Here is a 54,846-nt window from a genome sequence, read left to right on the forward strand (position 1 = left end):
AATACCAGAGACAGGATCGGTTACGTTCATCACATCGTCAGCGGTATCGCCGCCTTTTGGCATGGCCGGGGTACGGCAAGCCAGCAGGAATGCGTTACGGTCAAAAGCAACGTTTGGCGCGAACTCGCTCAGCACAGTGACAGTTGCCTGGTCTGCAAGATCCTGGCGCAGGCCCGGCGCGCCGATGGTGATAGTGGAAGAGGTTGCCGCTACGACCATGTACTGGTTGTCATCGCCATCGAACTTCACTGCAGTCCCGGCAGCAATACCGCCAGTGCCAGCAGAGATAGCAACAATGATGTCGCCCTCTTTCTTCGCGCCGTTGACCTTATAGCCCGCCGCAGTGCTTTTCGCAGTGCGCTTGATGTTGGCGGATTCGTGCAGGTTAAAGCCCATCACACGACCAATGATGCCTTCACGCAGAAGCTGATCGGTACCTGCTTCGTTCGCTTTGAACAGTACGGACTGTTTGCCACGGATGGATGCCATCGCTTCGCCGCCCAGTACCATGCGCAGGTCAGTGGTTGGTGCGCCGTTATCAGTCAGTACCTGGCGAGCGTTCGCCGCATCAGACAGGTCGTCTTTGACACTGAACGGTGTATCTTTTGGAGCACCAACAGCGCGGGAAGACTTGTAAGCCAGCGATGCCAGGTCAGCATCCATTTCGTTGCTCAGTGCGCGGAACGCCTGAGAAAACTGGTCAGCCAGGACAATGTCATAAGTGCCCGATGGCCCGATGGCAAGCTGCTCTTCACCATTCCATTTAACCGGGGCCATTTTGGATTTGGTGATTTTGACGTCCACAGTACCAATGTTCTGATCACCGTCGTTTGGCGCGGTTGCCGCCGGGGTGATATCAACGGTGGTGGTTTTGGGTGCCACCGGTGCGGTCACGGTCTGATCTTTGGCCGCGGCATCGGCTTTGGCGTTACGAGCCACCGCCGGGATAAAGCCCACCTGCTCGCGCGATACGCGATTCAGGGCGGTGTAAATAGTCGGGATGAGGCCGGTGAGGGTGTTGGACATTCAGGTTTCCTTTCGGTTAATCAACGATGCTCGTGCCGCCGCCAATTACCGTTTGTTGTTCAACTGGCGGTAAGGCGTCGAAAGCAGCGCGTTTCATGGTTTTTTGCCCGGCCTGATGCTGCGACTGGTGGGAGCCACCGCCGCTGTTGCCGGACGCTTTGAGGATGTAGTCTTTCTGCGGATGCAACTCGACCAGAGATTCCAGCGCTTCATCGAAGCCAGCCAGTTCGCCGGGTTTGGTGCGGGAGAACACCTTGTTGCCCTGCCCGTCGTAAGCCACGACCTTGCCGTCTTCGATTTTGAAGTTCTGACCGAAGTGGGAACGCACGAACTCTGCCGGGATCGCCATCTTCTCGGAGATGAATTTCGAACCACCGAAGCGGCCGCCGATCATCTCGTCGTAGAGCTGGGATTCGAGCTGTTTGGTTTTGCCGTTCGCTTCGTCCAGCTGCTGCTGGTAAACCTTGGTGATCTCAGCCTTCACCTGGTCAACGGCGCCAGCGTCGATCAGCTTCTTCTGGTCGATTTTGGTCATCATCTCCAGGGCTTCGAGCGCCTTGGTCGGGTCGGAGATGCCAGAGAATTTCGCGAGACTGGCTTCCGCCGCCTCCTTCGCCTCTCGGTGAGTTTTGGCTTCACCGTTCAGGGAGGTGATTTTGGTCATCGCTGCGGCTGCGTCGAACGGGATCTCTTTGCCGTCGTCATGGACGTACACAGGCATACCGTTTTCAACGACCACATTGCCGTTAGCATCAAGTTTGAGTTTCATTGTTTTGCTCCAGCCTTCCGGCCATTGGTAATAGGTCATCCGACCCGGTCACCGCGTCGCATCCGCTCAGCGGCAGGCATAAAAAAGGCCACCTAGAGGCAGCCTGATATTGATAGGGTTGCGTTATTCGAACGCCGACGCATCAACGCGTCGCAGTTCGTCCAGGGTCAGGAACTCCCCGGCGTCGTTGAACATCTCCGGCACGGTAATTTTGCCGTCACGCAGCATCATGGCGCGGGTGACACCGAGCACCTGCTCCTGCCGTGCGTACGGCTGCCGGGTAAGCCATTCGGCATAGCTGGTATGCGCTGGCACCTGCCCGTCCATCGACGCACGCGTAGCGCTACTCAGTTCGCCTGAGGCTATCTGCAATTCCTCCCACGATTTGGTAATCAGGATTTCGCCGGAGCGACAGCAGAAGTGGATTTTGCCGGGGCCGCGCAGATACGGAACCACATGCCCCAACGGCTTACCGTCGAGCGTGTAGAGTTTACGGTCACGAATGATGCACCACTGACTGGTATGCGTATCCAGCGTGGAGGACCACTGTTTGGCCTTCACGATATCGCTGTTGGCCTGGGCGAAATCCTGACGCGCCGTGGCGGCCATGTGATTCACAGCGGTGCGGGTCACCACCGCCAGGTCGCGCCGGGATGCGTTGATCACCCCGTCTTCACGATTGAGTTTCGGCGTGCCGGCAACGCGCCGGACAATTTGCTCTACCGTTTCGCCCTGGAGCAAACCGGAGCGCACTGCGTTAGTGATTTTGTCCAGCCGGTCGGCTTCAAGCTTCTGCCCCCACTCTTTCAGCAATCGCCCCTGGAAAGGCTGCGCCACTGCTGCGGCATAAACCTGCTCGGGTGCGATGCTCTGCAGCGGCACATGCTTAAGGATCTGCTCCGGGATAATGCTGCTGAACAGGTCCAGTTGATACCCGGCCTCATATTCAACGTAGCGCGCCAGTTCCCGAGCCAGCGCATCATTGACCGGTTCGTAAGCCTTCTGGTTCAGGTCACGTACGCCAGCCAGCAGCGAAGCGAGGCGGCGAGCACTGTAGGTGTCGGCACGCTTGCCATCCAGCAGCACCAGCAGCCTGGCCGCCAGGTCTGCATCCAGCTTGTTCAGTAGCGCCACCATGCGCCGGGCGACGCCATTACCATAGCGGGTCACATACAGGCCATGCGCTATCGTCTCGTCCTGAAACCGATCGTTGACGGAGCGGGCCATATCACACCTCGTTAAGCGGTGGTTCGGTCAGTGAGGCCGATTCAGTCAGCAACTCACTCAGCACCGCATCCGGATCCGCGTCCGCATCAATGATGTTGAGCTTCTGCAATGACTTGATTGCGTCCACGCGGCGAATATCACCACCCTGACGCAGCGACTGGATGGCCAGCGCCGCAGGAGGATTGAACTCCTTCGATTCGACATCCAGTTCAGTGCGGACATCTACGCTGCCGCCGTCTTTCTCGCCGATGTACTCGGCCATAATTTGCAGGATGTTGTCGAGTGCATCTTCCAGGCTGGTTGCCATGGTGTAGAGCGGCGACTGCTCCTGCATCTTCTCTTCCGAGGTCTGGTCTACAGACTTGGTCGATGTGTTGTCGGTACGCAGCAGCTTCGCGCCAGCCTGGCGCATCTGCTCTACCAGTTCCGCCAGCGACTCTTTGCCAGCGCCAATGGAGGAGCCGGTATGCTCAACGTATTCGAGTCCTTGTTTCTGCCGATCGGAGAATTGAGTTGCCGAGGAAGAGCCGATAACCAGCTCTTCTCCCTGCTCAAGCCCGAACACAGTCAGGATCGGCACCCGGGCAACGTGCAGGATGTTGTCCTGCTCACTCTGGCTCTGCCAGTGCTTAACGTTCAGCAGCGCCATATTGAGCAGTGGCGGTGAGCCGCACATAAAACCGGTGCGCTTGGTGTAAAGCGTGACCAGCGTTATGTCCTTACGGGATGTTGTCCATTCGTCGTGCAGTGTCCAGTTCGCCTGGGCATTGTCGCCAGTAGCCTTGCGGTAAATCTGCACCTTCCCGGGCGTCAGGTAACGAATCTGTTCGACTTTCGTCTGACCAAAGTCATCGCCATCTTCGACCACCACTTCTTTGATGCGCAACTCGGTGAGCGCAACCTTGCCCCCGGTCATCTTCGACTTCCAGCCGATCACCTGTCGCGGATTCAACATAGTGACGTACGGGCGCGCGCCGGTAGCCTTTTCATCTGCTTTGGTCTTAACCTGTTCAGCGTCAATGCGAGGATAGTCCACCAGCGCATGTGACAGGCCATACTGCATCGCCAGACTGAAGAATGCCTGCGCCCATACATCGAGGCGACTGCCCTCCAGATCCACATTTTTTGCGAACTCGCGAAGAGCATCCGGGACGTTCTCGCCCAGCTGGATTGGCTCCGCGAAAACGCGCCCGACGTTCTGGTTGATGGTCTCTTCGTAGGCAGGAAGAAGCGTGGCCACATCCAGGCGTTTTTTGTAATCCTCTTTATCCTCTTTCGGCCAGCGGGGCAGATAAGCCTCACCAAGCTGGCGCATGTACAGCGTGCCGCCCATCAGAGCGTCGTTAATGTCCCACGCCTGCACCATGTTCCCATAGTCCAGATTGGGTGTTGAAATATCAGGCATGGGTTTATAGCCTCAGGCTGGTGACTTTGCCGACTTTCTTCGGCGGTGAATGCAGGACAGCGTAGCGCGTGCCATCCCAGTCGTGATCTTCCTGCTGGGTATCTACGTCGTCAGGGTTCTTACTGTCGCGCACGAGCACCGGAACACGGCTTATCCAGCCCCTGCAGTAGTCGAATACGTAGAATGCTGGCTTCTCTGGCATGCCTGATTCCAGCTTCTTACCTTCAATGACGGCCTCAAGCATGTCAGCAAACAGGGCCGCGCCGTTCACGCGCGATCCCGGTTTCTTATTGGATGGAACCCACTTAACGCCCTGCGATTCCATCTTCTGGGCAATGGAGAGCTCGTCATCGCCGGTGTTGTAGATGGCACCGTCAGCCGGGCCGGGAACAACCTTTTTGCAGATACCGGGCATGATGTTCAGTTGCCCCTGCGTCACACCATTGAGTTTTATCTCTTCGGGTACAGCCAGCTCTTCGCCCACCAGCCGCTTATCCACCCACGCTACACCCTTGGCGACGTTTGTGGATGACATGTTCAGCCCCTTGTTGAGCTCGTCAGGTGGGCAGCCGTACCACTCACCAATCAGGATCAGCGATCCGGCAGGCGGGCAGAATTGGCGACCGTCTGGCAACTCTGCGGCGGTGCCGTCGGCACGCGCCCACCAGAGGTTGGAGAACGGCTTCGACTCGCCCCAGTCATGGGAGCGGTCAACCGTCCAGCTGTCAGGGATGCGGAATGGCTTAATGACATGATGCGAGGCATTCCACAGATGGTCGAAGCGCCCGCCGCTGGTGACATCCCAGGAGCCCTCAACCCACGCTTTGCGGCGGTTCGGGTCTTTGATGGCCATCAGTGTGGCGATGTACTGCGGGTCGAGATATGGGTTCTCTTTGAACGAGCCATGAATCGCAACGCGCGTCAGCGTCACGTCCTCTTCTCGCTCGGTCTGCGGGTTGAACACCTTTTGCGTCTCGCGAATGATGGTGCCGCGGGGTGCAGGCTCAATGAAGCGTTTCTTCACCCAGGTATGGCCGATACCAAACGGGTTCGTCGTGCTGAATGTCTCCAGCGGGATCGGCTTTAGTAACGAGCCATCATCCCGCGGATAGTTCTCCGGCCTGAACGATGAGCGCCGGCAGGAGAACATCATCTCGTAGAATTCACCCGACTGCTGCTTGGTCAGCTCGTTAAAGCCGATGAACGGGAACTCCTGACCGTGATAGTCCCAGTAGTCGCCCTCCTCCTTCCCGAAGCGGAACAGCAGCTCTTCGCCAGTTGGCCACACCCAGCGTAGTTCAGACGCTGACGCCAGATAGCGTGCGCCGTCATTAAACAGGCGATACATGCGCTTTGACTGGGTGATGATATCGGTGAGGTTTTTATACTCGGTATCGAATATCACGCCACGCCAGAACGAGCCGTAGCCCAGACCAACCAGGCGACGAAATCGCGCCAGCTGCGCGGCAGTTTTACCCGGTCCGCGCGTCCCCTCGTAGAGAATTTCGTTACACGGGCAACTCAGGGAGAGCGACTGCGATCCCGGCAAAGGTTTCCAGACGGCTTTGTAATTCATCCACCAAGAACCTCGTTCTGTTGCTTCTGCGCTGCTGCTTCCCAGTCGTCTACGTTATCGCAGGACGGGACCGGCATGATGCTGTGGGTTGCGGTGACCTTCTGCTCCACCTGCTCTTTGAATGCCTGCACGCGCACATGCTTGCCGAGCAATTCGAGGTTTTTAACCTTATCAGGCCACTTAATCTTTTTAAGGATGGTCTCGGCGGTCTCTTCGTCGAAGTTTTGAATGGTCGTGCTGATGTCCAAACCGGTTAGCGAAATTCGCCAGGCTTTAGGCCATGAGGTGATCGGCCTTAGGCTGCCGTCGTCATTCAGGATGTCCAATACATCCATCTGGTCGATCTCAAACAAGCGCCGGAGCACATAATCGGCATCGATGCCCACATCCTCGTTGCGCTTAATTTTGAGTTCGGCGATCCTGTTTTGGATGTCAAGTTTTGACAATAACTGAGCAGCTATTCGGTTTGCAGTTTTGACGCTGTACCCCGCCCGAATAGCCGCTTGCGTGGCGTTTAAGTCGATGAGGTACTCGCGGCAAAACATGTCCTGCTTTGCATTGAGTGCCATTAAAAAAACCTCTTTAGGAATGACTAGGGGCAATTTGAAAATTCACGCCGGCTTGGTTAACGGCGACCTAATGCCAATCATTGAAGATAAATCTTCAGAAGAAATAGTTGCAGCCTTCACTGGAGATGATACTGGCGCGCCACCAACGTCAGTGACGATTGAGGTAATCACCGAAAGCGGCTCAAAGGTCAGAATTTACATACCAAACAGCTCTGCTGAAGCCAGCGTTACGATTGATGGGAAAAGGGTGTAGTCCTAAAACCATTACGATGGGTCTGCCCATGGTGATGGCTTTTGAGGAAATTCTTAATATCACACGCTTACGCTTGTTGTTAGCTCATAGGCTGCCAGGCTATTTGTGACTCTGATGCGGAGAATGCCAACTCCAGGGAATCATCAATAAAAAGAGCATTGAAACTGAGACCCCAGTAACCCTCTAAGTGAGGGCTCTTTTTTTGAAACACTTCAGCATTACCCCCCTTCGCTTATGGCGGCAGTCTCATTTTCATATCCACATACGAAGATGCTCACACGCACAATTTCGGATTGATAATCACGACTAATTAAATATGAAATGTTTTACTTAAGTTAATTTAATGTTTCGTTTCCTTGCCCATATGTACTTAATAAGCCATGATTTCTTCGGGAAATAAATACAACAATATGTGTCAGGTTGCCGGGGGTGATGATGTCTCATCTTCCGGTTTTTTTCCTTGTTAAACTCTCATTAACATTATCAAGCCCACCAGCAGATGAGCTTTGTAATGGTTACTTAGTCGTCGAGTTGCAGCACACCATGTTCAAGTGAATCGGAGTAAGCAATCAGTCCGGTATACTCAGGGGTAACCTCACCATCATCCGCTTCGAACTCAGGGATTGTCACAGTGGTGATGGTGTATTGTGCCTGGCCGTCCTCTTTAGCGAAGGCTGCCAGGTCCTCAATCTGTTTTGCTGTAAGAACTACTGTCATGCTTATTCCTCGGTGATTAAAAAGCCTCTCGATTTTGAGGCTAAGAATTTTCTATGCTTAAAGTTCAGAGGAGACGGTGTCCGGGCCTCAGGGTTAAGACTTTAACGAAGCATATGACCCTATATCAGGACGTTTACTTTTATGTATTAAGAATCATCCTGGTGTTACCGCTTCCGCTTGTTAAATCAGAACCACGGACCATATTTATAACTCCCTGCAAGGCTCCTACCTGCACCAGGGAATCCCATAGAACTGTCTCATGACCCGCATGAGTACACTCAGAAACATCCGTCCATAGCATGTCTTGCCCTCTCTCCAGGGGGCTTTTTTTGCCAAAAAAAGACCAGCTCGGACAGAACTGGTCAGGGTCATACAGCAATGTAGATAGCTTTTGCACAAAGTTCGACGTTATGCCTGTTCCTTCAGTCTTTCCCTCAAACCCCGGGTGCCTCCCGGAGAACTTACTCCAGTAAGCAAATTCGCATACGTCCAGCTTTTACTGGTTGCCCCACCGCTTAGGGGGATTGGCTTAAATGGCAAAGATGTCGAATCACTCGTGCAATTTGAATGTAGTTGATGCCAAAATTTTTAATGTGAGTTGTATAAAACTTTTTGCTTAGTCGGGCTAATAAATATTCAGCAGGTATTAGCCTAATCAGAAAAAAAGTGTCATTTTCGTTATTATTTTAATACTTGGGATTTTTATTGAGTCATGCACTACATTGATATCCTCCTTGTAATGATGACCCCTTTGGTCTCCCTTTCGAACTGTAGGATTTCATTTCGGAAGGGACATTTTTTGTTGAATTCGATCACTTCACAGCGTCATACCAGGCCTGCCAGCGGTACTTATCGAGGCGCAACTGGCGTAGACATTCAGCAGTCTCGATATCGGCCTGAAGGTCTTCGTCGCTATTAGTCCCGGCATCACTTCCCTTGCAGGGTTCCTGCATCAAATCCGCTGATGGAGTTGGCAGCGTCGATTGCCTCTCTGCGCAGCCGGACAGACTCATCGTCAAAATCACAAACGGTACGATTTGGATCCTGGACATATTTCACCACGTCACGGGTTATGGTTCGGTAGATTACCCGGCCTTCGTCTCTGGCCTGAGCGGCCTTCAGTTCGACAGGCTGAATAGCCTTTTCGGCTTTGGCCCGCTTATCAGCGGCCAGGACGTTGATGTGTTCAGCGTGGGCATACCAGCCATTCCTGTAACGTAGCTCGCCATAGCCACAAGCGAGTAGCATGATCATGACAGCGAGCAGCAGAATCGTTCGAAGGCTAAAGGTCATGTTTACTCTCCGCCAGGCACATCGATCGCTCCATCTCTCGCCGGTTCTGGAGGCCTTTCCATTTCATGCCACCAGCGTAAACCCAACGGCGCATTTCTTCGCACGCCCCGTCGTGATCACCTTTGTTCAGTTTGCGCAGCAGCGTAGACTTCGAGAACGCGTCAGAACCAACGTTAAAGACAAAGCTGTAAAGCGCGGCGCGCTGATACTCGCCCAGCGGCACCCTGACCAGATTGTCTACCGTACGCTTGGCTGGCTGGAGGTCTTTCCACAGCAACTGGTCACACTCGCGATCGGTATAAGTCTTGCCCCTGACGATATCCCGCCCAGTATGGCCGTCGCACACAGTCCACACCCCGGCGACGTCTTTATAGGCCTCATACTTGCGCCCTTCGACGCCATCCTGCCCACCGAGGAAAAGTGAGGCAATCAGCATTGCACCGCCACCAGCTGCGGCGATCAGTTTATTGCGAAGGCTGCTGGTCATTGGCATATCAGTCTTCTCCAACTTTCACCGCCGGGCCGTATTTCTCCAGCGCCTTAACTTGCGCATTAGCGACCTTGCGTTTGAAATACCAGTTAATGAGTCCGGTAACGATAATCCCGGCAATACCTGCCAGTACGCCGATGGCGCTCCATTCGTCAGGACTCAGTTTTGTGAGGACGCCGTTCAGGATGGTTCCTCCTGAGGTGCCGAGGGCGACTCCGGTGACAAGTTTGCTCATACGGGACATTTCTCTCACCTCGCCAGGATGCGGGTGCTGTGTGGGAAGGGGTCAGGCTCTCCGGATGAATTAACGACAGGACCTTGATGGGGGTTCCGGGAGCCTGAGATAAAAAAAGGCCCGCGTTTTAAGCGGGCCTAACTGAGTTGGAAATCTAAGTAGGTAGGCATTTTACCTCGCCATCATCCATACAGCAGCTGTGTCGGGCAGCGTTACTGGTCGGTCAGGATGTCCGGTTAATGGTTCTGGCTTGGCTCACGATTAAATAATAGCACTACTAACGAAGCGCATACAAAAAAGCCTGCTTTACTAGCAGGAGATATTTAACTCAGAAATGGAGAATAAGACAGGTGCCCGGTGCCTCCCGGTGACTCGTTACCAGTTATACGAGCCGCAAGCATATTTACACTAACATCAACTGGATTGCCCCACCGCACAGGGGGATTCACCACTTTTAAGCCTACACTATATATTGAAACGCAGCGGCCTTTTTTAAACGTGTGGCGGTGTTAATGGCCCAGCTAAAATCTCAGCCTCTCAGTTATCGCAAATATCATCGCCCTGTGTGAGGTGCCAGATACCTGTGATGATTCTGCCTGTTTCAAGGTCTTCGGTTTCGCCGTTGGTGTAGTAGGCAACCTGAACCCTGCCGTTGTGCTGTATCCAGTAGAAACCTTCTTTCATAAGGATTGTCCTCTGCAAGCTCTGACAGAACTCTTCAAGGCGACATTATCTAATCTGTAAGCCGGAATCCAGGCTTGCTGTGCGCTACATAATCTACATCAGGGCGGACAAAGAAATGCATGATTGGGTGTGATGCCGGGTGCCTCCCGGTGACTCTGCGCCAGACCACAGAACCGCGCTCTATACACCTGCCATGTCTGGTCGCCCCGCCGCATAGGGGGATTCATCACAGGCACAGCCTAGTCTTCTTCCTGCCATAAAGCTATTTATATTTGTATATTTATTCAGTATGAACAAAAAGACCAACAGTGCTGTGCTAGCCAGGGTCATGTAAAACAAAAAGGCCGCCAATCGGCAGCCTTAGAAATAAATGATATTGAAGATGTGATGCCGGGTGCCTCCCGGTGACTCTATGCTAGACCACAGAATCGCGTCATTCACCTCCCAGTCTAGTCGCCCCACCGCTTAGGGGGATTCACCACAGGCGCAGCCTAATCGCTTTCCTACGATAAAGCTAACTTTATCTGTTTATTTATTCGGTATGAACGAAAAAGACCGGCGATACTATGAAGACCAGAATCATGTAAAACAAAAAGGCCGCCAATCGGTAGCCCTGGCAAGAGATGATACTGAGGTTGTGGTGCCGGGTGCCTCCCGGTGACCCTGTGCTAGACCACAGAACCGCGTTTACAAACCCGACTCGTTTTGCCTAGCCGCCCCACCGCTGAGGGGGATTCACCACCCGCGCACTGTACGTGGCTTGCATCTTAAAAGATACATTTAACTTACAAGTTACTTAATAATAAAAAACCCCGCCGTAGCGAGGTTCATGATTTTTAACTCTGGACATATAAAGCCCATCGTTAGAACGAAATTAACACAGATTCGGGAAAAGTAAATAGGTCACGCTTGAAATGTAAGCTATTTCGGTAAGCACTATCGCGTTATCTGCTTCAGCTGCGCTTCTGCCCAGGCTTCTTCGATATCGAATTTGGTGATCAACAGATCGTAAAATGGCTTAACCGATTTCTTCCAGGTATCCAGGCTGATCGCATCAGTGATCAGGCAGATAGCCGCGTATGCCTCAGTCGAAGGGATTCGCTCATAACCTCGCCCGGCGCAGCGTTTGCAGTCGGCCAGTACCGGCACGCCCTGCTTTTCAGTCAGATCCTGATTTACCGCTTTACCGCGCCCCCGGCAGTCGCTGCATGCCGCGCTGACCTGGCCTGCACCATTGCATTTTTTGCAGAGCACCTTAACGGTTTCTTGAACCTTCACCATGCCGGCCACGGTCATCTTGCCTTCCGGCTTACGGTATTTATTGGTGAATACGTCTGCCTCAATGAACCCCTGCCCGGCACAGCAATCACACTGCTTAACGCTGGCTGCGCTGCGCGAATAGTCTTCAAAGGCGAACGCGGCCAGCTGGCGCATCACCAGTGGCTTAACTCCGGCTTCCAGCTTGCGCAGCGCGGCAACCTTATCGCATTTGGTCAGCGCGTACTCGGCCAGCAGCGCGATCGCCCTCTCCCGGTCGTTGTTGCTGATCCCCATCTTTCCGAGGAAAGCACTGTACCCCATGGCGGCGCGTTCCTGCGTCATGCCCATGGCTGCCATGATGTCTGTACCGGTCAGTGAATCTGATGCAGTGGCGCGCGGGGAGTCGCTGATCATCGTGGACTTTGCGAAGTGATATTTCACGGTGTTTTCGAGGTTCATGCTGCGGCTCCTGCCATCTGGTAAATGCGAATAAAGTTACGAAGAATGCGATAGTCCACCAGCACCGTGCCCGGGCGGCGATAAATGCGGAGGCGCAGCCAGCGCATGCGAAGCGATTCGATTAGTTCTGGTTTCATGCTGCCACCTGCTGCTTAAGTTCTTTGAGTTTTGCGCGATATTCGTCGCGGATCCGGATGTAGTCGTCACGCTTCCATTTAGGTAATTCGTGTGGCCCCATAAGGGCGTCAAAACGGGCCTGGCCAATTTTGGCGATCAGCGCCGGACGGTATGCGGTAAGGTTGCCAGAAAGATGGTTATTGCATGGGGCGCACTGGCGATGGCAGTTGTCCTCGTTGAAGCGCAGCTCCGGATTGGCACCAGTCGTGCGGTAATGCCCGGCGTGATACTGACCGTAGTGATATCGACCACAGCTGATGCATGGCTGATGCCGATCCCGGTATCGGATGAACTCGTTAAAAGCCTGCTGGGCCTGGTCGCGGAAGTAACTTAACGGCTTCACCGCCTGGCGGCGTTCGGCCTGCCGCGCACGCTGCGCCTTCTCCTCTTCACGCTGGCGCTTCTTCTCAGCACGCAGATCCTCGGCCCGGTTCTTCGCGGTCTGCGCTTTGGCAACGGCAGTGGCACACTCGTAGCAGCAGACCACCTGGCCGTCACGGACCGGGTGGAACCACTCGCGGCAGCTCTGGTTTGCGCACTTACGGCGGGGTTTCTTAGCCATGCTCACCCCCAGACCTTTTGGCGGAACGTACGCGGCGTGCGTTCCTGCCACTTTGCTTCCGGCAGCCTGACGCTGACGGTCCAGGTGAAGTAATCAGGATTGAGGCTGCGCTTAACGGCTACGCCGCGGCGCTGGTACTGCCACTGAAGTTCATCGGCCTGCTCGGTTGTGCATTCGGTGTAGTGGAACCATGATTTCGCCATCTGGTCAGCCTCCGAAGCTCATCAGCTGCGCAGCGGCGTTCTCAGCCTCGCGCTGGTCCCTGAATGCCCGGGACAGAATCCAGCGCCACAGAACATCGAGCGCGGCCCTGTAGAGCTGCTGAAATTCTGTCTCATCCATATTGGCGAAGGCGATGCTGCGGGGATGCTTCCGGAGGGTACCGTCAGGTAGCTGGATGGCATCATAGTGCCCGGCCTCGATTGTCACCCAAGCGCGATATGCGTCGAAGGATTTGCACAGGCTGATTCCATTGGTGATGCGGCGGCTGCCCACTTGCTCCAGATACTGCTCAGCGGCATCCAGTAACGCGCCCTCGCTTCCGCCGAACGATGCCAGGTATTTGGCATAGCCGGTCACCAGCTTGCGTTCGTTGGATGAGATAGCGCCGCCGGTTGGCTCCCAGTATTCGAAGCCGAGATTCAGCAGAGCGAACAATCTACGGTGGAAGGCCGGATTACGGACCTGTTTGAAGTCGGCCACCAGCACGGCACCGAGCTTGATTTTTGATTGCAGTAATTCGCTGGTCTCCGGTGTGGCCGGGATCAGGATTCCTGAGGACTGTTTGATGAGTTGTAACTGCGCCATGGACGTTTTCTCCGTGGCGCATCGTGGTCAGGTTACCGGTTGTTCAGGCCGGTAGAATCATTATGCTATTCAAGTACTAAAAAGGTCAATTGCGGGCTGATAACTCTCTCACAATCTCGGCCAGCACTTCTCGTGATGTGACGCGCTCATCTGCAAGGAGGTGTTTATGGCCAACCTCTGAGCCGTGCCCAGAGAGGAGGACGCGATCCCCGGGCCTGAGATGAAACGAGCATACCGCTTTCCCATCGGACCGCACCACCTGGTATAAATACCCACCTCCATCAGAACACATCGCAGCCACATCAACCCCCTTCTTTGCTATCACCAAATACCCTCTCCCGGCGGGGAGAAATCCACTCCACAGAGCCAAAATAACAAATGGCGCAAATTTCCTAATAGGTTTGCCGGAAGAAAAATTCATTTTTCTCTGTAGCATCTTAACCATACAACAAAATACTGTATGCATAAACAGTAATTATCCATTTGGCTTAAGTGTTCACATGAAATGCATGTCTGCACAAGTTCATTTATCTATATGATTTTAATTATTTTTACTGTCTCTTTCGCGCAAAAAATGATCGTTATTTTTAACAGTCACCGTAGGAAATACTGGGGATAATATCTGATTAAAAACTGTTCGAGCCGTGCGTGCAGAGGGCCGCTCTGTGATTGAGGGTATATTGCCGAGGTGACACATCTTGTCAGGTTGGGAATAAGTTGCCGCGCTGTGACTATTATCTAATCGATTTCATAGATCAATATCATTGCATCGATCGGTAAATCGATCGGGTTCGAGAACGCCGCGTATACGCGGCGTTACGCCTATTAAGCGAACAGACTATTTCCTAGAGCCTAACCCCAAAATATGTGGCATCAAGATGACTTGGTTATGAGTTGCGAGCATTTATAAAGAACTTCATCTTTGCCTTGGCTAAACAAATCATTATTGATAAGAAGCGAAACTGTCTGTTTATTCGTCTTTTTTTGCTGCTCTGTCACAGGGTACTCAATGATATAGGTGTAAGTGACCAATTTGACACCCTTGGCCGAGGCATCAAACTTCTGAATTGGAGGTATGATGATATTGGTAACCTGCAACCCGCCTGCGGTTCGGTTATGAACCATTGAAAGTCCCTGCCCCTGTGCGACAGGGATGTTATCCTTTACCACGAAGTACTTGATGGTGCTTTCATCACCTCCATTATCAATTATTGTTACTGTATATCCACCATCGCAACTCGCTACGGCCTTGGTAACAACATCAACTCCAAAAGCTGCGTTGAAATGACACCCAAGCAGAATGCCTACAGCTATTAATTTTTTCTTCATCCCATGTCTCTTTTTTGTTTATGAGCGAAAGAATTTATCATCGAAAGCATTTGTTGTTGACCCGCTAATTTAAGCGACAGGACAAAACGAATTCTTTTATGCCGCGGCTCAACGGCATTTAGTGAATGAATCAGGCTACTTGTTCGCTCGCTGCGCACAACTCCGGCAGCCTTGCTCTCACCATCGCCTCACCTAACGACGGGCATAATGCCCACTAAAAAAGGGGGATTGAATGAAGCTGTTACTTTTGTAAAAGTAAAAGTCGCGCCCAAGGAAGGCCAACAAAATGGTAGCTTGAGCACCACATGGAACTAAATAAAAACTATAAAAATATGAAGTTGACGATTCAAATGTTTCACTCCCTTATAAAGGTGTTTCTATGGCTACCTGCCCAAATTGTTTCAGAACTATCACCAATAACCATTGCCCTGACTGCGAAGAAAATGAGCGCGCCAAAACAAGGCATGGTTCTTCGAGCAGCTACATGAGCACATACAACCCGCCACCACCGAGTACTCCGTATTCAGGCGGCTACAGCGGAGGGACTGGATATGGTGGGAAGAAGCCACCAGCCACCACTGGTGAAATAATTTTCAATGTGATTGCAGCCATTGTAATTATTAGTATTTGCCTGTTTGTTGCTTATCAAATAATGATTTCGGCGTAAAAAAAGCATCGTCTCACATAAAACGCCGGGAATTACCCCGGCGTTTTCATTTCACCTCAAACCATTATGCAGCCCTCTCTCTTGCTTCGCACATCTCCGGCAGGTTTGCCCGCACCGGCGCCTCAGCGAAGGGCTGCGGCACGGCTATGATTCATTGGCCTACGTACTCGATAGGAAAGGGAAGATAAGGTTGTTTTATTAAGTAGATTTTGATGTCTCAGTCTCGAGAAGTTGAAGAAATGCCTCGACAGTCAATGGATTTTGTTGCGACACATGTATTGTGTTTGCAGCCTCCCTCATTGGCCCTGACTTGCTATTGTCTTCGGTTAATATGAATGTATTGCCAAAACCTCTTGACCCGATAAGCCTATCTGCTTCGTTCCCATAATAAACTCCTCTTTTTTTCTGCTTGATCTGTCTGGCTGTCTTCTGAAAATATTCATCTTGGTGAACCGATCCAAGCCCACCTACACCAAAACCTCCGAACCTCTGCTCATTGGCAGGAACAGAGTCATCGTAAAACCCAAAGTAGCAGAGAGGCTCTTCAAGTGTCTCAGTTTCACCTAGAAAAAATTCATAAAGTGCTTTCTTATCTTCCCTATCTTTCAGTTCTTCCATTTCGCGAGATATTTCAAGCGTGATTTGGAAGCAGTAACTATTAAGAAGCTCATTGCTCAACGAAATACCACTTGCATGAAGAAAATTCCATGCGTTTGAATCGACAATAATATTTTTCAAGTTCCTTCCTTAACGCTAAGATTGGATAACATTTTAATAGCAATAATTAGCATATCAGGCGTTCTTACTGCTTCAGAGCGGAAGCAACAAGAACGCCGTTAACATGGCTTTATAATTTCAATTTTGTGATATATCACAGCTTCCTTGGCGCTGCTTTTACCATCGCAGCCCAGCACAGTGTTGCCCGGTGCGCTGCCTGTTCGCAGCCACTCATAGCCTCGAATGCCTCCCAGGCTTCTGGGTCGCGGAACTCTTCGCGCAGCTCTGCCTCGAATCCAGCAATAATCATGCCCTCTGTTGGCTCAACTGGCACAGCCACCCACCCATCAGGCACGGTCTGCTGCATGATTTTTTCGTATGCAGCAACCTGCGTATCTACTGGATACGATAAGTCGCGCTGGTTGCCCTTAGGCATGACAACTCCCTGGCGAAGTAACGCATCATGAAGAGCCATTGCGCCGACTTCCCGCTGAGCTGCTTCTTCGTAGCTTATGCCGTTCGTCTCCATGATGCAGTCCCTGTCGAGATACTCGGAGCATTCATCCAGCGCTTTGCGGATATCCTGCTGCTGCATGGCCACCAGCGCATCCCTCTGCTTCGTCATCTCGCGCAGCGCAGCGGTGGTACAGTCCAGCCGTTCGGCCAGGCGCGAAACAATCTTCGCCATATCGATGATCGGCGTGTCGGCGCTCATCGATATGGCAAATTGATGGCCCACTGCCACCAGCTCTTTGTTGTTCAGTGAATCACTCATGCCCGTGCGCTCCCGATAATTTTGTGGATCTGATAGCCCTGCCAGTTCTGACGGCATATGTCTGCAATGCTGGGTTTATGGCGCGCCACCGGCAGTGGCTTAATGCGCATCTCACCACCCGGCTGCATGACGTAGACCGGGTGGCGGCGCTGGCCGATATTCTTCACAGTACCAGCAGAAACGAGATGCTCCAGCAGGCGACAGGCCTTTTTGCTGTCGCACCCCAGCAGCCGGCGAACCTGACGCGGGGTGATCTCCCCGCCGTGCTGGATAGCGCGGATGATTGCCCAGAGGTTGTTACTGGCCATTACCCACCTCCGCGCCTACCAGCTGGTTAACGAGATTCTTGTGACAGGCAACAACCCGGACCGCATCGCGCAGTTTCTCGAGGCTCGCCAGCTTGTTTTTGGTGCGGCGAATTTCACGGGAAAGAGCCCGGACGGTTGGGATTACCTGCCCGGCTGACCGCCCTTCGGTGAACGAGGGGATCTCACTGACGAACTGCTCCAGCGGCTTGTCGGCGTCGGTGATGGCAGGAGCAGCAGGAGCAGCAGGAGTTGGCTCAGGTTGGGCTGGCGCCGCAGTTGTAGGCGAGTCGGCACGGACGGAGTAAACGAACTTGCCGTCAATTTTTTCGCGCAGAATTTTTCCCTTCTCCAAGTGATAGGTCAGCATTGGCGCTACTCGTTTTGACTCGATCCGCGCCAGCGCGGCCAGTTCCGCAGAGGATTTTGGTCCATGTTCGGCCAGCAGCCGGGCCAGATCATTCACCGTCACTTTCACAGGCGGCTGGACTGCGGTTCTGGTGGTTCGGTTGAGCGAAGGTTTCCCGACGACCCAGTAACCATTGCTCTGGATAACCTCTTCGCCCTCTTCGTGTTCGCGCAGCATATTCAGCGCGGTTGCAGGCTCAATACCCAGACGGCTTGCTACCTCGCGCGCGGTAGCTTTGCCCATTACGTTCAGTGCTTGAATTACGGTTTCCATGGGGATCTCCTGTTAAATCAGACCAGCTGCCTTGCGTTTTTTGTATTCAGCCATCAGTATTTCTGCTGGCGTAGGACCGCTGGCCTTGGCCGGGGCGGCGATAGCACGGCGGATCGGCGGTACCGGCTTACCTGCGGCAACGCGCTCTTCCCATCCAGCCAGGACCTTGCCAGCGGCCTGGCGCATCTCGCTTTCGGTCATCTGGCGATCCGTACTTTGCCGACGCAGCTCAGTGCAGACGTGATATAAAACCGGCGCTGGCCATGGATACTGTTCGCTGGTTGGATACCGGAACACCAGGCGGCGCCATTTCCAGTACTCAGTCATCACGTCATCAACGCTGAACCCGAGCAGGCAGCGTCCCTCTTTGCACCAGGCAACGAACTGACCGGGTGACGGCAGGAATGGCTTCTCCTGGCGGCGGGCAATGCGCATACCTGCGGCCACCTGTGCCATGGTGGTGATCCCGTTCTCCTGAAATGCCATCACCCACTGGCGGCGCAGTTCGTTGAACTCGCTCTGCTCACGGAAAGCAGCCATTGCTGCCGGAAATGCAGCACGCAGCGCGCTGAACAGGGAGTTGAAGATTTCAGCCGTCTGCTCAACCTGCGGGCGTTCTGCCGGGGCTTCGGGCATGTTTTGGGCGATGCGGCGGAAACTTTCGCGATCACAGTTCGCCAGCTGCTCAGATAGTCTTTCCATCGAACACCTCGTTGATCCAGTCTGTGTTGTTGAAGTCGATGCCTTGGGCTGCAGGCCGGGCACCGGATGGGTTGTTCAGGCGTTTAGTGCTTAGTTGGTCCCACTGTTTTCGCAGGCTGGATGGGCTCAGGATGTTGGTCTTCCAGAAGCTATCCTTGCTGGCCCACTTGAGTAGCTCGCAAATTTCGTAGTGAGTGCGGTTGTCCTGCTGGCGCATCAGACGGATGGTATTGGCCCACTCAACCCATTTCGGCTCACTGAGGCTTGGGTTGACCGTCAGCAGCTGGGCATAAATCCAACGGGCTGCTTTCAGGTCGTCAGCCGTTCCCCATGATTTACCGGAGGGGGTGTAAATTCCGTCTACGGCTTCAGGATGGCGAGAGAGAAATTTTTCGATCGCTTCGTTTCGGGATTCGGCAGAATTCCGGGACGAGGATCTTTTAATATTTATATTGTTGTTATTACCTTGTTGTTCATGATGCGCGGCGAATTGCGCGGCTTCATGCGCGGGTATATGCGCGGCACCATCACCGGAAGCCCCGCCGTTGCTGGGTTCCTCATGCGCGGCGTAATGCTCGCCGTTATGCTCGGCCAAATGCGCGGGTAAATTGTCCATTTTTTGAGCATAAAGCATGTAATTTGTGATGGTTATCACAGTGCCTTTTCGCTTCTCTCCTGCGGTAGAAATCATTCCTTCCTTGACGAAAAGAGCCAGCATTCTCTCCACTGCATGACGGCTTGTTGGCTCCCCCGCTCGGTCACATAATTTCAGCCCGAGATCGGCTGAGGTGGTCACCAGTTGTCCGGTTTGCAGCGGCCACTGACGGCCTTTAAAGTTTGCCGTGTAAGGCTGACGGGCAGCGCCCAACAGAAGGTTTTCCCACAGCGTGCGCAGGAACACATCTTTCGCCCAGGGCTTCTTCAATACACTCCGGTACAACGGGATGAATCCGGTCTTCTGGTTCTCCATCCGGTTGCTCCTGACGGCACTGCGTGCCGCGAAATCGGCGTAAGCGACATTCGACATAGCTATGCCCCTTTCGCCTGGTGTTTTGTACATGCATTTGCCATAATGACCTCGCATTTACGTCCCGTATTTGCACCTGAAAGCCGTTGGTGTTCGCGCACCGCGGCTTTCGCCTTTTTTGACTTCGTCATATCGCACCACCCAGCATCGTTGTAACCATCGCCATAATTGGCGCGACTGAATCCGGCCCATCCAACAGGTACTTAGCAACGATGCTTTCGCTGATCTCTTTCCAGCGTTCCTGTTTTGGGGCTTTGAGGACGACAGCCTGTATGGCCTCAGCATCCTCTTTCACCGACTTAGCGATGCGAAGCGCGAAGTTATCGTGCTTAACAACCCGATCCCGGTACGCCAGCGGCAGAACCGAAATGATTACCGGCGCCAGCTGCTCTACGTTTGCCCGGTAAACTGCCGATTTTTCTGGCTGGTCCAGCCAACGGAACAATTTCACGTTCCACACATCGGCATTCACGGATGTGTCGATATCCGACAGGCCCGCCTCTTCTACCGCCCCCTTGATTGCAAGAGCGACCGCTACGCGGCCCTCTGCTGCTGCCCAGGCGCGAACGGCAGAACAGATGGCACGGTGATCAACTTTCGGAGTGTCCAGCTCGGCCTGGTGACACTGGAATTTCATGCGCTCTGTTGGCGCTCTGTTATTCTGTTGAAAAGAAAGTGTTTGCATGATTAGTGCTCCTGACGAGGTAAACCATCGGTAGGGTTTGGGTAGGCACTTGGATCAATTTCGTGGGGAGTTACAGCCCAGTTGAGGACTTTGCAGAGAGGGACAACACGTCCCGCAGGCACCTTCCCTTGGCTCATCCATTTGCTTACTGCCTGAGATGAAATGCCAAGCTGCGCACCAATGTCGACACGCGACATGGTATTAGTAATTTTTTCTTTAAGTGATTTGTTCATTGGGCCTCCTATCAGTGAATGACATGAGGATACTCATCGAAACCTTAAGTTGCAAGAAAAACGAAACATATAGTTGGAGTGCTAGGCGAAACCAAAGGTTGTAAAATAACAATATGAATAAAGTCGCTCATCCCGTATTCGCAAAAAGAATCAAACAGGTCATGACTGAAAATGGCTGGAATATGGCCGATCTCGCAAAACAGGTCATGCTCTCCCATACGGCTGTCCAAAACTGGTCAAAGGGAAAAACAGTTGCCAGTGGCGAGCGCCTAAAGCGCCTTGCAGCTGTTTCCCGAAAGCCTGAGCACTGGTTCTTTATGGATGAGGATGGGGATGCAGAGAACGGCGCGATAATCACCAACGCTCGCAGAGACCTGGATGAAAAAGAAGAGGCTTTATTGTCCCTCTTCAATCAGTTGCCTGAAGCTGAGAAGCTGCGCTTAATACTGCATACAAAGACCGTGCTGCATGAAATTGATCTTCTAAAAAGTGATGTGTTTGACATCATTCACAATCAGAAAAAATAACAAGCCATAGTTTCTCGCCAAAATGAGACACCCATCCGAGGTGTCTTTTTTTATGCCTGACCGAAACTTTTTGTTTCTTATGCTTTACATTCGAAACTTTAAGTTGTAGCCTTCAGTACATCGACAACAAGCGCACCGTTGTCAGGTTCAAGTTACGTTCCGCCAGCCTGGCGACAAGGGCAAAAGGGGATTGAGATGAAAGCTAACCCAGCAGTACCTAACAGCGGTTGTGCCGTTCCTATGCGCAACCAGCGTACCGGCGCAGCATGGCTGGTCTCTTATAACTACATCGAAGGCACCTACTGGCATGAACCGCAGGGCAACCTGCGCCACATTCGCCGCCCGTACGTCTCCCGCAGTCTGGAGCCGCATCTGGTTCCCGCCGGAACGGGGATGCATTGATGGGGACTTTATTCGCACTCGTCCTGACCATCGGCATGACCAATGGCGAATTCCAGGATGTGGTTCTCGATGTCTATGACAGTCAGCAGCAATGCGAGCAGGCCGCCATTGACCAGAAAGTTTCAGGGAATTGCTACCCGGTAGAACAGATCGTCCGCAGCGAAGAAGTACCAGCGGAAACCACGGTTAAGTTCTGAGGAGTGATTATGCAGACCAAATGCGGTTATTGCGGCGAGCCGGTAAAAAGCGAGCTGATATTCCTCCAGGGTAATCGGCTGGCGCGCAAAGAAAAAGAGTACTGCTCCAAGCGTTGCGCCTCGCACGACCAGATGGCCCACGAAGCCTAATTAAATTATCTGAAATATCGCACCAAACGAAGCGCCCGTTATTTGGGCGGGGATTCTTACAACCTAAATTCAGGAAACCGGAAAATTATGAAAGTTATTACCGTTAATTTAAACATCAAGGCAATTAACAAAGAGATCGCACTGTTCAACTGCGATGAAAAATTCTCTGGCGTTATTCACTCCACCTCAAACGGCGCAACCACTGTCGTCCTTGAAGGCGGATACATCCTCGGCGAATTCGACTGCCCGCACTGCGCCGTAACTGAGCTTTCCCTTCTTTCAGCCAACATCACCACCGGTGATAAAGCCGGGTTTGGCGATTACCGCAACTATAAGCAGGAATTTGCGGGCCGTATTTTTAAAACCATCCATTAAGCGAAAGCCCACACAAGGTGGGCCTCCCCGTCCGGTACCACCGACCAAAGCGAACCGGACTTTAGCTAAATAACCTCAGGCGGTTTGAATAGCCGCTTGGGATATTACATCCAAAATGAGGATCTGACATGGAATATTTCCACACAATTCCAGCAACACAGAAATCAGGAAAGCCTGATGCTGTTATCTGGTTCACCGCCGCTACTAAATCCCGTGCTGCGCTGATGCTGGATGTCGCGCTGGAAGATGCCGGGATCGAAACTGGTCGTGGTAAAGACTACGGCAAACCTATTCGTACTGACATGCCGGTTGTTGACGATCTGCCTGAAGAAGGTGTCGTCTGCTTCGAGTTCTGTAAGCGCTACGCCCTGGGCGATGACCAGCGCACCTGGAACGTTATCCCCGGCACTGCGCCACAGGATGAGACCGCCCTCGCCCCGGCCAACACCACCAGCGATGCGGGTCTCCCTGCCGCGCCGGTAACCTCCGCTGATACCGCAGACGCCGGCAAAACTTCCCTGCTGGAAAATCGCACCCCGGCTGTCCGCTTCGCCGTCCATCTGTTGGGTGATAAATACCTTTCGGAAATCAGCCAGGAGCAGCAGATAGTCGCCAACGAACTGGCGACCGATGAGGGAAATGTTTACTTCCAGAACCTGCTGCAGGCCAAAAATGACGTTGCTGATATTGGCGAGCTCAGCCTGCATGCCGAGTGGAAACTGGTGCAGGCCATCAAAGACGTTTTCCCCCAGGACAAAGAACACGAACCCGCGATGCTGGCCGCCTTCATGTCGGGCTGGATTAACGCCGAAGACCGCAACCAGCTGGTTGAGGACTGGAAGAACGGCAAGCTCCCAGCCAAGGATGAGCCGACTCATTGGTATGAAAATGACCTGCGTGTAAGTAAAAACGACGATGGGTCAACGCGATATCCGGTCTGCAAAATGCCATTCCGCAAACAGCTGCTGGCCCAGCTGACGGTGGACGAACTGCGCCACCACATCACCCGCAGCGAGAATGCGGAACTGCACGCGCTGGAAATGGATACCGACAATGGTTATGTCCAGGATCTTCTGCTCGCTGCTGAAAATTTCCCGGAAGTTAAGGCTTTCGATACCAAAGACCTGTGGCGTTACACGAACGCAATTCGCAAAGTGTTCAGCATGGATAAGCGCCATGAGCTGGGCCTGCTGCTGCAGTTCACTAAAGCCTTCGTAACTACCCCATATATCGACCGCGGGATCCTGACGCGCGAATGGGTTGCCGGCAACCGCATCAATCACGTGCAGCGCACTGACGCAGGGACCAATGCCGACGGCGGGTATGTAACTGACCGTGGCGAAGGCGCACACCATACCCTGGAAACGCTGGATATGGAGATCGCCTGCGCGCAGGACAAGGGTTGCACCCACCACTTCGACATTTCATCAAGCGTAATACGTCGCGCTAAAGATATCGTCGCGAATAAAGAAGAGCCGTGGAAGTCGTGGAGCAAAATCCTGCGTAACCAGCCTGGCGTTCTGGCAGTGAACCGCGCAGCCATCTTCAACCTGGTGTGCATCGCGCCTGAGGATATCCACCTTGACCCGGTTGCTCACCTTGAGTTCGTTAACCGGACGATGACGGCTGAATTCAACGCTGCAACTGAGTTGCTGCCTCTCCCGGCCGCACAACCAGAAGAAACCCAAACTGCCGAAGAGCATCCATTGCCGAAATGGGCAGAAGCAGGCGAACAGAAACTTGCTGCTGAGGATGAAGCCGAAACGCAGACCCTGCCTAAATGGGCGAGCACTGCCGCCAGCCAGCCGCAGGTCGAAAACCTCGGTGGCGGCATGTTCTCCATCGAAGGCCTGATGAACGAAAACCAACCAGAAAATGATTACCGGTCAACAGTAAATGAGGAGACCACCAGCGATGTGCAGATGGAAGAGACTGACCCGGCGGAAGGAGAAGCTGGTAACCCGGTTCAACCAGGCGAAAGCGCTGATGCAACTGATCCGCAAACAGATGCCCTGAGTCCGGCTGAGATTCTGGCCGCCGCGGCGCCGACCCTGGCAAACCATGACGAGGCGGATGTAAACCAGAAAACGGAAAATGCGCATCAGAATGAGGATTCTGCGCATCAAAACGAGCCAAAAGTGAATCAGAGCGAGCCAAAAGCGCAACAACCAGAACCAGCTGTCGAATACCCAGCGTACTTCGAACCGGGTCGCTATGAGGGTCTGCCGAATAACGTTTATCACGCAGCCAACGGGATCAGCAGCACCCAGGTGAAGGATGCCCGCGTCAGCCTGATGTACTTCAACGCGCGTCATGTCGCCACGACCATCCCGCGCGAAGGTTCCAAGGTTCTGGATATGGGCAACCTGGTGCATGCGCTGGCGCTGCAGCCAGAAAACCTCGAGGAAGAGTTCAGCGTGGCACCGGTGATCCCGGAAGGGGCCTTTACCACTGCGGCGACCCTGCGCGCCTTTATCGACGAACACAACGCCAGCCTGCCGGCTCTGCTGAGCGCTGACGATATCAAAGCGCTGCTGGAAGAGCACAACGCCACCCTGCCCGCGCAGGTGCCGATGGGCGGTAGCCTGGAAGAAACAGCGCAGAGCTATATGACGCTGCCAGCGGAATACCAGCATATCGAGGCAGACCAGAAGCAGACCGCTGTCGCGATGAAGGCCTGCATCAAAGAGTACAACGCCACCCTGCCCGCGCCGGTGAAAACCAGCGGAAGCCGTGACGCGCTGCTGGAGCAACTGGCGATCATCAATCCTGACCTGGTGGCGCAGGAAGCGCAGAAACCGGCACCGCTGAAAGTGTCCGGCACCAAAGCGGAGATGATCCAGGCTGTGAAGTCCGTGAAGCCAGACGCGGTGTTTGCTGACGAACTGCTGGATGCATGGCGCGAGAACCCGGGCGACAAAATCCTGGTCACTCGCCAGCAGATGGAAACGGCGCTGGCCATTCAGAAAGCGCTGCACGAGCACCCGACCGCCGGGAAACTGTTGCTGCACCCTGATCGCGCTGTTGAGACGAGCTATTTCGGCATCGATGAGGAGACCGGGCTGGAAATCCGCGTGCGCCCGGATCTTGAAATCGACATCGACGCCGTACGCATCGGTGCCGACCTGAAAACCATCAGCATGTGGAACGTGAAGCAGTCCGGCCTGCGCGCCCGCCTGCACCGCGAAATCATCGACCGCGATTACCACCTCAGCGCTGCCATGTACATGCAGACCGCTGCCCTGGACCAGTTCTTCTGGATTTTCGTCAACAAAGACGAGGGCTACCACTGGATCGCCATCGTTGAGGCCAGCAAAGAGCTGATTGAGCTGGGCATGCTCGAGTATCGCCAGACGATGAACCGCATCGCTAACGCGTTCGACACTGGCGAGTGGCCAGCGCCGATCACTGAAGACTACACCGACGAACTGAACGACTTTGATCTGCGCCGCCTTGAAGCGCTGCGTACTCAGGCATAAGGGGAATGACGATGGAAAACATGAATATCGTAACCGCGGAGCAGCAGGCTCCAAACACAATCTCTGCCACTAACTCCATTTTTAATGTGCAGGCGCTCAGCCAGTTGACAGCATTTGCAAATCTCATGGCTGATGCAACTATCGCGGTCCCTGATCATTTGGTGGGCAAACCTGCCGACTGCATGGCGATTGTTATGCAGGCCATGCAGTGGGGCATGAACCCGTACGCTGTGGCGCAGAAAACCTTCTTTGTAAACGGGAAGCTTGGGTATGAAGCGCAGCTCATCAGCGCAATTCTCACCAGCTCAGGCGCTATCCGTGGGCGCTTCCATTATGAGTACGGCGGTAATTGGGAAAACTGCATTCGCAGCAAAGATGTCACCGTAAAAAAAATGGGCAGCAAGGGCGCGTATGAAAAAACTGAAAGAGTTCGCGACTGGTCAGATGAAGATGAGGACGGTTTGTACATTCGCGCTGGCGCGGTTATCCGGGGTGAGTCAGAGATAACCTGGGGTGAGCCATTGTATCTGGCAAGCGTGGCAATCAGAAATTCTCCGTTGTGGGTTACAAAACCAAAGCAACAGATTTTATATCTCGCCACGAAGGACTGGGCAAAGGCCTATTGCCCCGCGGCAGTCATGGGATTTCAGGATGCAGATGATCTCTCCTATCGCGAAGAGAAGGTGATCAACCCGGCACCAGCCCAGCGCGTAAGCCTGGCTGACATCAAAGGTGACAGCGTAACAACAACCCATAGCGCGCAGGAATCGGCCGCCAACATCGATGCTATGGCCGATGAGTTCCGGGATCGCATTGAAGCGGCGCAGGACGTGGATAACGCCAAAGCAGTACGCGCCGATATTGAAAGCGCCAAGAACACCCTGGGCTCAGCCCTGTATACCGAGTTGAAAAACAAGGCCGTGAAGCGTTACCACCTGGTGGATGCGTATAACCGGGTCGAGGCGGCGATCAACTCCCTGCCACAACCGGGCGAACCTGGCGCAGTTGAACAGTTCGCGGAAGCCGAGCGCGTGCTGGCAGCGGCGAAACGACATATGGGCGACGAACTGCACGATAAGTTCAGCATCACCCTGGCGGATATGAAACCGGAATACGTGGCCTAAGGGAGGCGGGAGGGTTCGCCCTCCCGACAGAAAACTTATGCGATTAATCAACCGCAGCACACAGTCACCGCTGGCGCGCCAAGCATGTGACATCGCCCTGGCAGCTCATCAGGAACGCTATGGCAACTACGGGCGCAGCCGGATGAAAGAGACGTACACGGTGCGGGTGGAAGGTGTAAAGGTCTGGGTGGAGGTGGTGAACCGGAAGGCAAGCTACGTGGCCACGGCGATGACCGGCATGCGCCGCCTACGATCCTTACCTGGGCAGGCCGCCTGATATTGAAATATCACCCTATCGGGCTTTGATGGCTCATATTAATCAAACTGGAGGTTTACATGGGACAGCTCGTTAGCTTAGAGGACTGGGCCTCTGGTCCAAACGGCTTTAAGCAACCACCATCCAGAGCGTCACTGCACAGGATTGCAAAGACAGGACAAACAATCCCAAGGGCGCTGAAACAAGGCCGGCGGTGGGTTATTGATGAAGAGGCCAAATTCATTGGCATGCTCGCATCGCCAGTTCTACCACCACGCATGCCGAAAGCGGTGAAGACGCTTATGGAGCGAGTAATTAATGGCAGCCAGACCACGTAATCACAGGGTTGATATCCCAAATCTCTATTGCAAGCTGGATAAGCGCAACAGCAAAACCTACTGGCAATACCGGCATCCTTTAACCGGTCAATTTATCGGTTTCGGTACCGATCAGGAGGCGGCCAAAATGGCCGCCACTGAGTTGAATCGACTGCTGGCGCAGCAGGAAGCCGCCCAGTCGTTTGCCCTGATCGATATGGTCAGCCACAAGAAGTCCAATTCAAAGAAATCGATGCGGATGCGCGCATGGATCGAACGGTATTTGAAAATACAGGAAGAGCGGCTCAGCAATAAGGAGATAAAAAATAATACGCTTAAATCCAGAAGGACCTGCACCAACGTGTTGGCTGAAAGGATGCCTGATATTGGTATTCAGGAGGTCACCACCAAAATGCTGGCGTCCATTACCGACGAATATAAAGCCAGAGGCAAAGCGCGGATGGCACAAACGCTCCGGAGCGTCTGGATTGATCTGTTCAGAGAAGCGCAGCACGCAGGTGAAGTTGAGCCGGGATATAACCCGGCGCTGGCCACAAGAAAAGTCACTGTCCGGGTGACCCGTTCTCGACTGAACCTGGATATGTGGAAAGTGATATTTGAAGCGGCCGGCAATTTGGCGCCCTACGTCCAAAACTCCATGCTCCTGGCAGTGGTCACCGGGCAACGGCGCGGGGACATCGCCAAAATGAAGTTCTCTGATGTCTGGGACGGCCATCTCCATGTTGAGCAGCAAAAGACGGGAGTGAAACTGGCTATACCTCTCTCGCTACGCTGCGAGATGTTGGATATCACCCTGGCGCAGGTGATTAAGCAATGTAGGGATCGGGTCGTAAGCCCCTGGCTTCTTCATCATGTGACATCAAGCGGTAATGTTAAGGCGGGCGATCAGGTTGGCGAGAACAGTCTTAGCGTCTCCTTCAAGGTCGCTATAGACAGCACCGGCATTTCCGTAGAGGACGGGAAAACAATGCCGACGTTTCACGAACAGCGATCTCTATCCGAGCGTCTGTATGAGGAACAAGGCATCAACACTCAGCAGCTTCTGGGTCACTCTTCAGACAGGATGACAGCTCAGTACCATAACGATCGTGGACTCGACTGGGTGAAAGTGAAGGTGTAGCTACGTGAATAATTGGGCCGTATCCCCCTGCAAATTTCGCAGAATTTAAGGATTCATTTTGGGGAGGAATTTTGGAGGAGTTTTGGGGAAGAAAAAATCGGACAAAAAACCGGGCATTGTGCCCGGTTCTGTTTCCCGCCTGAAAAAGCCTTTACTAGCTCAACCCGCGATTCACCAGCATCGGTTCAATCTTAGGATCGTGCCCGCGCCACGCGCGATAAAGTTCAGCTAAATCAGTGCTATTCCCGCGCGACAAAATCGCCTCGCGGAATTTTTGCCCATTTTCACGGTTCAATCCGCCCTCTTCCACGAACCATTGATAGCCGTCGTCGGCCAGCATTTGGGTCCAGAGATAGGCGTAATAGCCTGCCGCGTAACCGCCGCCGAAGATATGGGCGAAGTAGCTGCTGCGATAGCGCGGCGGCACGGCAGGGAGATCCAGCTGTTCGCGTTCCAGCGCCGCGGCTTCGAACGCCTCCACATCTGCTGGCGCTTCGCTGGCGGTTATTCCATGCCAGTTCATGTCCAGCAGCGCGGCGCTGAGCAGCTCGGTCATGTCATAGCCTTTATTAAACTGGGTTGCGCTGACCATTTTCTCCCGCAGGGCGTCGGGCATCGGCTCCCCGGTTTCGTAATGGCGGGCATAGTGGGCAAAGACCTCGGGGTGGCTGGCCCAGTGTTCGTTTATTTGCGACGGGAACTCTACGAAATCCCGCGGCGTATTGGTGCCAGAGAGCGTGGCGTAACGCTGGCTGGCAAACAAACCGTGCAGGGTATGGCCAAATTCGTGGAACAGGGTGATCACATCATCCCACGAGATTAGCGCTGGCTGGCCTTCCGCCGGTTTTTGATAGTTGCAGACGTTGTAGATTACCGGCCGCGACCCGGCTTCATGGGATTGCTCGATAAAGTTACCCATCCACGCCCCGCCGCCTTTCGAGTCGCGGGCGAAGAAGTCACCGTAAAAGAGCGCCATCCCTTCTCCGTGATGATCGAAGATCTCCCAGACTCGCACGTCAGGGTGGTAGACAGGGATATCCCTGCGCTCGGCAAATGTAATGCCGAAAAGGCGCGTCGCCGCCCAGAAGACGCCGTCTGTCAGCACCGTATTGAGGGCAAAATAGGGTTTGACCTGCGACTCGTCCAGGGCGTACTTCGCCAGGCGCACACGTTCGGCATAAAAGGCCCAGTCCCAGGCCTGAACCTGAAAATGGCCCTGCTCTTCATCAATCACTTTCTGAATGTCGGCCTGCTCCTGCAGGGCGCGACCGCGCGCGGCAGGAACGATACCCCGCATAAACTGCAGCGCGGCGTCGGGGGTTTTCGCCATCTGATCGGCAATTTTCCAGCTGGCGTAGCTACCATAGCCCAGCAGTTCAGCCTGACGCGCCCGGAGCGCCACCAGACGTGCGACCACCTCGCGGGTATCGTTGGCATCATTTTTTTGCGTGCGCAGCCAGCCCGCTTTGAAGAGGTTTTCTCTGGTCTGACGATCGCGTAGCTGTTGCAGAGCCGGCTGTTGCGTGGTGTTCAGCAGCGGAATGAGCCAGCGATCGCTGAGTCCCTTCTCCGCTGCGGCCTCGGCAGCCGCGGCCTGTTCCGCCGGGCTCAGGCCATCCAGTTGATGCTGATAATCCACCACCAGCCCACCCGCCTTGTCTGCCGCCAGCAGACGCTGGTTAAACTGGCTGGTCAGGCTGGCTGATTCGGTATTGAGCGTTTTAAGCTCCTGCTTTTGCGCCTCCTCCAGCCGGGCCCCGGCCAGAATAAAGCGCTGATGAAGCACCTCAATCAGCCGCAGGGACTCGGCATCCGGCGCCATCGCCTGGCGGTCATTATAGATGGCATCCACCCGGGCAAAGAGCGCGTCATTCAGCCAGATATCGTTAGAGAGCGCCGCCAGTTCGGTTGAGATCGCCTCTTCCAGTTGCTGCAGATAATCATTGGTGTGCGCCGAAGTCATGGCAAAGAAGACGCTGCTTACCCGGCTCAGCAGCTCGCCGCTTTTCTCCAGCGCCAGTACGGTATTGGCAAAATCGGGGGCGTCTGCGGAACCGGCAATCGCCGCGATCTCCCTGCGCTTCTGACGAATGGCTTCATCAAAGGCTGGACGATAGTGTTCGTCGCGGATCAGATCAAACTGCGGCGCCTGGTACGGCAGCAGGCTGCTTGTGAAAAACGGATTAGTGCCAGACATAACAGACTCCTGAATAAGGTGAATTTCACCAGAGTAGGCCAGCCCGGCATGGGCTGCAATCTCTGTGGCCTTGAGGGCACGAAAAGTAACCTTACTCTGCGTCAGATCACATGCTATGGTAGTACTACACAAAAAGCGTTGAGGAACAGTGACATGATTATTTTAGTTACCGGGGCGACAGCAGGATTTGGTGAAAGCATTACGCGTCGCTTCGTCGCAAACGGCCATAAAGTGATTGCCACAGGCCGCCGTCAGGAGCGTCTGCAGGAGCTGAAAGAGGAGCTTGGCGACAGCATTCTGACCGCCCAGCTTGACGTGCGTAACCGTGCATCTATTGAAGAGATGATTGCCAATCTGCCGGCACAATGGCGTGACATCGACGTACTGGTCAACAACGCCGGGCTGGCGCTGGGTCTTGAGCCTGCGCACAAAGCCAGTGTGGAAGACTGGGAAACGATGATCGACACCAACAACAAAGGCCTGATCTATATGACACGCGCCGTGCTGCCTGGCATGGTGGAGCGCAACCGTGGTCACGTGATCAACATCGGCTCGACCGCCGGTAGCTGGCCTTATGCGGGCGGCAACGTCTATGGCGCGACCAAAGCCTTTGTACGTCAGTTCAGCCTGAACCTGCGCACCGATCTGCACGGCACCGCTATCCGCGTGACGGATATCGAGCCGGGTCTGGTCGGCGGAACGGAGTTCTCCAACGTTCGCTTTAAAGGCGATGATGACAAAGCCGGTAAAACCTACGAAAACACCACCGCCCTCACCCCGGATGATGTCACTGAAGCCGTCTGGTGGGTGGCGACGTTGCCGAAGCACGTCAACATCAACACCGTTGAAATGATGCCGGTGACGCAGAGCTTTGCTGGCCTGAGCGTTCATCGCGGATGATCTTTCCCCGCCCGGCTTGCGGGCCGGGTCTGGGATACCGGGTAAAAGAATGGTAGTATTTCCGGGTTAACCCTCTGAGAAATCACATCGAATGGCCGCTGAATCGCAACTTAATCCGACACAACCCGTAAATCAGCAAATTTATCGTATTTTGCGCAGCGATATTGTGCATTGCCTGATCCCGCCGGGCACCCCTTTATCAGAAAAAGAGGTGTCGGTACGCTTTGATGTCTCCCGTCAGCCGGTTCGCGAAGCCTTTATCAAGCTGGCGGAAAATGGCCTGATTCAGATCCGCCCCCAGCGCGGCAGTTACGTTAACAAGATCTCCCTCAGTCAGGTACAGAACGGCTGTTTTGTCCGCCAGGCCATCGAGTGCGCCGTGGTCCGTCGTGCGGCAACCCTGGTCGACGATCATCAGTGCTATCAGCTGGAGCAGAATCTGCATCAGCAGCGTATCGCCATTGAACGTAAACAGCTGAATGACTTCTTCCTGCTCGACGACGAATTTCATCAGAAGCTGGCGCAAATTGCTGGCTGTCAGCTGGCGTGGGATACCATCGAGAACATCAAGGCGACCATGGACCGGGTGCGTTACATGAGCCTTAATCACGTATCACCGCCAGAGATGCTGCTGCGCCAGCATCTGGATATTTTCCATGCCCTGGAAAAGCGTGACGCCGATGCGGTAGAAAAAGCGATGACCCTGCATCTGCAGGAAATTGGCGAGTCAGTGCAGTTAATTCGTCAGGAAAATAGTGACTGGTTTAGCGAAGAGTAATGAAAATGAATGCCGCCATAGCGGCGGCATTCGGCATAATAATTAGCCCGCGATATAGTGGGCCACAGCGGCTTTCGCCCCCTTCGCCAGCAACATTTGATACGCCCCGGTTACCGCCTCGACAAAAGTCGCATCCTGCGGCAGTTCATTACCAAAGATCGCCTCAATACCCATCAGCGCCTTCACGCGGGATACCCCTTCAGCACTGCCGTTTACCGCCGCCTGGATCACCGGCAACAGCGGATCGCACACCTCGATGGCTTCGCCGCGCTCATCCACGCCGCCGACATAGCGCATCCAGCCGGCAATACCCAGCGCCAGTAGCGGGAATGGTTTCTGGTGCACACGGTGCCAGCGCACTGAATCAAGCATACGCTGCGGCAGCTTCTGGCTGCCATCCATCGCGATCTGCCAGGTCCGGTGGCGCAGCGCCGGGTTACTGTAACGGTCGATGAGCAGATCGGCATAACGCTCCAGGTCTACACCGGTCACTTTCAGCGTCGGCGCCTGCTCGTTTAACATCAGCGCACGGGCGGCGCGCTTGTAGTTCGCATCCTCCATGCAGTCGTTGATGTGTTGATAGCCCGCCAGATAGCCCAGATACGCCAGGAAGGAGTGGCTGCCGTTCAGCATGCGCAGCTTCATCTCTTCAAACGGAATAACATCCGCCACCAGTTCGGCCCCGGCTTTTTCCCACGCCGGACGACCCGCAACAAAGTTGTCTTCAATCACCCACTGGCGGAACGGCTCGCAGGCCACACCTGCCGGATCGCGCACACCGGTAATCTCTTCAATTTTATTCAGCGTGTCGGCAGTCACGGCGGGCACGATACGGTCGACCATGGTTGACGGGAAGGTGACGTTGGCTTCGATCCACTCCGCCAGCTCAGCGCTGACCGCGCGGGCATAGGCGCAGGTAACATTGCGCATGACGTGGCCGTTCTCCGGCATATTGTCGCAGGACATCACGGTGAAAGCGGGCAGCCCGGCGTTTTTACGTCGCGCCAGCGCTTCCACCACCACGCCTACAGCCGAAACAGGCTGATGAGGACTCTGCAGATCGGCTGCGATCAATGGATGATCCAGCATCAGCTGCCCGGTCGCCGGGGCGTGACAGTACCCTTTTTCAGTAATGGTTAACGAGACGATCGCCACCTGCGGTTCACAGAGGGCGGACAGCACCGCTTCAAGACCATCCACCTGGGCATGCAGCGCCTTTTTGACCACGCCCACCACTCGCGCTGTCCACGCATCAGCGGACATTTCAGCAACGGTGAAGAGATTATCCTGCGCCTTAAGATCGGCTATCTGCTGCTCGCCGCCAATCAGATTGACCTCGCAATAGCCCCAGTCACTGCCATGTTCGGCAGCGAGGATATCGGTATAAACCGCCTGATGCGCGCGGTGGAAGGCGCCAAAGCCCAGATGCACGATGCGCGTTTGCAGAGTATCCCGGTTGTAGTGAGGAAGCGTAGCTTGCGCCTGTAATAACGGATTTTTCATGATAGTACTCGTTAATGTATTTAAGCGATTAATCCGGGCCGGCTTAACTCCGTGGCCCGGCTTACTAACCCAACTAGAATGGTAGATGGCATAAAAAAAATCTCTGCTGTTAACCATACTGATTGTTGATATAGCGATATTGATTTACGTTAACTTTTCGCCATCTGGTGTGACATCAATTAAAAGTTGTGTGACAGCATTTGAATAAAAACGTAATGCTATGAACCATTGATGCGAAGGAGACAGCGGGATAGTCATTAACGCAGGCTTTGACAGGGTTAAAAAAGACTCCCCTGCGTATAACAGAGGAGTCGTCAGCAACTACGAGATGGCGCGGTGTTTACCGTTGATCTTTAGCGCAGCAGCTTTATTGTCCGCAGCATCGTCCAGCGCGCTCAGCTCGCGATCGCAGACTTCAGGCATCAGCAGGGCTGAGATCAGGCTGATGAAGGAGTAAACCATCACCATCACCACGATTGGCCACCAGGAGCCGGTCATGTTGCAGAAGATCCCCGCCAGTACCGGACCAAAACCAACTGCAATCAGACCACCCGCCTCTTTGGAAATCGCCATCCGGGTGAAGCGGTTACGGGAACCAAACATCTCGGCCATGGTGATGTTCTCCAGAGCAAAGAGCCCCAGCACCGCGAAGTTATGGATCACGATAATCGAGGTCATGATCACGCCAGGGGTGTACGATTTGTCGACAATAATCGACAGCATCGGGTAGGCCAGAATAATGGCGGAAATGCTCAGCAAAATATAAGGCAGACGACGACCAAATTTATCTGACAACCAGCCCAACAGCGGGATAGTAATAAAGCCGAGAATAGAGCTTATCATCAGGGCGTCGGTCGGGATGGCCTTATCAAACAAGAGCGTCTGGACCAGATACCCGGCGAGGAACGTCTGGATGAGGCCAGAGTTACCCGCCTGGCCGAAACGCAGACCGGTCGCCAGCCAGAATGATTTGCTTTTCAGCATCCCACCCAGGGTATTTTCTTCAACCGCAGCCTGCACAGACGCCTCGTCGGTATTAACCTGCTCAAATACCGGGCTTTCCTTGAGGTTCAAACGCAGCCAGATGGCAAAGATCATCACCACCACGCTGGCAAGGAAAGGCACACGCCATCCCCAGGCCAGCAGCTGTTCACGGTCGAGGGCAAAGAACATGACTGCCCAGATCGCCGTGGCGCTCAGGGTCCCGCAGTTAGTCCCCATCGCCACCAGAGAAGAGATGATGCCGCGTTTCCCTTTCGGCGCATATTCCGCCAGCATCGTGCCCGCACCGGAGATCTCCGCCCCTGCGCCCAGCCCCTGGATAATACGCAGCGTCACCAGCAGCACCGGCGCGAAAATACCAATTTGCGCATAGGTCGGCAGCGCACCAATCAGCGTGGTACAGATCCCCATCATGGTGATGGTGATAAACAGCACCTTCTTGCGCCCCACGCGGTCGCCCATTTTGCCGAAAACAAAAGCGCCAATGATACGGGCAATATAGCCTGCCCCATAGGTACCCATCGCCAGAATCAGCGCCATTGCCGCGGACTGTTCAGGGAAGAAGATTTCGTGAAAGACTAAGGCCGCGCCCAGCGAATAAAGCTGGAAGTCCATAAACTCTAACGCGGTACCCAGCCATCCGGAGACGGCGGCTCTTATCAGGTCAGATGTGGATCTTTCATGTTGTACTTGAGTCATATTGGCAATCTCAAAAGGGTAAGATGCGTACCGCTAAACCGCATTCAGTATTATTATTCAGAGAACGTCAGTAATACCTTGCAGCACTGCCGCTGGTCTTTCTCAAACAGTTCAATGGCGTCTTTAACGTGTTGATACGCAAAGCGATGCGTAATGAGTTTGTCAGGGTCGATAAGCCCTTTCTCCAGCCAGTCGATGACCACCGGGAATTTATTGGCGTTCAGACGTGACGAGAATATAGAAAGCTCTTTACCGGTGATCCCCTGCTGCGCAACCTGGCTCGGCTCGCTGGAGAAGCCCATAAGCACAATGCGCGCGCCCGGCGAAGCCAGATTGACCGCTTCCTGCAAAATAGAAGGGTGGCAGGCCGCATCAATAATCAGCGTGGGTTTAATGCCCTTCTCTTCCAGCACCGCCTGCAGAGACTGGTTGCCGTTGTTAATCACCCAGTCCGCCCCGCTACGCTGGGCCATCGCCAGACGCTCGTCGATGCGATCGACCACAATGACCTGTTTCACCTTGTAGACGCCCTTCAGCGCCTGGACGGTGACCAGCCCCATCGGTCCGGCGCCGTAAATGAGCGCCACATCCTGCCCGGTCGGGCTGACGTGGCCGGTGACGTTGGCCGCGATAGTGAATGGCTCAACCATCACCGCATGTTCATCGCTGACGGCATCCGGAATGACCCAGGCATTTTTAGCGGGTACCACGGCGTATTCGCTGAAGCCGCCGTCGCGATGCACACCCAGCACCACCAGCGAGGTGCAGACGTTCGGTTTGCCTACCGAGCATGGGTAGCAGTGGCCGCAGCTGATCACCGGATCAACCGAGACGCGCTGGCCCAGGCGTGCGGTGTCGACGCCCTCGCCGACAGCATCGATGACGCCGAAGAACTCATGGCCGATCACCCGGGGATATTTGGCGAACGGATTGTGGCCGCGATAGATATGGCTGTCGGAACCGCAGATCCCGGCCAGCTTCACTTTGACGCGTACTTCGCCTGCCGCAGGGGCGGGTAGCGGACGCTCTTCGAGAGCCAGAGAATTCGGTTGTTGAATAACGATACTTTTCATTTTTTGCTCCTTTACCAGTTCCACAGCGTGCCATCCTCAAGACGTGCAACGGGCAGATAAGCGGGATCGTAGGGATATTTCGCTGCCCGTTTTTCATCAAACTCAATGCCCAGGCCCGGCTTATCGCCCGGATGCATATAGCCGTCTTCAAAGGTCCAGTTGGTGTTAAAGACCTCCAGCATCTGCTCGGAATAGCCCATGTACTCTTGTACGCCAAAGTTGGGTACCCACAGGTCGAAGTGCAGCGCCGCCGCGTGGCAAATCGGCGACAGATCGGAAGGACCGTGAGAGCCGGTGCGTACCTGATAGAGCGAGGCAAAATCGGCGATCCGACGCATTCCGGTAATACCGCCCGCATGGGTGATGGTGGTGCGGATATAGTCGATCAGCTGCTCTTCGATCAGCTGCTTGCAGTCCCAGATGCTGTTGAACACTTCGCCCACCGCAATCGGAGTGACGGTGTGCTGACGAATCAGACGGAAGCACTCCTGGTTCTCTGCCGGGGTTGGGTCTTCCATCCAGAACATGCGGTACTGCTCAATGCTCTTACCGAAACGCGCGGCTTCGATCGGCGTCAGGCGGTGGTGCATGTCGTGCAGCAGATGTTCATTAAAACCATATTTGTTGCGCACGGCGTCAAACAGTTTTGGCGTAAAATCGAGGTACTTTTCTGTTGACCAGAGCTGCTCTTCCGGCCAGTTGCCTTTGGTGGCGGGTTCATACGCCAGCCCCTTCCCTTTTGACATGCCGTAGGTGGTTTTCATTCCCGGCACGCCGCACTGTACGCGGATGGCCTTGAATCCCATCTCTTTATGGCGGGCGTAATCTTCCAGTACATCATCAATGGTGTGACCGGTGGTGTGGCAGTAGACCATCACCCCTTCACGGGAGGCGCCGCCCAGCAGCTGATACAGCGGCATATTGGCGGCTTTGGCTTTGATGTCCCACAGCGCCATGTCGATGGCTGAAATCGCCGACATAGTGACCGGACCGCGACGCCAGTACGCGCCTTTATAGAAGAACTGCCAGATATCTTCGATACGATGGGCATCCCGGCCAATCAGCTGCGGACAGAGATGATCTTTCAGATATGACGCGACAGAAAGCTCGCGGCCATTGAGGGTAGCGTCACCCAGGCCGACAATCCCCTCGTCGGTGGTAATTTTCAGCGTGACAAAATTACGCCCTGGACAGGTGACAAATACTTCAGCCCCTACAATCTTCATTTTCCGGTTCCTTACATCTTTTACTGTGATGCCGGAAATCTACGCAATTACCCTACTACCATACAAGTATAAAGATCAAAAAACCTTCGCTGGATCACATATTGGGCGCTCATGCGCGCCCCGAACCTGCCACGATAATGAGCATGCCGCACAGCGCTACCAGCGCCCCAACCCAGTCGTAGAGGCTTAGTTTTACACCATCGACCACCCGCAACCACAACAGCGCTGTGCAGACATAGACGCCGCCATAAGCGGCATAGACGCGCCCGCTTGCTGCGGGATGCAGGGTGAGTAACCAGACAAACAGCACCAAGGCAGCGCTCGCGGGAATCAACAGCAGCACCGAGGCGCCTTTCTTCAGCCAGAGCCACGGCAGAAAACAGCCGAGAATTTCGCAGAGCGCGGTGGCAAAAAAGAGCAAAGTTGTTTTAAACATATTTAACGTTGTCTGATGTGTGATGAGGTATCATACCCAAATGTGAAAGGAACCCTTCCACACGCCTGATGTGGGTATGCCCTCAAAATGGACTGATGTAAAAACTCCGGTGGAGTCGTCGAACGTCCACCGTCTACAAGGAAATCGCTATGCGTAAAATGAGCACACGCCTCTGCCTGGCTGCCCTGCTGGCTGCTGTTTTCATCGCGCCAGTATCCGCCAACACCAGCAAACTGATTATTGAATCCGGCGACAGCGCCCAGAGCCGTCAAAATGCCGCCATGGATAAAGAGCAGTGGAACGATACCCGCAGCCTGCGCCATAAGGTGAACAGCCGCGTGGAAAAAGAGTGGGATAAAGAGGATGTCGCTTTTGACGCCCGGGATAAATGCCAGCAGAGCGCCAATGTGAACGCCTACTGGGAGCCCAACACCCTGCGCTGCCTTGACCGCCGCACTGGCCGCGCCCTGGCCCCCTGATTCTGCCTGAAAGCACCGCGCAGCCTCCTGCGCGGTGTTTAATAGTACTCAATCGTGTTTTTGATGGTGTACTTGCGCGAGACTGCCGGCTTCACGCTCTCATCGACCACTACCAGCTCGCACGCCACCGGGTTGTCGTGGCGATCGTAATCGCAGGTCTGTTTCACCTTGCCCAGCCGCTTATCATTTAGCTGGCTCACCGAGGTGTAGTCCAGTTTCTTGCGCTTGTCCGCCGCCGGTGTGGCCGTAATGGAGAGCTGCTGCTCCCCGGAGACGGTGGTTTTACCGAGTGGATAACCCTCTGCATCGTAGCGATAGTTCACTTCCATATCTTTGCCGTGGGCGCTGACGATAAAACCGTTGTCATCGGTATCCCATGAAATCCCCGATGCGGGCAGTTCCGCCAGCTGGCATTTGCCCTGCAGCCGCAGCTTTTTCTGCTGGGTTTGCGCATCCAGATAGTAGTTGGCGTCCAGCACCAGGGCGATGCCGGTGTTCGCCTCCAGATCGTGCAGCTCCAGACTGTCGAAGCAGCCCTCCGTAGAGAGCGTGCCGCTGACGCGCTTGGCCACTTCCCCTTTATCATTGAAGAGCGTCTGGCTGAAATCTTTCACCGGCCCGCGCAGGGGATCAAAATCAAATTCGTTAGAAAAGCTCGCCATCTCTGGCGTAAACGACAGCGGCGCGGCGGTGTTATCACACCCCGTCAACAGAGCCGCCAGGAGAACCATAAGCGCGTGTTTATTCACATGACCTACCAATAGCAGAAGAGGATCCCGGGCAGTGTAGCAAATACAAACGTTTACACTGTCCCTGCTACTATTATAGTCACACACAGTCGTAAGGAGGCAGATATGAAACGGTTACCCTGGATTACTGCACTTTTGCTGGCGGGCATTGCCCCGGCCGCGCTGGCGGCACCCGATAACTGCGAGCGCATCAAAAGCGATATTCAGCAGCGGATCATCAATAATGGCGTGCCGGAGAGCGGTTTTATGCTGAACATTGTGCCAAACGATCAGGCCGACAAACCCGACGCCGAAGTGGTAGGCCACTGCGCCAATGACACCCTCAAAATCCTCTATACCCGCACCAGCAGCGGCAACTATCCGGTAAGCGGAGGCGGTAATCAGGCCCCTGCACCGCGCGAGCCACAGTGAATATTCCCCCCCGTTTGCGCGGGGGAATTTCGTTTGTTTTGATGTACATTAATATTACCTCCCCCTTAATGGGTAACACTCCCTTTCATTAGCCCGATCGTCATCACGGCTGAAATCAGTTTTCAAACGACGAACGTAATGGAGTGAGTCATGTCAGATAGTGAGCATAGCGGCGGGATCAGCCGCCGTACCCTCGTCAAATCGACCGCCATCGGATCCCTTGCGCTTGCCGCAGGCGGCCTGTCATTACCCTTTGGTTTACGCCCCGCAGCCGCGGCAGTACAGCAGACACGCGCAGATAAAGTGGTCTGGGGCGCTTGCTCAGTCAACTGCGGCAGCCGCTGCGCGCTGCGGCTGCACGTGCGAGACGATGAAGTGTACTGGGTTGAAACGGACAACACCGGCGACGACACCTATGGCAACCATCAGGTGCGCGCCTGCCTGCGCGGACGCTCGATTCGTCGACGCATCAATCATCCCGATCGCCTGAACTATCCCATGAAACGCGTGGGCAAACGCGGTGAAGGGAAATTTGAACGCATCTCCTGGGATGACGCTCTGGATCTGCTCACCACCAGCCTGCGCGACGTGGTCGCTAAATACGGCAACGAAGCGGTCTACATTAATTACTCTTCCGGTATTGTCGGCGGCAATATCACCCGCTCCTCGCCTTACGCCTCTCTGGTGGCCCGACTGATGAACTGCTATGGCGGTTTTTTGAGCCATTATGGTACCTACAGCACGGCGCAGATCGCCTGCGCGATGCCCTACACCTACGGCAGCAACGAGGGCAACAGCACCTCGGATATCGAAAACAGCAAGCTGGTGGTGATGTTTGGCAATAACCCGGCGGAAACCCGCATGAGCGGCGGGGGGATCACCTATTACCTCGAACAGGCGCGCGAACGTTCGAATGCGCGCATGATCGTCATCGATCCCCGCTACACCGACACCGCCGCCGGGCGTGAGGATGAATGGATCCCGATTCGTCCGGGAACCGATGCCGCACTGGTGGCGGGCATCGCCTGGGTGCTGATTAACGAAAATCTCGTCGACCAGCCCTTCCTCGATAAATACTGCGTCGGTTACGACGAAACCACCCTGCCGGAAGGCGCGCCTGCCAACGGCCACTATAAGGCCTATATCCTTGGTGAGGGCGACGATGCCACCGCCAAAACCCCGGAGTGGGCCTCGCGCATCACCGGCATTCCCGCCGATCGTATCATTAAGCTGGCCCGGGAAATTGGCACCGCGAAACCGGCCTATATCTGCCAGGGCTGGGGGCCGCAGCGCCAGGCCAACGGCGAGCTCACCTCACGCGCCATCGCCATGCTCCCTATCCTCACCGGCAACGTCGGCATAAATGGCGGCAACAGCGGCGCGCGTGAATCCACCTACACCATCACCATTGAGCGGATGCCGCTGCCGGAGAATCCGGTCAAAACGCAAATCTCCTGCTTCAGCTGGACCGACGCCATCGCCCGCGGGCCGGAGATGACCGCCACCCGCGACGGGGTGCGCGGCAAAGATAAGCTCGACGTGCCGATCAAGTTCATCTGGAACTATGCCGGTAACACCCTCATTAACCAGCATTCGGACATCAATAAAACCCACGACATTTTGCAGGATGAAAGTAAATGCGAAATGATTGTAGTCATTGACAATTTTATGACCTCGTCGGCGAAATATGCCGATCTGCTGCTGCCGGATCTGATGACCGTCGAGCAGGAGGATATCATTCCCAACGACTATGCCGGGAACATGGGTTATCTCATCTTCCTCCAGCCGGTGACCGCGCCAAAATTCGAACGTAAGCCTATCTACTGGATCATGAGCGAGGTGGCGAAGCGCCTCGGCCCGGATGTCTATCAGCGCTTTACCGAAGGCCGGACCCAGGCCGAATGGTTACAATATCTCTACGCGAAGATGATGGCGAAAGATCCGCAGCTTCCCTCTTATGAGGAATTAAAAGCGATGGGCATCTACAAGCGTAAAGATCCGAACGGGCATTTCATCGCCTATAAAAAATTCCGCGACGACCCGGCGGCTAATCCGCTTAAAACGCCGTCAGGCAAAATCGAGATCTACTCCAGCAGGCTGGCCGATATTGCCCGCACCTGGCAGCTGGAAAAAGATGAAATCATCAGCCCGCTGCCGGTCTACGCCTCCACCTTCGAAGGCTGGGACGATCCTGACCGCAGCCAGTTTCCGTTGCAGCTGTTTGGCTTCCACTTCAAAGCCCGCACCCACTCCAGCTACGGCAACGTCGATGTGCTGCAGGCCGCCTGCCGTCAGGAGGTGTGGCTCAATCCGGTGGATGCCAAAACGCGTGGGATCAAAAACGGCGACATGGTGCGGGTTTATAATGCCCGCGGTGAGTTGCGTATTCCGGCGAAAGTCACGCCGCGCATTATGCCGGGCGTCAGCGCAATGGGCCAGGGTGCCTGGCACGATGCCAACATGACCGGGGATCGCATTGACCACGGCTCATGCATCAACACGCTGACCACCCATCGTCCGTCTCCTCTGGCGAAGGGCAATCCGCAGCACACCAATCTGGTGCAAATTGAAAAGGCGTAGCCAATTACTGTGTCAGCGCGGGGCAACCCGCGCAAATGAAGGATGAAGTCATGAGAGAGTCGTTTGCCTTTACTGCCCGTGTGTTGGGCGCGCTGTTTTACTACGCTCCGGATAGCCCCGAAGCCGCGCCGCTGGTCACGGCCTTAACCCACAACGACTGGCAGCAGGACTGGCCGCTGGATGAGTGCCTGTTGGCCCCCATTGCCGACGAGCTTCGCCAGCCTGCCGATGAACCCTTGCGTACCGCCTGGCAACGGCTGTTTCTGGGTCCGTGGGCGCTGCCCGCGCCGCCTTGGGGCTCGGTCTGGCTGGATCGAGAGAGCGTGCTGTTCGGGGATTCCACCCTGGCGCTGCGCCAGTGGATGCGGGAAAACGGCATCGTGTTTGAGATGGCGAACAACGAGCCGGAAGATCACTTTGGCACCCTGCTGCTGATGGCGGCATGGCTGGCAGAAACGGGCCGGGATGCAGAGCTCGACCAACTGCTGGCCTGGCATCTGCTGCCCTGGAGCACGCGCTTTCTTTCCGTGTTTGTCGAAAACGCAGGCCACCCGTTCTACCGCGCGCTGGGCAAACTGGCACAGTTGACGCTGGCTGAGTGGCAATCCGGCCTGCTGACCCCGGTCGCCGAAAAACCACTTTTCCGTTAATCCTCCCCTGGCTTACTGCTGGTGAGTAAGCCAGGCTCTCCAGCCGCCGAAAGCGGTAATATCCTCTGCCCCCTGCAAGCCGTACTCCTCACAGATAAACCCGGTTAACCAGCGCCCGTCCTCCAGCTCTACTTTTCCGAGTCCCAGCGGAGCCGGGATGCCCGCCAGAAACGATCCCACCTCGGCATGGGGCAGATCCCACACTTCCACGGCAATCGCTGCCCCCTGTTCGCGGTCGCGCACCATGCCGGGCCGTTTCCCGTCGGCGAGGGCAAACAGGCGATAGTGCGGCGCGCTGCGGGTGGTTTCACGTAAGGTTCCCCCGCGCTGGCGCAGCTGGTGATTCAGCGCCAGCCCGTCCAGATGTGCCCCGCAAACCACCACCGGCAGGCGATCGTGGCTGGCCGTGGCCGTGGGTGCCGTCGCCTGTAACGCACGATCGCCGGGTAACAGCAGATTCTGGTGACGTTGTAATGCCCCGGCAAGGCTCAGCAGATACTGGTCGGTAAAGGGCCGGCCAAACAGCGTCACGCCTGAGGGCAGGCCATTCGCCATGAACCCGGCAGGCACCGCCACGGCGGCATAGTCCAGCAGGTTCATAAAGTTGGTATAAATCCCCAGCTCGGAATTGCGCTTTACCGGCTCCTCCGCCAGCTCGGCCAGCGTCACCGGGCGTGGATAGGTGGGCGTGAGCACGCAGTCAAGCGTCGCCATGACCTCATCGCACAAGCGTTTGAAATGCTGAAGCTGATACTGCGCGTCAAAGGCCGCGACCGCATCGGTACCGGGCGCTTTGCTCAGCACATCGCGGATCACCGGCAGCACTGCATTCGGTTGCTGCGCAATCAGCGCCCCCGCCACGTGATAGCGCTCCGCCACCCACGGGCCGTTATAGAGCAGCGTCGCTGCCGCCAGAAACGGCGAAAAGTCGATGGTCACCGGCACGCCACCGAGGGCGATCAACCGCGCTTTTGCGGCGTGATACAGCGCTTCGCTCTCGGTGCAGCCAAGGAACTCCAGCCGATCCGGTACGCCGAAGCGGAACCCGGCCTCAGGCAGACCAAAAGCCTGGGCGCCGTTCCAGGCTGGATTGGCGCGGCTGTAGTCGTCCCGCGGATCTTTCACCGCCGTCAGCGCCAGCAGCTGGCTGGCCTCTTCCGCCGTGGCGGTAAAGAAGGTCACGCAGTCCAGGGTGCGGCAGGCAGGCACCACCCCGGCGGTGGAGAGTAACCCTTTGGTTGCCTTAAGCCCGACCAGATTATTCAGCGCGGCGGGCACGCGCCCGCTCCCGGCCGTGTCGGTGCCGAGAGCAAAACTCGCCAGCCCCAGCGCCACCGCCAGCGACGACCCCGCGCTGGAGCCCCCGGATGGATAATCCGCATTGACACTGTTACGACACGCGCCATACGGCGAGCGTGTGCCGTTTAAGCCGGTAGCGAACTGATCGAGGTTGGTTTTCCCCAGCGGGATTGCCCCCAGGGCGATCAGCTGGCCGACGATAGTGGCATCCTGCTCAGCCCGGTATGCTAACGCCGGGCAGGCAGCGGTGGTGACGATGCCCGCCAGATCGATATTGTCTTTAATGGCAAAGGGCACGCCGTAGAGGGGCAGCGTCTGCGGGGATTGATCCTCAAGCGCGGCCAGATACGGCTCCAGCTCCTCGGAGGTGAGCAGATAAATAAAGGCGTTGAACTCAGAGTTTAGCGCCAGCGCCCGCTCGCGCAGGGTGTTAATCACCTCCCGCGGAGTGAGGCGGCCCTCGCGGTAAGCCTGCGTCAGTACATCGAGACGTAAATCAAATGGATGTGTCATGCTGTTTTCTCCAGGACCACCACACACTGACCCGCCCGTACCGGGGAGCCCGGCTGGACGCGCACCTGACTGACAATTCCGTCCTGGGTGGCAAGGAGCGGGATCTCCATCTTCATCGACTCCAGCACCACCAGCACATCCCCCTCGCGGACCGCCTTGCCCACCTCCACGCTCACCTGCCACAGGTTGCCGGAGACCGGGCTGTCGATGCCCGCCTGACCCGGCTGCAGCGGGGCATCATCGCCCTCATCCGCCAGCAGATCGCTGCTGTCGAAATGCGCCTGGCCGTTGGCGATCCAGCGCTCGCGCTCAGCGTTAAAGGCCTCCTGCTGATGGGCGCGAAACGCGTCAATCTCCTGCACTTCGTCAGCGAGAAACTGCTGATACTCCGCCAGCTTCAGGCTGGTGTGCTCAATGCGCAGCGGGTAGCGCCCCAGCGGGAAATCGCGGCGAATAGTGAGCAGCTCGTCGGCAGAGACCGGATAGAAGCGGATCTGGTCAAAGAAGCGCAGCAGCCAGGGCTTGCCGCCGAAATCCTCTACGGCGTGATAGCGGCTCCACATCTGCAAGGTGCGCCCGACAAACTGATATCCGCCCGGCCCCTCCATGCCGTAAACACAGAGATAGGCCCCGCCGATCCCCACCGAGTTTTCCGCCGTCCAGGTGCGGGCCGGGTTGTACTTGGTGGTGACCAGACGATGACGCGGATCGAGCGGGGTCGCCACCGGGGCGCCGAGATAGACATCCCCCAGGCCCATCACCAGATAGCTGGCGTCAAATACCGTTTTGTAGACCTCATCGACGTTCGCCAGATCGTTAATGCGGCGGATAAACTCCAGGTTGCTCGGGCACCAGGGTGCATCCCGGCGCACGGTGGTCATGTATTTGTCGATGGCTTTCTGACAGGCCGGATCGTCCCAGGAGAGCGGCAGCCAGACGATGCGCGACGGCACTTCAAGCGCATCCTGTTCGCACACCGCCTGCCACAGCCCGGCCACAGTATCCAGCAGGCTCGCCAGGCTCAGCGCCTCCGGCTGGTAGTGAATTTGCAGGGAGCGGATGCCTGGCGTCAGGTCGATAACCCCATCCAGTGCCTGCGCCTCCAGAGCCTGCATCAGGGCGTGGGCGCGAAAACGCAGGACCAGATCCAGCTCCGGATCGCCAATCTCCAGCAGCAGGTGTGTATCACCGGAGAGCCGCGCCACCAGCCGTTTATCAGCCTGCCCCTGCTCCAGCACCACCGGCGAGGCGGGTTCGGAGGGCTGCCACGCCACGTCCAGAGGGTGCAGGCTGGCGATCTGGGCCGCCTGCGCCTGGGCAAGCTGCCGGGCGGTGGCGATATCCACGGGAACAAAGCGCACCTTATCCCCCGCTTTCAGCTGCCCGATGGCGTGCAGATCGGCTTCGATGATGGTGACCGGGCAGACAAACCCGCCCAGGCTTGGGCCATCCGGGCCGAGGATCACCGGCATATCCCCGGTAAAGTCCACCGCGCCGATAGCATAGGGGTTGTCGTGGATGTTCGACGGATGCAGTCCCGCCTCGCCGCCGCTCTCGCGCACCCACTCAGGCTTAGGCCCGATCAGGCGCACCCCGGTACGGCTGGAGTTGAAGTGCACTTCCCAGTCGGTGGCGAAGAAGGTGGTCATGTAAGCCGGGGTGAAATACTCCGGCGCGCCGTGCGGGCCATAGATCACCCGCAGGGTACGCACAGGCTCAAGCGTGGTGCAGAGCGCCGGGGGCAGCGTCTGCGCCGGGCACGGGGCGGTTAAGGGCGAAATGTGCAGCACGTCACCGGTACGCAGCGCGCGCCCGGCGTGGCCGCCAAACTGCCCCAGGGTAAAGGTGCTTTTGCTGCCGAGATAGTCCGGCACGTTAAATCCGCCGCGCAGGCAGAGATAGCTGCGCACGCCGTCACCGCGAATATCCCCCATCCGCAGGGTCATGCCGCTCTGCACCCGGTAGACCCGGTTGGTCTCAAGAGATTCGCCATCCAGGGTAAGGGCGATCTCCGCCCCGGTCACCGCCAGCTGGGCATCGCAGTTGAACTTCAGCGTCGGGCCGCTGAGGGTGATCTCCAGCCCGGCGGCCCCTTCGTCGTTGCCGAGCAGCCGGTTGCCAAGACGCAGCGCGCGACTGTCCATCGGTCCTGATGGCGGTACCCCTACCGCCCAGTAGCCGGTACGCCCCGGATAGTCCTGCACCGTGGTTTGCGTCCCGGCGCTGAGTACCTCAAGCGTGGCGGCGTGATAGTCCAGCCCTTCCAGGCTGCGGGTCCAGGGCTCGCCGCTGGCGAACGGCGTGAAGGTTAAAATTTGCTGCAGGTAGCTGCGGTTGGTTTCCACCCCATACAGCCGGGTCTCTCCCAGCGCCGTGTGCAGGGCCTCAATGGCGGCGTCACGCGTCGGCTGCCAGGCGATAATTTTTGCCAGCATCGGATCAAAAAAGGGCGGCACCTCGCAGCCGGATTCCACCCAGCTGTCGATGCGCAGCGTGCGGCGGTTATCTTCCGGAAAAACCACTTCGGTAAACAGGCCGGGCGATGGCTGGAACTGACGGCCCGGATCTTCGGCATAAACCCGCGCCTGGATGGCGTGCCCTTCAGGAGTCAGGCCATCACGCAGAGCCGCCAGCGGAGGCAGGGTGCCTGCCGCCAGTTCAATCATCCAGCGTACCAGATCGACACCCCACACCTGCTCGGTGACGCCGTGCTCCACCTGCAAACGGGTATTCACTTCAAGGAAGTAGAACCGGGCGGCGTCGCTGTCGTAGACGAACTCCACCGTGCCCGCGCTGCGGTAGTTGACCGCTTTGCCCAGCTTAATCGCCGCCTCACACAGCGCATCCGCCATGCCCTCAGGCAGGTTGGGCGCCGGGGTCTCCTCCAGCACCTTCTGGTTACGCCGCTGCACCGAGCAGTCACGCACGCCGAGGGCGATCACCTCCCCTTCGCCGTCGCCGAAGAGCTGAACTTCGAGATGACGCGCCCGCTCAATGTATTTCTCAATAAAGACGCCCGCATCGCTGAAGTTATTTTTCCCCAGCCGCACCACCGCGTCGAAGGCCTCAAAAAGTTCCGCTGCGGTATAGCAGACGCGCATACCGATCCCGCCCCCGCCAGCGGTGCTTTTCAGCATCACCGGGTAGCCGACCTGCTCCGCCGCCTCCAGCGCCGCGTTCACATCCGCCAGCAGTTCGGTGCCTTCCAGCATCGGCACACCATGTTCTTTCGCCAGGGCGCGGGCAGTATGTTTCAGGCCAAAGAGGCGCAGCTGCTCCGGCGTAGGGCCGACAAAAGCAATGCCCGCCGCTTCGCAGGCCTCGGCAAAGGCGGCGTTCTCTGAGAGAAAACCGTAGCCCGGATGGATCGCCTGGGCACCGCTCGCTTTCGCCGCAGCGATGATTTTTTCGCTCACCAGATAGGTATTCGCCGCCGGGCCATCGCCCAGGCTCAGGGCTTCGTCGGCCTCGCGGATATGCAGGCTGCTGATATCCGCCTCGGAATAGACCGCCACGCCGCCGATCTTCATGGCGCGCAGCGTGCGCAGAATGCGGCAGGCAATCGCCCCGCGGTTGGCAATCAGGAGTTTCGTCAACATAGTAAAGACTCAATGGTGGCGGGTCGTCCCGCCGAAAACTGGCTCACCGCATGGTCGTCCACGGGGAAAAAGGTTTACGGCAGGATCCGTCCGGCACGCAGTTCAAACAGGCGATAGATCGTCTGGCGCAGGCGCTGCCAGCGTGTCGGCGTCAGTTCCATATCAGTACCTCCGCAGGGGTCGGGTTCCAGCCGTTGCAGGGGTTGTTCAGCTGCGGGCAGTTGGAGATCAGCACGATGACGTTGCACTCCGCCTTCAGCTCAACATATTTACCCGGTGCGGAGATGCCATCGGCAAAGGTCAGCCCGCCCTCGGGGGTCACCGGCACGTTCATAAAGAAGTTGATGTTGGCCCCGATATCGCGCTTTTGCAGGCGGCCATCGTGCAGACAGGCGCAGAGGAAGTTATCCCGGCAGCTGTGCATATGGCGCTTGTCGAGGGCGTAACGCACGGTGTTGCTCTCCTGGGCGCAGGCGCCGCCGAGGGTGTCGTGCCGTCCGCAGGTATCCGCCACGATGGTCAGCAGCGGGTTGCCGAGGTTGGAGTAGAGTACGCTCCCGGTGGTCAGATAAGCGTTGTTCTGCCGGCGCAGGGTGCGCTGGGCATCGTAGCGCTCCCGCGGGTTATCGGCGTTATAGAACAGCGTATCCACCGCCTGGTTGCCCTCCAGATCCAGCAGGCGCAGGGTCTGGCCTTTTTTCACTTCAAACAGGTAGGGCTCCCCCGCCGGGATCACATGGCGGAAGCTGGCATGTTGCACATCTTTTTCGCTGGCGACTGTCATCATGAGGCTCCTTACAGGGCGAAAAGTTGGGTATTGGTGATGGCGCGGCCGTTTTCAGGGCGCGTCAGCAGCGCGTTTATCGCCGCGTCTTCATCTTCCGCCTGCCGCCAGCTCAGCTGCACCGGACGCGGGGCGTACTCTCTGGACGGGTCCATCGGATGTTGCAGCGCGGTCATCACCACCAGGGTGTCCATCGGGGCGAACAGCTCCACGTAGCTGCCCGGCTGTGAATGGCCGCTGTGGAAGCTGAACCGGCCCCGTTCGTCCACCGTCACTTTGCTGAAGAAGTTGACCACCATCAGCAGATCTTCGAGATTGAGATCCCATTTGCCCATCTCCACCAGCAGGTTATCGGTGCCGTTGCGGAAGAAGCCGTTGCGCAGCTCCTGATAGCGCCCCTGGCCATATTTCTCGGTGGCTTCGGCGGCATTGAGTACGCCGCCAAACGGGTCGTGCCAGCCGCTGGTATCGGCAATGATGCCCGCCAGCACGCGGCCCATGTCGGAGTAGAAGCAGTGCCCGGCGGTCAGGCGCGCGGTGTGCTGGCCTTTCAGGGTGTCCGGCAGGTTCAGGCGCTCGCTCTTCTCATGGGCGTTGAGCATCATCAGGCTGACGTTCGCCCCGCCGTCGGGGTCGGTCATGCGCAGGATCTGCCCGCGCTTAAGCACAAAGGAGAGGTGGCCGCCGCCCGGCAGGATCTCTTCACGTAAAGTCGTCGTCATAGCGTTAACCCCTTAAGGCATAAACGTTGTCGGGAGCCGTTCCGCTCAGGCTTGAGAGCCGTGTTTCGTTGAGCGGAATATCGTAGGTAATGCGCGCCCCGTAGGCATTCGGGGCCTGCGGATCGAGGCGCACTTTGTCGAATACCAGCAGACGGGTGCCGAGGTTGAAACCTTCGGAGAGATCGTGGGTGACCATAAAGACCGTCATGCGGGTTTCGCCCCACAGCTGCAGCAGCAGTGCATGCATCTCTTTGCGTATGCCGGGATCGAGCGCGCCAAAGGGCTCATCCAGCAGCAACACCCGGGGCTGCATAATGAAGGCCTGAGCGATGGCAAGACGCTGTTGCATCCCGCCGGAGAGCTGCGCCGGATATTTATCCAGCGCATGACCAAGCCCCACTTTTTTCAGCATCTCTGCCGCCTGTTCCCGTGCAGCGCGTTTTTTCGCACCAAACAGCCGTCCGAGTAGCGGAGATTGCGGCAGTTCGAGGCCGATGGCGACATTATCCAGCACGCTGAGGTGCGGAAAGACGGAGTAACGCTGGAACACCACGCCCCGGTGACTGTCCGGCTCGGCGACCAGGCGTTTACCGTCGAGGGTGATAGTGCCCCGGCTCGGTTTTTCCTGGCCGAGGAGCAGGCGCAGAAAGGTCGATTTCCCGCAGCCGGACGCGCCGACCATCGAGCAGAACTCGCCCTCTTTGATCTGCAGATTCAGACGCTCCAGCACCACGTGGTCGCCATACTCCTGCCAGATATTGTTGATGGTGATAAAACTCATGCTTTGTCTCCTTCTGCCCACGGGAAACAGCGCTTGTGCAGCTGGCGCAGGGCCAGATCCATCAGCCAGGCCAGCAGCGTGATCCACAGGACGTAAGGGATAATCACATCCATGGCCATATAGCGGCGCACGAGGAAAATGCGGTATCCCAGCCCGGCAGTCGAAGAGATGGCCTCCGCTGAGATAAGGAATAACCACGCGGAACCGAGCAGCAGGCGCAGGGAGGTGAGCAGGCGCGAGAGCAGCTGCGGCAGTACCACCCGCAGCACCAGGGTCCAGCTGTTGGCCCCCAGCGTCTGGGCTTTGATCAGAATTTCCGGTGGGATTTCACAGGCGCGGTGCTCCAGATCCCGGGCCAGCATCGGGGTAATGCCGATCACAATCAGCATGATTTTCGACAGCTCATCCAGGCCGAAGACGATAAACAGCACCGGCAAAATCGCCAGAGGCGGGATCATCGACAGCACCGTCATCAGCGGCGAGAGCGAGGCGCGCCACATGGGGAAGACCCCGGCGGTGACGCCAATGCAGAGGCCAATAAGCGACGCAATCGCCAGCCCCACCAGCAGCCGGGCCAGGCTCACCAGGGTATCGACCCAGAACAGGTACTCGCCGCTGCGCTTGTCCGGGGTGAAGGCCATCCGGGAGATCGCATCCAGCATCTGTTGCAGGCCGGGCAGCAGCTTGTCGTGTGGGTTGGCGTCCAGCCGCACCGCTGAGCCGAAAAAGTAGGCCGCCAGCAGCAGGACAAACGGCAACATCACAAGCATCAGCCGCATGCCGGAGGTGGGATGGCGATTAATCTGTCGCATGGAAACTCCGTCACTCATCACAGCTGGCCTGCGGCGGCCATTTTCACGAAGCTGTCATCAAAGCGCAGCTTTACGTTGCCCGCATCGCCCTGGGTAACGTCCCCCGGGAAACGCATCCCGATGAAATCGGCGCTCTGCGCCCCCTCACCCAGTAGCCCTTTATCAAAGGAGAAGGCCGCCACGCGCTGCATGGTTTTTGCCAGCTCCGGTGAGGTGACAAACGCCAGGTTCTCCTGCGGGGTGTAGAACAGGTGGGTGGTTTTCAGCTGCGCCTGATAGCCCGTCAGATCGGTGCCGGACGCTGCCGCCATCGCATTAAGGGCAGTGGCATCCTGGGCTTTCATCAGGCCCATCATTTCGTACCATGCCCCGGTAAGGGCTTTGCCCAGCGCCGGGTTATCCTTCAGGGTTTCGCTGTTAACCACCATCATGTCAATCAGCTCACCCGGCACCTGGGAGGAGCTGAACACCTCGGTGGTTTTTGGCGTGCCTCTAATAACGGAGAGCTGCGGATTCCAGGCGACGGCGGCCTGCACGCTGTCGGTGCCGAAGGCGGAGACGATATCCGCATCCGAGGTGTTGACCACGGTGACATCTTTCTCTGCCAGACCGGCCTTCTCCAGCCCGCGCACCAGCAGATAGTGGGAAACGGAGAGCTCCGGCAGGTAGATTTTCATCCCTTTCAGGTCATTAAGGGTTTTGCCCTCGCCCTTCATCACCACGCCGTCGTTGCCTTCCGAGTAGCTGCCGAGGATCAGTGCCGTGGTGTCCACGCCGCCCGCCGCCGGAATGGTCAGGGCGTCCATGTTGGTCATGGTGCAGCCGTCAAACTGGCCGGCGGTGTACTGGTTGATGGACTCGATGTAGTCGTTGAGCTGTACGACGTTGATCTTGATGCCGTATTTATCGGACCATTTATCGATGATTTTGCTGGTGCTGATAGTGCCCCAGGGCATCCACCCGGCGTAGATGGTCCAGCAGACGTTGAACTCTTTTTTGACGGCGGCAAAGGTGGGGAGACTGACCAGCATCGCCAGCGTCAATACGAGGGTGCGGAGTAATGGCGTTTTCTTCATGCTTGACCTCTGAGTGGCACAAAATTAGGGGGCAGCGCGACACCGTGGGTGCTGCTGTCTCCCGGGCTTTTGTCCCGCCGTGTAACCTCTCAGAGGTCGCCAGCTCTTGGACCAGTCATTCACATACGTGAACCGGAACCCTAGCCAGCTATTTTTCAGATTGTGTGGTGCACTGCCCTTTCACATTGTTTAAAGCAAAGGATGTGCCAGAAATTATTTATGAGGTTTATCATGAGGTTGACGTTTTAACAGCGTCAGGATTCACCGATTTGGGGAGAGAGCACAGGGAGGGTGCACCGCGATGGTGCCATGGTGGGCGGGGGAATCCCGCGCCCACTGGACAATCGGGTTACATGTTTTATTTCTTGTCTGAGTCCATCTTCATTTGCTCGGCTGACTTGAGGTGCTGCTCCACCACCGGGGTGTGCTCGTCGGCCAGGGCCTTCACATCGGGATCCTTGATGTTTTTGGCATCACTTTGCAGCTTAGAGAGCACCATCTTGTGATCCCTGGTGCCGGCATTTTCCATATACATCTTGTCAAAGTCGTCGCCGCTCGCTTTTTCCAGCTTATCCGCCATCGCCTTATGCTGCGCGTCCGGCTCGGTCGGCAGGGTCACCCCTTTTTTCTCGGCGACCGCCTGTACTTTAGTCAGGGCATTACCGTGGTCGTCGACCATCTTCTGGGCGAAGGCTTTAACGTCGCTGCTTTGCGCCTTGCTCAGCGCGATTTTAGCGGCGGCAACCTCATTGATATTGGCCTGGGCCATATCCTTCAACGCTTTTTCGTCACCCGAGCTGAGCTTTTCGCCCGCTGCAGTCTGGCTTGTGGCGCTGCTCTGGGCGGCGCTTGTCGACTGGGCCTGCACACCGACGGTGCAGAACATCGCGGCTACTGCCGATGCGGTCAGCAGCATTTTCAGGTTATTACGTTTCTGCATAGAGTTCTCCTGATGGTCATAGGTAAGATTGATGTCAGGTCATTAACCGCGCGTCGCCTCCTGTGGAAATGACAACCGCAGTTGTCAGTATAGGGGATGATTCTCCTCCCCCTGATTTAATGGGAATATTTACCGCAGCCGGGTTTACGGGTGTATAGCAACGATTACGCTACTGGCTCAAGCTGCTTCCGGCCTTACTGACGGTGTACGATAAGGTGCAACGTAATACTTATGCCGCTGTAATCAGCTCCATTTAACCTCTTCGAGAGAAAGTCTTAATTCGGCTGATCACTTTTTCCTCTTCTTCTGGCGCAGTACTGTGCTCCTGAACCCGACGTGACAAAACCATTACGTTCTGTCACCTGACAATTACCGCAATAAAATCAGGAGCAAATGATGAGCCGCTTACATACCATCACCGAAGGCGAAGCCACCGGTAAAACCGCACAGCTGTTCAGCGCCATCAAAGGCAGCATGGGTAAAGTGCCGAACGCCTATCTGACCATTGGCACGCAATCCCCGGAAATACTGGGCCAGATGTTGCAACTGAACGCCGCACTGCATAAGGGGAGTCTCAGTGCGCGCGAACTGGAAGCCATTAACCTTGCGGTAAGCGAAGAGTCTGGCTGTGACTACTGCCTGGCGGCACATACGCTGATGGCAAAAAAGGCCGGATACACTGACGATCAGACGCGTGAATTACGTGAAGCCCGCTTCAGCGAGGATGCGCACATTGATGCGCTGGTGAAGTTCGTTCAGTACCTGGTTTCATCCCGCGGTACCGTGGCGGCTGAGCATGTCGAGACCTTCCGTCAGGCGGGGTTCAGCGACCAGCAGGTCGTGGAAACTATCGGTGCCGTTAGCGCCATCCTGTTTACCAATATGGTGAACCGCGTGAACGACACCGTTGTCGATTTTCCCAAAGTGAGCTGAGGTTTCATAACGTCAGCGACGCAGGAGAGCGTAACCCTACGCCTCTCCTGATTTTTTACTTTTTAACGGGCCCGGTGCGTGAAGCGCCGGGCCTTTTTTCGTTAA

The 54,846-nt window shown here is 55.9% G+C and carries 59 protein-coding genes, 1 pseudogene and 1 riboswitch (1 of these 61 running past the window's edge); of the genes and pseudogenes, 19 read left to right on the plus strand and 41 right to left on the minus strand.

Annotated elements, in window-relative coordinates; all coding sequences use genetic code 11:
* From ACT3IC_RS21085 to ACT3IC_RS21110, 6 genes are all read right to left on the minus strand, one after another.
* A protein-coding gene (locus tag ACT3IC_RS21085; RefSeq protein ID WP_473479154.1) for a major capsid protein crosses the window boundary here: on the minus strand, window positions 1–1,026 show its 5' portion. Its footprint begins 111 nt before the window's first position; the window shows 1,026 of its 1,137 coding nt (coding positions 1–1,026); the start codon lies at window positions 1,024–1,026; its stop codon lies off the left edge, out of view.
* 16 nt (window positions 1,027–1,042) lie between these two features.
* Complete coding sequence (locus tag ACT3IC_RS21090) at window positions 1,043–1,795, minus strand: DUF6651 domain-containing protein (RefSeq protein WP_473479157.1); 753 nt, start codon at window positions 1,793–1,795, stop codon at window positions 1,043–1,045.
* Between the two features lie 123 nt (window positions 1,796–1,918).
* On the minus strand, window positions 1,919–3,022 hold the full coding sequence (locus ACT3IC_RS21095) for a phage minor head protein (RefSeq protein ID WP_473479160.1): 1,104 nt from the start codon (window positions 3,020–3,022) through the stop codon (window positions 1,919–1,921).
* 1 nt (window position 3,023) lies between these two features.
* On the minus strand, window positions 3,024–4,427 hold the full coding sequence (locus ACT3IC_RS21100; RefSeq protein WP_473479162.1) for a DUF4055 domain-containing protein: 1,404 nt from the start codon (window positions 4,425–4,427) through the stop codon (window positions 3,024–3,026).
* 4 nt (window positions 4,428–4,431) lie between these two features.
* Window positions 4,432–6,003 carry a terminase gene (locus ACT3IC_RS21105; protein ID WP_473479164.1) on the minus strand — a complete coding sequence of 524 codons (1,572 nt, stop codon included), beginning with the start codon at window positions 6,001–6,003 and terminating at the stop codon, window positions 4,432–4,434.
* A complete protein-coding gene (locus ACT3IC_RS21110) occupies window positions 6,000–6,572 on the minus strand; it encodes a terminase small subunit (RefSeq protein WP_473479166.1) in 573 nt (190 codons plus the stop codon). Before ACT3IC_RS21110 ends, ACT3IC_RS21105 begins: the two co-directional genes overlap by 4 nt.
* Before the next feature lie 70 nt (window positions 6,573–6,642).
* Here ACT3IC_RS21110 and ACT3IC_RS21115 point away from each other — a divergent pair, with 70 nt between their 5' ends.
* The gene (locus tag ACT3IC_RS21115; RefSeq protein ID WP_473479169.1) at window positions 6,643–6,825 is read left to right on the plus strand and encodes a hypothetical protein; all 183 of its coding nucleotides are present in this window, start codon (window positions 6,643–6,645) and stop codon (window positions 6,823–6,825) included.
* 519 nt (window positions 6,826–7,344) lie between these two features.
* Here ACT3IC_RS21115 and ACT3IC_RS21120 read toward each other — a convergent pair.
* The 11 genes from ACT3IC_RS21120 to ACT3IC_RS21170 form a co-directional block, all read right to left on the minus strand.
* The gene (locus tag ACT3IC_RS21120; RefSeq protein WP_032617985.1) at window positions 7,345–7,542 is read right to left on the minus strand and encodes a hypothetical protein; all 198 of its coding nucleotides are present in this window, start codon (window positions 7,540–7,542) and stop codon (window positions 7,345–7,347) included.
* 927 nt (window positions 7,543–8,469) lie between these two features.
* On the minus strand, window positions 8,470–8,835 hold the full coding sequence (locus ACT3IC_RS21125; RefSeq protein ID WP_032617984.1) for a hypothetical protein: 366 nt from the start codon (window positions 8,833–8,835) through the stop codon (window positions 8,470–8,472).
* Complete coding sequence (locus tag ACT3IC_RS21130; RefSeq protein WP_072010784.1) at window positions 8,825–9,322, minus strand: lysozyme; 498 nt, start codon at window positions 9,320–9,322, stop codon at window positions 8,825–8,827. The genes ACT3IC_RS21125 and ACT3IC_RS21130 overlap by 11 nt, the downstream gene beginning before the upstream one ends.
* Before the next feature lie 7 nt (window positions 9,323–9,329).
* On the minus strand, window positions 9,330–9,560 hold the full coding sequence (locus ACT3IC_RS21135; RefSeq protein WP_051916132.1) for a class II holin family protein: 231 nt from the start codon (window positions 9,558–9,560) through the stop codon (window positions 9,330–9,332).
* A 537-nt stretch (window positions 9,561–10,097) separates the two neighbouring features.
* Window positions 10,098–10,244, minus strand: a complete 147-nt coding sequence (locus tag ACT3IC_RS21140) for a hypothetical protein (protein ID WP_473479173.1) — start codon at window positions 10,242–10,244, stop codon at window positions 10,098–10,100.
* Between the two features lie 936 nt (window positions 10,245–11,180).
* Complete coding sequence (locus ACT3IC_RS21145; protein WP_473479176.1) at window positions 11,181–11,963, minus strand: antitermination protein Q; 783 nt, start codon at window positions 11,961–11,963, stop codon at window positions 11,181–11,183.
* On the minus strand, window positions 11,960–12,100 hold the full coding sequence (locus tag ACT3IC_RS21150) for a YlcG family protein (RefSeq protein WP_058648282.1): 141 nt from the start codon (window positions 12,098–12,100) through the stop codon (window positions 11,960–11,962). The genes ACT3IC_RS21145 and ACT3IC_RS21150 overlap by 4 nt, the downstream gene beginning before the upstream one ends.
* Window positions 12,097–12,702 carry a recombination protein NinG gene (locus ACT3IC_RS21155; RefSeq protein ID WP_473479179.1) on the minus strand — a complete coding sequence of 202 codons (606 nt, stop codon included), beginning with the start codon at window positions 12,700–12,702 and terminating at the stop codon, window positions 12,097–12,099. Before ACT3IC_RS21155 ends, ACT3IC_RS21150 begins: the two co-directional genes overlap by 4 nt.
* Window positions 12,703–12,704: 2 nt before the next feature.
* On the minus strand, window positions 12,705–12,905 hold the full coding sequence (locus ACT3IC_RS21160) for a hypothetical protein (protein ID WP_473479182.1): 201 nt from the start codon (window positions 12,903–12,905) through the stop codon (window positions 12,705–12,707).
* Window positions 12,906–12,909: 4 nt separating this feature from the next.
* Window positions 12,910–13,509 (minus strand): DUF1367 family protein, encoded by a 600-nt coding sequence (locus ACT3IC_RS21165; protein WP_473479185.1) that lies wholly within the window; start codon window positions 13,507–13,509, stop codon window positions 12,910–12,912.
* 873 nt (window positions 13,510–14,382) lie between these two features.
* Window positions 14,383–14,838 carry a hypothetical protein gene (locus ACT3IC_RS21170; RefSeq protein WP_039029265.1) on the minus strand — a complete coding sequence of 152 codons (456 nt, stop codon included), beginning with the start codon at window positions 14,836–14,838 and terminating at the stop codon, window positions 14,383–14,385.
* Between the two features lie 379 nt (window positions 14,839–15,217).
* Between ACT3IC_RS21170 and ACT3IC_RS21175 the strand changes: the two genes are divergently transcribed.
* On the plus strand, window positions 15,218–15,505 hold the full coding sequence (locus ACT3IC_RS21175; RefSeq protein WP_473479188.1) for a hypothetical protein: 288 nt from the start codon (window positions 15,218–15,220) through the stop codon (window positions 15,503–15,505).
* Window positions 15,506–15,569: 64 nt separating this feature from the next.
* Here the strand turns inward: ACT3IC_RS21175 and ACT3IC_RS21180 are convergent.
* The 9 genes and pseudogenes from ACT3IC_RS21180 to ACT3IC_RS21220 all read right to left on the minus strand — a co-directional run.
* Window positions 15,570–15,650, minus strand: a pseudogene (locus tag ACT3IC_RS21180) (methyltransferase); the annotation flags it as partial.
* Between the two features lie 53 nt (window positions 15,651–15,703).
* On the minus strand, window positions 15,704–16,243 hold the full coding sequence (locus ACT3IC_RS21185; RefSeq protein WP_473479191.1) for a hypothetical protein: 540 nt from the start codon (window positions 16,241–16,243) through the stop codon (window positions 15,704–15,706).
* A gap of 133 nt (window positions 16,244–16,376) precedes the next feature.
* Window positions 16,377–16,997: a hypothetical protein gene (locus ACT3IC_RS21190; RefSeq protein WP_473479194.1), complete on the minus strand. Its 621-nt coding sequence runs from the start codon at window positions 16,995–16,997 to the stop codon at window positions 16,377–16,379.
* Window positions 16,994–17,305, minus strand: a complete 312-nt coding sequence (locus ACT3IC_RS21195; protein WP_473479198.1) for a hypothetical protein — start codon at window positions 17,303–17,305, stop codon at window positions 16,994–16,996. Before ACT3IC_RS21195 ends, ACT3IC_RS21190 begins: the two co-directional genes overlap by 4 nt.
* Entirely contained in the window at window positions 17,295–17,984 is a 690-nt protein-coding gene (locus tag ACT3IC_RS21200) for a DUF1627 domain-containing protein (RefSeq protein WP_473479201.1), read from the minus strand. Before ACT3IC_RS21200 ends, ACT3IC_RS21195 begins: the two co-directional genes overlap by 11 nt.
* A 12-nt stretch (window positions 17,985–17,996) precedes the next feature.
* Window positions 17,997–18,686, minus strand: coding sequence for a replication protein P (locus tag ACT3IC_RS21205; RefSeq protein ID WP_473479204.1), 690 nt, complete (start codon window positions 18,684–18,686; stop codon window positions 17,997–17,999).
* Window positions 18,670–19,656, minus strand: a complete 987-nt coding sequence (locus ACT3IC_RS21210) for a replication protein (RefSeq protein WP_473479509.1) — start codon at window positions 19,654–19,656, stop codon at window positions 18,670–18,672. Before ACT3IC_RS21210 ends, ACT3IC_RS21205 begins: the two co-directional genes overlap by 17 nt.
* Before the next feature lie 184 nt (window positions 19,657–19,840).
* Entirely contained in the window at window positions 19,841–20,398 is a 558-nt protein-coding gene (locus tag ACT3IC_RS21215; RefSeq protein ID WP_473479207.1) for a toxin YdaT family protein, read from the minus strand.
* 2 nt (window positions 20,399–20,400) lie between these two features.
* Window positions 20,401–20,631, minus strand: coding sequence for a transcriptional regulator (locus tag ACT3IC_RS21220; RefSeq protein ID WP_088902314.1), 231 nt, complete (start codon window positions 20,629–20,631; stop codon window positions 20,401–20,403).
* 113 nt (window positions 20,632–20,744) lie between these two features.
* On the opposite strand from ACT3IC_RS21220, the gene ACT3IC_RS21225 reads away from it, so the two are divergent.
* The 10 genes from ACT3IC_RS21225 to ACT3IC_RS21270 all read left to right on the plus strand — a co-directional run bounded on the left by ACT3IC_RS21225 (window position 20,745) and on the right by ACT3IC_RS21270 (window position 28,599).
* Window positions 20,745–21,158, plus strand: a complete 414-nt coding sequence (locus ACT3IC_RS21225) for a helix-turn-helix domain-containing protein (protein WP_473479210.1) — start codon at window positions 20,745–20,747, stop codon at window positions 21,156–21,158.
* Between the two features lie 195 nt (window positions 21,159–21,353).
* Window positions 21,354–21,560: a hypothetical protein gene (locus ACT3IC_RS21230; protein WP_473479529.1), complete on the plus strand. Its 207-nt coding sequence runs from the start codon at window positions 21,354–21,356 to the stop codon at window positions 21,558–21,560.
* Window positions 21,560–21,757 carry a DUF1482 family protein gene (locus ACT3IC_RS21235; RefSeq protein ID WP_155166696.1) on the plus strand — a complete coding sequence of 66 codons (198 nt, stop codon included), beginning with the start codon at window positions 21,560–21,562 and terminating at the stop codon, window positions 21,755–21,757. The genes ACT3IC_RS21230 and ACT3IC_RS21235 overlap by 1 nt, the downstream gene beginning before the upstream one ends.
* 9 nt (window positions 21,758–21,766) lie before the next feature.
* Complete coding sequence (locus tag ACT3IC_RS21240) at window positions 21,767–21,907, plus strand: YdaE family protein (protein WP_473479214.1); 141 nt, start codon at window positions 21,767–21,769, stop codon at window positions 21,905–21,907.
* Between the two features lie 87 nt (window positions 21,908–21,994).
* Complete coding sequence (locus ACT3IC_RS21245; protein ID WP_473479217.1) at window positions 21,995–22,282, plus strand: DNA breaking-rejoining protein; 288 nt, start codon at window positions 21,995–21,997, stop codon at window positions 22,280–22,282.
* Window positions 22,283–22,410: 128 nt separating this feature from the next.
* Window positions 22,411–25,761 (plus strand): RecE family exodeoxyribonuclease, encoded by a 3,351-nt coding sequence (locus ACT3IC_RS21250; RefSeq protein ID WP_473479220.1) that lies wholly within the window; start codon window positions 22,411–22,413, stop codon window positions 25,759–25,761.
* Between the two features lie 11 nt (window positions 25,762–25,772).
* Window positions 25,773–26,885 carry a RecT family recombinase gene (locus tag ACT3IC_RS21255; protein ID WP_473479223.1) on the plus strand — a complete coding sequence of 371 codons (1,113 nt, stop codon included), beginning with the start codon at window positions 25,773–25,775 and terminating at the stop codon, window positions 26,883–26,885.
* 37 nt (window positions 26,886–26,922) lie between these two features.
* Window positions 26,923–27,162, plus strand: a complete 240-nt coding sequence (locus ACT3IC_RS21260) for a DUF4060 family protein (RefSeq protein WP_088902320.1) — start codon at window positions 26,923–26,925, stop codon at window positions 27,160–27,162.
* Window positions 27,163–27,221: 59 nt separating this feature from the next.
* Window positions 27,222–27,479 carry an excisionase gene (locus ACT3IC_RS21265; protein ID WP_473479226.1) on the plus strand — a complete coding sequence of 86 codons (258 nt, stop codon included), beginning with the start codon at window positions 27,222–27,224 and terminating at the stop codon, window positions 27,477–27,479.
* On the plus strand, window positions 27,460–28,599 hold the full coding sequence (locus ACT3IC_RS21270; RefSeq protein WP_473479229.1) for a phage integrase Arm DNA-binding domain-containing protein: 1,140 nt from the start codon (window positions 27,460–27,462) through the stop codon (window positions 28,597–28,599). The genes ACT3IC_RS21265 and ACT3IC_RS21270 overlap by 20 nt, the downstream gene beginning before the upstream one ends.
* A gap of 154 nt (window positions 28,600–28,753) precedes the next feature.
* On the opposite strand, the gene dcp is transcribed toward ACT3IC_RS21270, so the two are convergent.
* Window positions 28,754–30,796 carry a peptidyl-dipeptidase Dcp gene (gene dcp, locus ACT3IC_RS21275; protein ID WP_473479232.1) on the minus strand — a complete coding sequence of 681 codons (2,043 nt, stop codon included), beginning with the start codon at window positions 30,794–30,796 and terminating at the stop codon, window positions 28,754–28,756.
* Window positions 30,797–30,949: 153 nt separating this feature from the next.
* Here dcp and ydfG point away from each other — a divergent pair, with 153 nt between their 5' ends.
* Entirely contained in the window at window positions 30,950–31,696 is a 747-nt protein-coding gene (ydfG, locus tag ACT3IC_RS21280; protein WP_103179539.1) for a bifunctional NADP-dependent 3-hydroxy acid dehydrogenase/3-hydroxypropionate dehydrogenase YdfG, read from the plus strand.
* Window positions 31,697–31,787: 91 nt separating this feature from the next.
* Complete coding sequence (locus ACT3IC_RS21285) at window positions 31,788–32,474, plus strand: GntR family transcriptional regulator (protein ID WP_103179538.1); 687 nt, start codon at window positions 31,788–31,790, stop codon at window positions 32,472–32,474.
* A 42-nt stretch (window positions 32,475–32,516) separates the two neighbouring features.
* On the opposite strand, the gene ACT3IC_RS21290 is transcribed toward ACT3IC_RS21285, so the two are convergent.
* The 5 genes from ACT3IC_RS21290 to ACT3IC_RS21310 all read right to left on the minus strand — a co-directional run bounded on the left by ACT3IC_RS21290 (window position 32,517) and on the right by ACT3IC_RS21310 (window position 38,413).
* The gene (locus ACT3IC_RS21290; protein ID WP_263950866.1) at window positions 32,517–33,977 is read right to left on the minus strand and encodes a mannitol dehydrogenase family protein; all 1,461 of its coding nucleotides are present in this window, start codon (window positions 33,975–33,977) and stop codon (window positions 32,517–32,519) included.
* A gap of 321 nt (window positions 33,978–34,298) precedes the next feature.
* Entirely contained in the window at window positions 34,299–35,678 is a 1,380-nt protein-coding gene (locus tag ACT3IC_RS21295; RefSeq protein WP_214421941.1) for an MFS transporter, read from the minus strand.
* 53 nt (window positions 35,679–35,731) lie between these two features.
* Complete coding sequence (locus ACT3IC_RS21300) at window positions 35,732–36,751, minus strand: Zn-dependent oxidoreductase (RefSeq protein WP_159338958.1); 1,020 nt, start codon at window positions 36,749–36,751, stop codon at window positions 35,732–35,734.
* Between the two features lie 11 nt (window positions 36,752–36,762).
* On the minus strand, window positions 36,763–37,977 hold the full coding sequence (gene manD / locus ACT3IC_RS21305) for a D-mannonate dehydratase ManD (protein WP_103179481.1): 1,215 nt from the start codon (window positions 37,975–37,977) through the stop codon (window positions 36,763–36,765).
* Between the two features lie 109 nt (window positions 37,978–38,086).
* Window positions 38,087–38,413 (minus strand): YnfA family protein, encoded by a 327-nt coding sequence (locus tag ACT3IC_RS21310; RefSeq protein ID WP_473479238.1) that lies wholly within the window; start codon window positions 38,411–38,413, stop codon window positions 38,087–38,089.
* 149 nt (window positions 38,414–38,562) lie between these two features.
* On the opposite strand from ACT3IC_RS21310, the gene ACT3IC_RS21315 reads away from it, so the two are divergent.
* Window positions 38,563–38,892 carry a DUF1283 family protein gene (locus ACT3IC_RS21315; protein ID WP_103179479.1) on the plus strand — a complete coding sequence of 110 codons (330 nt, stop codon included), beginning with the start codon at window positions 38,563–38,565 and terminating at the stop codon, window positions 38,890–38,892.
* 38 nt (window positions 38,893–38,930) lie between these two features.
* Here the strand turns inward: ACT3IC_RS21315 and ACT3IC_RS21320 are convergent, their stop codons facing one another.
* Entirely contained in the window at window positions 38,931–39,641 is a 711-nt protein-coding gene (locus tag ACT3IC_RS21320) for a YnfC family lipoprotein (protein WP_159338960.1), read from the minus strand.
* Between the two features lie 105 nt (window positions 39,642–39,746).
* Here ACT3IC_RS21320 and ACT3IC_RS21325 point away from each other — a divergent pair, with 105 nt between their 5' ends.
* The 3 genes from ACT3IC_RS21325 (at window position 39,747) to dmsD (ending at window position 43,282) form a co-directional block, all read left to right on the plus strand.
* Complete coding sequence (locus tag ACT3IC_RS21325; protein ID WP_103824474.1) at window positions 39,747–40,052, plus strand: DUF1161 domain-containing protein; 306 nt, start codon at window positions 39,747–39,749, stop codon at window positions 40,050–40,052.
* Between the two features lie 150 nt (window positions 40,053–40,202).
* Complete coding sequence (gene ynfE / locus ACT3IC_RS21330; RefSeq protein ID WP_473479243.1) at window positions 40,203–42,632, plus strand: selenate/tellurate reductase subunit YnfE; 2,430 nt, start codon at window positions 40,203–40,205, stop codon at window positions 42,630–42,632.
* A 35-nt stretch (window positions 42,633–42,667) separates the two neighbouring features.
* On the plus strand, window positions 42,668–43,282 hold the full coding sequence (dmsD, locus tag ACT3IC_RS21335; RefSeq protein ID WP_180210830.1) for a Tat proofreading chaperone DmsD: 615 nt from the start codon (window positions 42,668–42,670) through the stop codon (window positions 43,280–43,282).
* 12 nt (window positions 43,283–43,294) lie between these two features.
* Here dmsD and atzF read toward each other — a convergent pair whose 3' ends face one another.
* From atzF to ACT3IC_RS21375, 8 genes are all read right to left on the minus strand, one after another.
* Window positions 43,295–45,094, minus strand: a complete 1,800-nt coding sequence (atzF, locus tag ACT3IC_RS21340) for an allophanate hydrolase (protein ID WP_473479246.1) — start codon at window positions 45,092–45,094, stop codon at window positions 43,295–43,297.
* The gene (uca, locus tag ACT3IC_RS21345) at window positions 45,091–48,693 is read right to left on the minus strand and encodes an urea carboxylase (protein ID WP_473479249.1); all 3,603 of its coding nucleotides are present in this window, start codon (window positions 48,691–48,693) and stop codon (window positions 45,091–45,093) included. The genes atzF and uca overlap by 4 nt, the downstream gene beginning before the upstream one ends.
* Before the next feature lie 151 nt (window positions 48,694–48,844).
* Window positions 48,845–49,480, minus strand: a complete 636-nt coding sequence (locus tag ACT3IC_RS21350) for an urea amidolyase associated protein UAAP2 (protein ID WP_156654441.1) — start codon at window positions 49,478–49,480, stop codon at window positions 48,845–48,847.
* 8 nt (window positions 49,481–49,488) lie between these two features.
* A complete protein-coding gene (locus ACT3IC_RS21355; RefSeq protein ID WP_156654440.1) occupies window positions 49,489–50,199 on the minus strand; it encodes an urea amidolyase associated protein UAAP1 in 711 nt (236 codons plus the stop codon).
* A gap of 4 nt (window positions 50,200–50,203) precedes the next feature.
* Window positions 50,204–50,980 carry an ABC transporter ATP-binding protein gene (locus ACT3IC_RS21360; RefSeq protein WP_156654439.1) on the minus strand — a complete coding sequence of 259 codons (777 nt, stop codon included), beginning with the start codon at window positions 50,978–50,980 and terminating at the stop codon, window positions 50,204–50,206.
* Window positions 50,977–51,792, minus strand: a complete 816-nt coding sequence (locus tag ACT3IC_RS21365) for an ABC transporter permease (RefSeq protein ID WP_325939938.1) — start codon at window positions 51,790–51,792, stop codon at window positions 50,977–50,979. Before ACT3IC_RS21365 ends, ACT3IC_RS21360 begins: the two co-directional genes overlap by 4 nt.
* Before the next feature lie 17 nt (window positions 51,793–51,809).
* The gene (locus ACT3IC_RS21370) at window positions 51,810–52,868 is read right to left on the minus strand and encodes a putative urea ABC transporter substrate-binding protein (protein WP_473479254.1); all 1,059 of its coding nucleotides are present in this window, start codon (window positions 52,866–52,868) and stop codon (window positions 51,810–51,812) included.
* Window positions 52,869–52,924: 56 nt separating this feature from the next.
* Window positions 52,925–53,023, minus strand: a riboswitch (guanidine-I (ykkC/yxkD leader).
* A gap of 203 nt (window positions 53,024–53,226) precedes the next feature.
* Window positions 53,227–53,808: a DUF4142 domain-containing protein gene (locus tag ACT3IC_RS21375; protein ID WP_103179467.1), complete on the minus strand. Its 582-nt coding sequence runs from the start codon at window positions 53,806–53,808 to the stop codon at window positions 53,227–53,229.
* Window positions 53,809–54,204: 396 nt separating this feature from the next.
* Here ACT3IC_RS21375 and ACT3IC_RS21380 point away from each other — a divergent pair, with 396 nt between their 5' ends.
* Window positions 54,205–54,741 carry a carboxymuconolactone decarboxylase family protein gene (locus ACT3IC_RS21380; protein ID WP_103179466.1) on the plus strand — a complete coding sequence of 179 codons (537 nt, stop codon included), beginning with the start codon at window positions 54,205–54,207 and terminating at the stop codon, window positions 54,739–54,741.
* The last annotated feature ends 105 nt before the right edge of the window (window positions 54,742–54,846 follow it).

The organism is Leclercia sp. GHBNCSD (assembly GCF_055805075.1).

What these genes read in the sequence shown, in the direction of transcription:
- ACT3IC_RS21090 (WP_473479157.1), bottom strand. Translation starts at nt 1,795, where the DNA reads ATGAAACTCAAACTTGATGCTAACGGCAATGTGGTCGTTGAAAACGGT.
- ACT3IC_RS21095 (WP_473479160.1), bottom strand. Translation starts at nt 3,022, where the DNA reads ATGGCCCGCTCCGTCAACGATCGGTTTCAGGACGAGACGATAGCGCAT.
- ACT3IC_RS21100 (WP_473479162.1), bottom strand. Translation starts at nt 4,427, where the DNA reads ATGCCTGATATTTCAACACCCAATCTGGACTATGGGAACATGGTGCAG.
- ACT3IC_RS21105 (WP_473479164.1), bottom strand. Translation starts at nt 6,003, where the DNA reads ATGAATTACAAAGCCGTCTGGAAACCTTTGCCGGGATCGCAGTCGCTC.
- ACT3IC_RS21110 (WP_473479166.1), bottom strand. Translation starts at nt 6,572, where the DNA reads ATGGCACTCAATGCAAAGCAGGACATGTTTTGCCGCGAGTACCTCATC.
- ACT3IC_RS21115 (WP_473479169.1), top strand. Translation starts at nt 6,643, where the DNA reads ATGCCAATCATTGAAGATAAATCTTCAGAAGAAATAGTTGCAGCCTTC.
- ACT3IC_RS21120 (WP_032617985.1), bottom strand. Translation starts at nt 7,542, where the DNA reads ATGACAGTAGTTCTTACAGCAAAACAGATTGAGGACCTGGCAGCCTTC.
- ACT3IC_RS21125 (WP_032617984.1), bottom strand. Translation starts at nt 8,835, where the DNA reads ATGACCTTTAGCCTTCGAACGATTCTGCTGCTCGCTGTCATGATCATG.
- ACT3IC_RS21130 (WP_072010784.1), bottom strand. Translation starts at nt 9,322, where the DNA reads ATGACCAGCAGCCTTCGCAATAAACTGATCGCCGCAGCTGGTGGCGGT.
- ACT3IC_RS21135 (WP_051916132.1), bottom strand. Translation starts at nt 9,560, where the DNA reads ATGAGCAAACTTGTCACCGGAGTCGCCCTCGGCACCTCAGGAGGAACC.
- ACT3IC_RS21140 (WP_473479173.1), bottom strand. Translation starts at nt 10,244, where the DNA reads ATGAAAGAAGGTTTCTACTGGATACAGCACAACGGCAGGGTTCAGGTT.
- ACT3IC_RS21145 (WP_473479176.1), bottom strand. Translation starts at nt 11,963, where the DNA reads ATGAACCTCGAAAACACCGTGAAATATCACTTCGCAAAGTCCACGATG.
- ACT3IC_RS21150 (WP_058648282.1), bottom strand. Translation starts at nt 12,100, where the DNA reads ATGAAACCAGAACTAATCGAATCGCTTCGCATGCGCTGGCTGCGCCTC.
- ACT3IC_RS21155 (WP_473479179.1), bottom strand. Translation starts at nt 12,702, where the DNA reads ATGGCTAAGAAACCCCGCCGTAAGTGCGCAAACCAGAGCTGCCGCGAG.
- ACT3IC_RS21160 (WP_473479182.1), bottom strand. Translation starts at nt 12,905, where the DNA reads ATGGCGAAATCATGGTTCCACTACACCGAATGCACAACCGAGCAGGCC.
- ACT3IC_RS21165 (WP_473479185.1), bottom strand. Translation starts at nt 13,509, where the DNA reads ATGGCGCAGTTACAACTCATCAAACAGTCCTCAGGAATCCTGATCCCG.
- ACT3IC_RS21170 (WP_039029265.1), bottom strand. Translation starts at nt 14,838, where the DNA reads ATGAAGAAAAAATTAATAGCTGTAGGCATTCTGCTTGGGTGTCATTTC.
- ACT3IC_RS21175 (WP_473479188.1), top strand. Translation starts at nt 15,218, where the DNA reads ATGGCTACCTGCCCAAATTGTTTCAGAACTATCACCAATAACCATTGC.
- ACT3IC_RS21190 (WP_473479194.1), bottom strand. Translation starts at nt 16,997, where the DNA reads ATGAGTGATTCACTGAACAACAAAGAGCTGGTGGCAGTGGGCCATCAA.
- ACT3IC_RS21195 (WP_473479198.1), bottom strand. Translation starts at nt 17,305, where the DNA reads ATGGCCAGTAACAACCTCTGGGCAATCATCCGCGCTATCCAGCACGGC.
- ACT3IC_RS21200 (WP_473479201.1), bottom strand. Translation starts at nt 17,984, where the DNA reads ATGGAAACCGTAATTCAAGCACTGAACGTAATGGGCAAAGCTACCGCG.
- ACT3IC_RS21205 (WP_473479204.1), bottom strand. Translation starts at nt 18,686, where the DNA reads ATGGAAAGACTATCTGAGCAGCTGGCGAACTGTGATCGCGAAAGTTTC.
- ACT3IC_RS21210 (WP_473479509.1), bottom strand. Translation starts at nt 19,656, where the DNA reads ATGGAGAACCAGAAGACCGGATTCATCCCGTTGTACCGGAGTGTATTG.
- ACT3IC_RS21215 (WP_473479207.1), bottom strand. Translation starts at nt 20,398, where the DNA reads ATGCAAACACTTTCTTTTCAACAGAATAACAGAGCGCCAACAGAGCGC.
- ACT3IC_RS21220 (WP_088902314.1), bottom strand. Translation starts at nt 20,631, where the DNA reads ATGAACAAATCACTTAAAGAAAAAATTACTAATACCATGTCGCGTGTC.
- ACT3IC_RS21225 (WP_473479210.1), top strand. Translation starts at nt 20,745, where the DNA reads ATGAATAAAGTCGCTCATCCCGTATTCGCAAAAAGAATCAAACAGGTC.
- ACT3IC_RS21230 (WP_473479529.1), top strand. Translation starts at nt 21,354, where the DNA reads ATGAAAGCTAACCCAGCAGTACCTAACAGCGGTTGTGCCGTTCCTATG.
- ACT3IC_RS21235 (WP_155166696.1), top strand. Translation starts at nt 21,560, where the DNA reads ATGGGGACTTTATTCGCACTCGTCCTGACCATCGGCATGACCAATGGC.
- ACT3IC_RS21240 (WP_473479214.1), top strand. Translation starts at nt 21,767, where the DNA reads ATGCAGACCAAATGCGGTTATTGCGGCGAGCCGGTAAAAAGCGAGCTG.
- ACT3IC_RS21245 (WP_473479217.1), top strand. Translation starts at nt 21,995, where the DNA reads ATGAAAGTTATTACCGTTAATTTAAACATCAAGGCAATTAACAAAGAG.
- ACT3IC_RS21250 (WP_473479220.1), top strand. Translation starts at nt 22,411, where the DNA reads ATGGAATATTTCCACACAATTCCAGCAACACAGAAATCAGGAAAGCCT.
- ACT3IC_RS21255 (WP_473479223.1), top strand. Translation starts at nt 25,773, where the DNA reads ATGGAAAACATGAATATCGTAACCGCGGAGCAGCAGGCTCCAAACACA.
- ACT3IC_RS21260 (WP_088902320.1), top strand. Translation starts at nt 26,923, where the DNA reads ATGCGATTAATCAACCGCAGCACACAGTCACCGCTGGCGCGCCAAGCA.
- ACT3IC_RS21265 (WP_473479226.1), top strand. Translation starts at nt 27,222, where the DNA reads ATGGGACAGCTCGTTAGCTTAGAGGACTGGGCCTCTGGTCCAAACGGC.
- ACT3IC_RS21270 (WP_473479229.1), top strand. Translation starts at nt 27,460, where the DNA reads ATGGCAGCCAGACCACGTAATCACAGGGTTGATATCCCAAATCTCTAT.
- dcp (WP_473479232.1), bottom strand. Translation starts at nt 30,796, where the DNA reads ATGTCTGGCACTAATCCGTTTTTCACAAGCAGCCTGCTGCCGTACCAG.
- ydfG (WP_103179539.1), top strand. Translation starts at nt 30,950, where the DNA reads ATGATTATTTTAGTTACCGGGGCGACAGCAGGATTTGGTGAAAGCATT.
- ACT3IC_RS21285 (WP_103179538.1), top strand. Translation starts at nt 31,788, where the DNA reads ATGGCCGCTGAATCGCAACTTAATCCGACACAACCCGTAAATCAGCAA.
- ACT3IC_RS21290 (WP_263950866.1), bottom strand. Translation starts at nt 33,977, where the DNA reads ATGAAAAATCCGTTATTACAGGCGCAAGCTACGCTTCCTCACTACAAC.
- ACT3IC_RS21295 (WP_214421941.1), bottom strand. Translation starts at nt 35,678, where the DNA reads ATGACTCAAGTACAACATGAAAGATCCACATCTGACCTGATAAGAGCC.
- ACT3IC_RS21300 (WP_159338958.1), bottom strand. Translation starts at nt 36,751, where the DNA reads ATGAAAAGTATCGTTATTCAACAACCGAATTCTCTGGCTCTCGAAGAG.
- manD (WP_103179481.1), bottom strand. Translation starts at nt 37,977, where the DNA reads ATGAAGATTGTAGGGGCTGAAGTATTTGTCACCTGTCCAGGGCGTAAT.
- ACT3IC_RS21310 (WP_473479238.1), bottom strand. Translation starts at nt 38,413, where the DNA reads ATGTTTAAAACAACTTTGCTCTTTTTTGCCACCGCGCTCTGCGAAATT.
- ACT3IC_RS21315 (WP_103179479.1), top strand. Translation starts at nt 38,563, where the DNA reads ATGCGTAAAATGAGCACACGCCTCTGCCTGGCTGCCCTGCTGGCTGCT.
- ACT3IC_RS21325 (WP_103824474.1), top strand. Translation starts at nt 39,747, where the DNA reads ATGAAACGGTTACCCTGGATTACTGCACTTTTGCTGGCGGGCATTGCC.
- ynfE (WP_473479243.1), top strand. Translation starts at nt 40,203, where the DNA reads ATGTCAGATAGTGAGCATAGCGGCGGGATCAGCCGCCGTACCCTCGTC.
- dmsD (WP_180210830.1), top strand. Translation starts at nt 42,668, where the DNA reads ATGAAGGATGAAGTCATGAGAGAGTCGTTTGCCTTTACTGCCCGTGTG.
- atzF (WP_473479246.1), bottom strand. Translation starts at nt 45,094, where the DNA reads ATGACACATCCATTTGATTTACGTCTCGATGTACTGACGCAGGCTTAC.
- uca (WP_473479249.1), bottom strand. Translation starts at nt 48,693, where the DNA reads ATGTTGACGAAACTCCTGATTGCCAACCGCGGGGCGATTGCCTGCCGC.
- ACT3IC_RS21350 (WP_156654441.1), bottom strand. Translation starts at nt 49,480, where the DNA reads ATGATGACAGTCGCCAGCGAAAAAGATGTGCAACATGCCAGCTTCCGC.
- ACT3IC_RS21355 (WP_156654440.1), bottom strand. Translation starts at nt 50,199, where the DNA reads ATGACGACGACTTTACGTGAAGAGATCCTGCCGGGCGGCGGCCACCTC.
- ACT3IC_RS21360 (WP_156654439.1), bottom strand. Translation starts at nt 50,980, where the DNA reads ATGAGTTTTATCACCATCAACAATATCTGGCAGGAGTATGGCGACCAC.
- ACT3IC_RS21365 (WP_325939938.1), bottom strand. Translation starts at nt 51,792, where the DNA reads ATGCGACAGATTAATCGCCATCCCACCTCCGGCATGCGGCTGATGCTT.
- ACT3IC_RS21370 (WP_473479254.1), bottom strand. Translation starts at nt 52,868, where the DNA reads ATGAAGAAAACGCCATTACTCCGCACCCTCGTATTGACGCTGGCGATG.
- ACT3IC_RS21375 (WP_103179467.1), bottom strand. Translation starts at nt 53,808, where the DNA reads ATGCAGAAACGTAATAACCTGAAAATGCTGCTGACCGCATCGGCAGTA.
- ACT3IC_RS21380 (WP_103179466.1), top strand. Translation starts at nt 54,205, where the DNA reads ATGAGCCGCTTACATACCATCACCGAAGGCGAAGCCACCGGTAAAACC.